Below are 57,671 nucleotides of genomic sequence, written 5' to 3'. Positions count from 1 at the left end.
GCGCAGGAGCTATCGGCTCTTGAGGCCCGTAGTTCCGCGATTGCCTCCGAGTTGGCGGAGCGGACGTCTGCCTTGGAGGCTGCGCGGGTCAGGCTGTCAGCCGTGGAAGGCGATATCGGAACCGCAACCCAACGCCTGACAGAGGCGCAGGCTGCTGCCGCGGCTATCCGTCAGGATGTCGCATCGCGCGAGACGTCCAAGACATCGCTCGATGCGGAAATCCAGCGACTGGAAGCTCAGCGTGCCGCGCTGGCACCGCAGGTGGCATCATTGGAGGTTCACCTCTCTAATCTGCAGTCGCAGATAGCGGCGGCAGAAAGCTCTGGACGTGCGACGGACGAGGTGCCGCAGCGAGGACCCTTGCCCGAAGGCGTCGCTGAAATAGCTGCCGACCCGGTTTCGGCACCGCCCGAAGCGAACGATTGAGGCTAAGCTGATGTTCGAAACAAATATGTTTGTCTTCCTCGCGCTTGCGGTTGCGCTTGCTGTTCTGGCTCTGGTGATGGTTTTCCTCGCTGCACAACATGACAAAGCCGTTGCTTTGGCAGGTCCGCTGGAGGAAGAGCGTGCAGTCGCGGCCCGGATTGAGGAGAAGCGCAGAACCATCGCAGATCTCGAGGACGATCTTGAGAAACGCCGCCAGGCACTTGCCCATGTTGCCGAGATCGGCGCCGAGGTAGATGCACTGGAACGCAAGCGCGATGATCTGCTCGCTGAGTGGAACCAATCCGAGGCCAGACGTAGCGAGGTCGAGGCGATCCGGCATGAGACGGAGGCGGCCCGGACCGAGAAGCTTGAGGCTGAGGCTACGCTGGCTGAGGCCAGAGCAAATCTGGAAGAGGTAAAGGATCGGCTTTCGAAGGCCGAAGGCATTGATCACAGGATCGAGACCCTCAGTCAGGAGCGCGAGAGGCTTGAGAGCGAGGTGCAATCGCTCCGGGAAAATCTGGATGCCCTGCAAGCGGCAGAAGCTCGGATCAACGCTCTTGAAAATGAAGCGAAACGGTTGGAGGCTGATGCGGCTGTCCTGACGGGGAAAATCGCGGCAAAGACCTCCGAGCTCAATGAACTCGAGGACAGGCTTGCATCGGCGCGGATGAACCATAGCGCCCAGAAGGATGAATCCGAACGCCTCGCGGCTGAAGTCGCAGCGGCGCGGCAGCGCAGCAACGATCTCGTGCATGAACAGAGTGTGGCTCTCGACCGGATCGGGGAACTGGAAGCCCGCAAGGCGAGCATCGAGCGCGAGATTGAGAAAGCACGCGGTCAGGCGACAGGCCAGGCAGGCGCACCCGAAGAAGATCCGTTGCGCGAGTTGAAGCAACCGCCGCAGGTTTTAAATGGACTTGTTTCATGGCCGTTGGCTCCGGCGATGAACGAAGCAGACGCCCTGAAAAGCGTAAAGGACCGCTTCAAAGCCTATGGCCTGACCTATCCTGATCGGACACTGCACGCTTTCCATACCGCAATGAAGGTGAACGATACGACGCAGATGGCTGTCTTGGCAGGCATTTCCGGCACAGGGAAAAGCCAGCTTCCCCGTCAATATGCGGCCGGAATGGGCATCGGCTTTCTCCAGATTCCGGTTCAGCCCAGATGGGACAGCCCGCAGGACCTGATGGGTTTCTACAATTATATCGAGGGTCGTTTCCGCCCCACCGACATGGCGCGTGCTCTTTTCGCCCTTGATGAGCAGAACAACGAAGATGCGGTCAATGATCGTATGCTGATGATCCTTCTGGATGAGATGAATCTCGCGCGCGTCGAGTATTATTTCTCCGATTTCCTGAGCCGCCTTGAAAGCCGTCCTGCAAAGGGACGTGAATCCGATCGCAATTTGCGCAAAGACGCAGAAATAGAGCTGGAAATCCCAAAGGCGCAGCAGCGCATTTTTCCAGGCTACAACCTTCTTTTCGCGGGCACGATGAACGAGGACGAAAGCACCCAGTCCTTGTCAGACAAGGTAGTTGACCGGGCCAACGTGATGCGCTTCGGCGCACCTCGGACTCTGGTTCAGGCGAATGTCACGAACCAGCCGCCGCAAGAGCGCGCCCTCAGCCGACGGCAATGGGATCGCTGGTGCGCACGCAGTCTGCCAGGTGCCGAACAGTTGCGCGCACGGGGCCGGATCGACGAAATGCTTGAGCTGATGCAGAATTTTGGCAAGCCCTTCGGCCATCGGCTGGGTCGAGCAATACTAGCGTTTACCTCCGCCTATCCTGAAGTGGAGAGCATCTCCGACCGGGTCTCGACTGCTCTTGCGGATCAGATCGAGATGCGGCTTTTGCCCAAGCTTCGTGGTGTTGATGTCGAGGAAATGGGCCAGCATTTTGATCGGCTGAGAAAGCTCTCCGAGGATCTGGGAGACGAGGCTCTGGCAGATGCGATCAGACAATCGGTCGATGCTGCCGAAGGGACTGGGCAATTTGTCTGGAAAGGGGTTATTCGCTGATGTTTCTTCGGCTGCGGCGGCCTTGGTCCGATGCCTCCCTTGAGGATGGAGAGCCTTTTCGGCGATCTGATTGCCTTCTGTCCGAGAGCGACGGCGGTGAGCCGGCGGGCGAACATGTCGCCGTGATGCGTGGCAAAGTGGGTGATCGGCGGCGGGATTTGCTCCAGCATCCTTACCCGAAAAGGCAATCGTCCAAGGCCCCGGCACGTGAGGGCTTTCCCCTGCGCCCGCGCGGAAGAGCCGGAGACGAGGCTGACCCCGGCGCACTGGCCGCCCTGACCAGGATGAACGAGGTTACGGCGCGGGTGCAAGAGTTGGGCGAAGCCCTCGACGATCCCTCCACCCTTTGGCAGCATCTCGCGGCAGCATGGGATCGGGCCGAGCGCGAGGATGATCCACGCATGGCCGAGATCGTGCGGCAGGCGCGGGAAATGTCGCCGGTCCTCAAGCAGTTCCGTGAACGTATCCGGCGTGTCCTGCGCCGAAACCGCGAACTGACGCCTCTTGACCGCGTGCAGGAGATGGACCGGGGCTCCATGCAATGGCTATCGCGACAGCCAGGAAGATCAACCGCCGAACGTGCGGGCGCGGATCAGCGCATCCTCGCAGTCGCGAGGCATGAGAACTTCGACACGCTGGAGAACCGTGTCACCAATGCCTATCTTCGCCTAGCCGATGTTGTCGGTCGCGAATGGATACGCGAGCATCCAAAGGCGCAGGGCAGCAGCCGATATCAAGCTGTGCTGGGCTATGTGAAGCTGTGTAGAAGCCTTGCAGCAGATCTTGCCGCGCTCGGCGTAGGCATCGCGAACGCTGATATCACACCGAATTATGTGCTGCTGGAGGACAGAGTCTACCGCGACATCCGCAAAGCCTGGGAAGCCCTGCTGCGGCGTGAAAAGGCGCTGGATGAACTCTGGGCCTGGCAGGCGCAGACATGGACGGACTTCTCAGTCCTCGCCATCGTTCTGGCCTTGGATGAGATGGACGGGGCAGAACTCGTTGCCCAGGCTCCAATCCACTTCCGGGATGAGGCGGCCAGCGGCATCTGGTTTGAGCAGGAACGCCCCATCGCGGTATTCTGGATAAAATCACTGGGCCGGGTAGTTGAGGTAATGGCCAGACCCGAGGGGCCGGGAACACTATTGACTCTTGCACGGGCGCATGTCGCCTTGCGTATCTCGGACCCCTTCGATGCCACTGCATTTCCCCATCGCGTTGCGGTCTGGACACCGCATGCGATGGATCGGCTGGATCCGATCACAGCGGCCAATGAAGCCGCCACACGTGTGGCGCAGCTCATGAAAGTGTCAAACCAGCAGGAGCGCATCCGCCATGGCATGATCCTGACCCCCGGACATCACGAACCTCAGACCGCCCATGCCGACAGCAGCGGAGCATTTGTCGAGGCCATTTCCTTTGACGCTGCAGGACCGTCCCTTAAGGCAGGGCGCGCCGCTATTCGCACGTTTCTGCAGCGTGACATCTGGGGAGTTGCCTGATGTCACGCAAGCTTTGCGGGTATGATCTCAATGGCTGGAAGGACTGCGCCGCACGTAATTGGCGGGTCAAGGAAGATGGTGAGGAACACATTGACGGGCAGCATACGAGCACCGGAGTCCTGAATCCGGCAGTAGTTCGCGTTGGCACAGATAGCGGTGTGGCAACGAGGGGGCGCGACAGCTGGGTAGGAGGCTCACAGGCCGCTCTCGCGCCGCATGGCCGCGGCGGTGGTTGGGGAGACATCGGGACATCCAATCGCAGACGTTTGGTGCGCAGGATGCTTGCAGATCACGAAACGCCACCCGCAGCCTTGGCCGCAGCACTGTCGGGCCATGCTCGTGGGGCCAAATACTGTGCAATTGCGATAGACGATCACCCGGACACAAGCGAAGAGCTGCAGGAACGCTTGCTCACAGCGGTGGCGACCGCCCGCCTCGGGCGCGGCTTGCTCGTATGGCGATCCGTGCTGAGCGTTCTGGGATGCCTGGCAAGCACGGGTGATTTGATCGCGCCGAGGAACGGCCTGAGAATTGGCGTCCTCGGCCATGTCGGTGAAGGTTTCACACTTCAGAAGTTGACGCTGCGCCTTGAAGCAGGGGCAAGAGTTCAGGTTTTCGCGCCGGAACGGCATCAGACCGCAACACTGCTAAAGTCCCGCCTCGGCTATGATGAACTGTGTTCCGGCATCGGAAATCAGATTCAAACTTCAGGGGCAATCCCCGATCCAGGCTGGAGAGACCATGCCCGCTCCCCCTCTGCCTGGGCATTGGACGGCGCATGCGAGCCGGAACTCATCAGGAATGCGCGTGGGGGTTTCTCCCAAGTCACCATGAATACAGACATTATTCTTGATGAAGTGGATTTTTCGGCGAGCGATCTGCATGCATTCAAGGGCTGCGATCTGGTCATTTTCGAAACTCTGACGACTGGCGAAATAAGGACCGCTATCGCTGAAGACATGATTGCTATGATCGACTGCCCCATTGTCGTCCCGGAGAGCACAAATGTTGCAGCCGGTGCGCTTGAGGCCGCGAGAAGATACGCGGCCGGTGAACCCGTATACTTCGATTTCCTGCCGCGCATTTCGACCATTGTTCTCGGCCAAGATGGCGCCGCAAACTACGATCTCGTCCATAGCTCCGAGACACTTCCCGCCGGGCGCATCTATCGTTCTCCCCGACCAGCGCGGTTTGCAATTCAACCCAATCAATCAGAGTTTAGCGTCCATCTGCGTAAGGATCTGGAGCCTTGGCCGCGCAAGGCACGGATCGAGATTGGATCCAGATTGCCCACCGCGGTTCAGGTCGAATTGCGGGTGGAGCAGACACCGGCCGCGGGACGCGCGAGGCTGCTTATCGAAGCCCCTGCAATTTCTCGGCAGTTCACTATTGACTGGAATGGTGCAGATGAGGTGCAGAAGTCCTGGGATGATCTCATTGCCGAATTGGGCGCAGCACCCGCGACCATTCCTAACCGGATGGTTCTGCCCTGTGGCACGGGGGCATGGGAGGACAGCCCTCGTGCCTCTGGTCTCTACAATCTCCTGCGAGAAAACGCTGGCTTGGAAGCTGTTGACTGGGCCAGCCTTGCTTCCCGCCTCGCCTCGCGACCGAACGGGGAATACTGCATTTCCAGTGATGGCGATATTCCTGCAGAAGTCCCAGAAGGCATGGTGTTGCTACTTGAACGAATGACTGACCGCGCCATGGCGCATATTCGTCACCGGATCAGCGGAAAAGTCATCGCGAACAATGAATCCCTGAAGTTCCTCACCTGGCAATTCCGGCGTTCTCCACCGGAATTGCCAGGAATTCTGTTGGATGCATGGGAGGCACGCAGCCCGCTGTTTCGACACCCTTTTGCAACCCATTCGATGAATTGGGTTCTCATTTTTCAAGGATTTGGCCGCACATGTCGCACCCAGAAGGATGAAAGCAGAGCACTTGCCTTGCTGTTTGCCACCCCGATAAAGGACTGGAGCTATCGGTGTGAAACGGCTGCCATCGCTTTTCTCCTGTCACGATCGGAGACAGCCCCGCTGCTGCTTGATCGCAAGCACGTAGACCTGCTCGGGAAACGGGTATTGATTGAATTCCGGCAGGAGCTTGGAACCAAGTATACCCGCTTCAATTACGCTCCGTTCCTTCTGGCGGGACTTTTGCGCTGGCGAATGAAGTCTCCCGGAGCACTCGTCATCGGGCGGGACCAACTTGCTGATGATCTTGGCGAAGCCATTCACAGAACTCTGGCGGATTTCGACAAAACTCCCTCTCGCGATTTGCAAAAATCAGCCGCCGTTTCTCGCTATAGACCAATTCTGTTGCAGCTCCTTGATGAATTGCAAGGACACGGCACCAATCCGGACCTTCTGCTCGACGTGTTCAACTTGGATGCATCATGAGCGGGTGTTTTCGGCGGTTCGCGGCGATGGGTATCCCCGATCCAGCGCCCCCTCACGCTCAGTCTTTGATACCGGAGCCAGGTATCGGCGGAGCGGTCGCGCAGACTTTCCCAAAATGTTTCCAGCCTGACTGAGGGCAATTGCTTCGGTCATCTCCGTCGTGCAGAAAATCAGACCAATCCCGCAAGCTTCAGTCCCAAGGGGTTAGGAATCGAGGCGCATGCTCGACATTTCCCGAGCAATTGCGTCGCACATTAAACGCTTTGCTGGATCTATTGCGCTGGATGCAGAGACAAATATTCCTACGCGGATGTTGACCAGTGTTTCTTGAATCAATGGCACGAAGCACAGTTGGCCAACCTCGATGTCATCGTAGAAGCCGATTTTTGTATAAAGACCTATACCATGACCGCACATGATCATCTGCTTTGCCAGCGAAAGCGTGTTTGTGAAGATATGGGTCGATAGCGGAGTTACCAGCGTCGTGATCGCGTGATCTATAATCGAATTGCCGCCGCGGGCATCTATTGTTCGGACCAATCTGTAGGCCGCTATGTCGGTGATTGTGACGCTGGTCCGGCCGGAAAGTGGGTGGTCCGGCCGCACAATGACACCGAACGGAGCAGATTTCTCGGACAGCAGCCGGACACCTGGTTGGTCCGAGAAGGTAAAGGCAATGCCGATTTCAGCGGTGCCGCTGGCCACGGCCTGCACGGCATCCTCAGGCTGTGAAGTTGTCACCGAAATCGAAATGTCAGGATAAATCTTTCCAAATTCGTTCATTGCGCGCGGAAGGCATCCAATCGCGATAGAATCGATGGTGTGGATGTTTATGTGCCCGGTGCGCAGGTCGCGCATGTCGTCGATCAAAATCTTGGTGCGCTCAAAGTCGTGCAGCACAGTGCGGCAGTGTTCCAACAGGATCGCACCCACGGCGGTCAACTCCACGCCCTCTGGTGTCCGGTCGAAAATCGCCACGCCAAGCCTTTCTTCGACGCTAAGGATCTTGCGATTGACTGAGGTCGAAGAAACATTCAGCAGCTGGGCCGCCTTGCGGATCGAACGCTGGCGAGCGACCTCATCGAAGTATTTCAGGAAACTAGAATGCATCCTATCCCCACGTCCCAAAGGGGGTGGTGCATTTTCTGCACCACTGTTGGCTGAACTTAGTTCTACCTGCACCGCCCGCGCAACGGTAAAGTCAGTTCAACAAGGTCGAAACAAGGACCACTTTCCCACCATCAGGAGAGACGAAAATGACGCAAGACAAGATGAAGCTCGATCGCCGCAGTTTATTGCGGGGCATGACTGCCTTTGGTGCCGCCCTGGCCGGAACCAATATCGGAATCGAAAAGGCCTGGGCTGCTGATACGCACACCGTCAAGTTGCAGCTCGGCTGGCTTGCAGGGAATGGCATCCTAGGAGAGCTGGCCGCCGACGCGAAGGGCTATTTTGCGGAAGAAGGTCTGGCCTTGGAGGTGGTGGCCGGTGGCCCGAACGTGGACGGTGTTGCTTCGATCGCGTCGGGGCGGGCTCATATCGGTTCGATCAGTTCCAGCCCGTCGCTGATGTTGGCGCGGTCCCAGGGGATGCCCATCAAATGCATCGCGGCGGGATATCAGCAGCATCCCTTCACCTATTTTTCGCTGGAGAAGAACCCAGTCCGGGAGCCCAAGGATCTGATTGGCAAGACCGTCGCTACGAATGGCACCGCGCGGATCTTGCTGCAGGCACTGCTCGCCGCCAATGACATCGCTGAAGATCAGGTCGAGGTTCTTGTCATGGGAGCGGACATGTCACCGCTGTTGACGGGGCAGGCCGACGTGGTGACTGGCTGGAAGACGAACGTCAGCGCTCTGTCGGTATTGGGGCCTGACCGGGTGGACATGTCATTGTGGGATGCCGGGATACAGCTTTACGCCAACCCCTACTATGTCAATGATCGTTTGCTCCAAGAGAATCCCGAGCAGGTTCAGGGCATGCTGCGCGCCATCGCGCGGGGCTGGGGATGGGTGCATGACAACCGCGAAGAGGCGGTCGATATCCTTGTTTCGCGTTATCCCAATCTTGACAGGGACGCGGAACTGTCTGCGGTCGATGCGGTTGTCGCATACAGCTTCAACGAAACCACGCGTGAACAGGGCTGGGGCGCAATGAGCCGTGATAACTGGCAGGCACAGATCGACATCTATGACCGCCTTGGCCAGTTCGAGGCTGGCACCCCTGCGGTGGATGACGTCATGACATTGTCGGTGTTGGACGAGATCGCCGATGCGCGGCCGGTTTACGGGTGAGCGGGATGATGGAATCCAAGGAAACATTGGTGGGTCAACCCGTCGCCACTCGAGACCTGCCCGCCGCAAAACTGAGTGGTGCAACGGTGCGGTTCGGCACTTACACTGCCATCGAACACCTTGACCTGGAGATCGAGGCGGGCGCCTTCTACACAATCCTCGGCCCTTCAGGATGTGGCAAGTCAACCTTGCTGCGGCTGGTCTCGGACCTGATCCCGGCTGCCAGTGGTGAGGTTTGTGTTTTTGGGAAGTCCACCGAAGAGGCGCGGCTGGCACGGGAGTTCGCATTTGTGTTCCAGGATGCGGCGCTATTGCCATGGCGGACGGCGCTGGAAAATGTCGAGTTGCCACTTGAGATCGGACGCAAACGCAATGTTCGGATTCCGGTTGGCCCGCGTAACCCGCGCGAGTTGCTGGAACTCGTCGGTCTTAAGGGTCGGGAAAATGCTTTGCCGCACGAACTGTCGGGCGGCATGCGTCAACGGGTCGCCATTGCGCGCGCATTGCTATGCCAGCCCAAGCTGCTGCTAATGGATGAACCCTTTGGTGCCTTGGATGAAATGACCCGCGACCGTCTGAACCTTCAGTTGCTGGAGATCTGGCGCGAAACGGGCACAACGATCCTGTTCGTCACCCATTCCATCTCCGAGGCGGTGTTCCTGGGGCAGAAGGTGATCATGCTGAGCGCCAACCCCGGCCGGCTACGGGAGGTCGTCGATATCGAGCTTCCAGAGCCGCGCGAGATGAAGCTGCGCGATACGTCGGACTTCACCCGTCACTGTGCGTATCTTCGCGAACTTCTGGAGACTTGCTGATGGCTGTCGTGGAAACCGTTTTGACTACCGATCTTCTGATTCAGGCCCGGAATACCGCCCGTAGGCAGAAGGTGACATCGGTGATCGTGCCGATCGCCACTGCCGCGGCGCTAGTGGCGCTGTGGCAGGTGGGGGTGAAGGGTTTTGGCGTTCCGACTTACATCGCCCCGGCGCCGTCGGACGTAGCGGCCACCTTTGTAGATAAGTTCCCGCTGCTGATGCAGAACTTCTGGCCGACTTTTTTTGAAAGTGTGGCGGGTTTTGTGGTCGGAAACCTTGCCGCGATTCTAATCGCCGTTGCCTTTGTCCATTCCCGCAACGTCGAGCGCGCGTTCTTCCCGATCGCCGTCTTCGTCAACACGATCCCGATCCTTGCCATCGCGCCGATCCTTGTTCTGATCTTTGGGCCCGGCATGACGGCCAAGGTAGTGATTGCCGCGCTGATCTGCTTTTTCCCGACGCTGGTAAACATGGTTCGGGGCCTACAAGCCGTTAGCCCTCAGACTCTGGAACTGGCGCGAATTCTGTCGGCCTCAAAATCCGAGGTCTTCTGGAAGATGCGCCTTCCGTCCTCGCTACCATTCCTGTTCTCGGCGCTCAAGATATCGGCCACGACCTGCGTTATTGGCGCGATTGTGGGCGAATGGGTGGGCGCTGACCGGGGCTTGGGCGCGCTGATCATCGACGCGACCTTCAACTTCAATTCGCCGCTGCTCTACGCGACTGTTCTGATGTCGTCGGGCCTTTCGGTGCTGCTGTTCGCCTTGGTAAGTCTGACCGAGCGCCGCATCGTCCGCTGGTGATCTAACACCCTTTAAAACAACAGAAAACCGACGCCACAGGCTGACACAGCCTTGGCGTGACAGGAGGAGTTTGTCAAAATGACCGAACGAAACAGAGAGTTTCTGACCACAAGATCCGAACAGGTGCCCGTCGTCAGCGATACCGATGTCGTGGTGATCGGGGCCGGGCCGGCGGGCCTGTCAGCCGCCGTATCGGCTGCGCGGAATGGCGCAAGGGTGACGCTGATCGAGCGTTATCACCATCTGGGCGGAATGGCCTCGGGTGGGATGGTGCTGGTGCTGGACGACATGGTGAACGACGGGTCCGAGATCGTCACCACTGGCATAGTCAGCGAGTTCGTCGACCGGATGCAGCGTCAGGACGGTGCCGTCTTCCCGCCACCGCAGGATTGCCTGACCAACTGGGAGATGTGGCAGAAGTGGTCGCGCTGGGGCTGCATCGACTTTCACAAGCAGGGGATGCCGCAGCCGATCATTCACGCCGTGGCGTTTGATCCCGATGTCTGGAAGCGCGTCAGTCTGGATCTGGTGGTGGATGCCGGGATCGAGCTTCGGACCCACAGCTGGTTTTCGGAAGCGCTGGTCGAGGACAATCGCGTTACCGGCGTGATCGTTCAGACCAAGCTGGGTCGTCAGGCGATCCGGGCGCGCATGGTGGTGGACGCCTCGGGCGATCTGGATGTGGCGGCGTCTGCCGGGGCATCTTTCGCAACCGGACAGTTCATCGTCACCACCGTCTTTCGCCTGATGGATGTGGATACCGACAAGGCGGAAGCTTTCGAATATCAGCACCCCGATGAATACAAGGCGCTGGACCGTCAGGCCCGGCGGGTCATCGGCGGAGCCTGGGGCATGTGGTGGCTCAAGACACCGCTGCCCGGCGTAGTGTGGTGCAACTGCCCGCACATGCCCGGCTATGACGGCATGTCGCCCGAGCATATGGTTGCCGCCGAAGTCGAGGGCCGCCGCCGGATGATGGCGCTGCTGGAGTTCGCCCGCGCGAACCTGCCCGGCTTTGAGAACGCCAGAATGTTGGGCGGGGCGGAACAGTTGGGCATTCGCCAGACACGGTTGCTGCAGGGCGAATACGTGGTGACCAAGGAGGACGTGAAAAAGCGCCGCCATTTCTCGGACTCTGTGTGCCGGGGGCGCGATTATTACACGCCGTATCGGGCGCTGCTGCCCAAGGGCATCGACAACCTGATCGTCGCGGGCCGCCACTACTCGGTTGAAAGCGAAGCACAAAAGCAGTCTCGGGAGATCCCGCCCTGTATGGCGCAGGGCGAAGCAGCGGGTGTGGCTGTGGTCAAGGCGTTGGAGGCAAACTGCGCGCTGCGCGATGTCGATGTCTCGGCGATCCAGAAACAGATGCGCGCGCAGGGGGCTGATCCGGGCGATGTGCCATCGGCCAACGCGCTGATCGAAGCAACGGCAGCTGCCTGAGAAAGGGACCACCATGACGACACTGAACCTTCCGCTCGGGGGCATCCGCGTCCTCGATTTCACCCAGGTGATGATGGGCCCTTGTGCCACGCAGATGCTGGCCGACTTCGGTGCCGATGTGATCAAGATCGAACGGCCGGGAGAGGGTGACCTGTCGCGCAACTTTTTCGGCGAGACCAGCGAGGAGGCAATGAACAATGCCGTCTTTGCCTCGCTGAACCGCAACAAGCGCTCGGTCGAGATTAATACCAAGTCCGAAGCCGGACGTCAGATGATCTATGATCTGGTTGCCCAGTCTGACGTGGTTGTCGACAATTTCCGCGCCGGCGTGATGAAGCGTCTGGGCTTTGACTACGAGACGCTGGCAAAGATCAATCCAGCCATCATCTGTGCCTCAGGAACCGGCTTTGGCGAAGTCGGCCCCTATTCCCACAAGGGCGGGCAGGACGTGCTGGCGCAGGCCATGACCGGGGTGATGGAAAAGACCCAGGACCCGGCAGTGCCAAAGTCGATCTATCCGACCACGCTGTGCGACTATACCGCGGGCATGCATCTGGTGCAGGGCATTCTTGCCGCGCTGCTGGCCCGACACAAGACGGGGCGGGGCCAGAAGGTCGGCGTGTCGCTGTATGACTCGATGATTGCTATGCAGATGCAGGAGGCCGCACAATGGTCCAAACACCGCGAGGTGCTGAATTGGGCCGCCATGCCACTGACCGGGGTATTTGACACATCGGATGGGGCGGTCGTGGTTGTCGGTGCCTTCAAGCAGCATCCGCTGCGCGACATCTGCGCTGCGCTTCAGATTGAGGACCTTTCTCCCGACTATCCTAACCTGTCGGTGCAGCGCGTGAACAAGGCCTATTTACAGGGTCGCTTCCGCGATGCTTTCGCCACAAACACCACAGCTCACTGGATAACACGACTGGAAGCGCAGGACTTGCTCTGCGCCCCGGTCCGGTCTTTGGGCGAGGCTTTGGATGACCCGCAGACCGTGGCCAATGGCATGCTGGTCGATATCGACCACCCGATCTTGGGGGCGGTTACGCTTGTCGGCTCACCGGTCCATCTCAGCGACGCGCCGGTTGTGGTCCGCCACATGCCGCCACGTCTGGGGCAGCACACCCAAGAGGTCATCCGCGAATTTGGCCTGACTGCCCATGCGCGAAAGGAAGCCGTATGACTGTCCGCTTTACCGTCGCGGAGCACGTGGCCCGGGTCACCATTGACCGGCCTGAGCGGATGAATGCTGTTGATGCGGCGACCGATGCCGAGCTGTGCCGCATCTGGGCCGAGATCGAGGTGCGCGACGACATCCGCTGCGTGGTGCTGACCGGCGCGGGAGATCGCGCCTTTAGTGCCGGTGCCGACATGAAGGCGGACGCTGGGCTTAGCGGGCTGGAATACTGGGCTGCGGCCAATCCTGACGGCTTTGGTGGCATCGCGCTTCGGCAAAGTCTGACCGTGCCGGTCATCGCCCGCGTCAATGGGCTGGCGTTGGGGGGCGGGTTCGAGATGGTGCTGGGCGCCGATATCGTGATCGCGTCAACCACGGCCCGGTTCGGCCTGCCCGAAGCAAAGGTGGGACGCTTGCCGCTAGATGGTGGCATGGTTGCGCTTCAACGCCTGATCCCGCGCAACATTGCAGCCGGGCTGATGATGACGGGACGGATGTTGTCGGCCGAGGATGCGGCACGGCTGGGGTTGGTCAATACAGTTGTGCCGCCTGACCAGTTGGATGCCGAGGTCGATGCCTGGGTTGCCGACATCCTGTCCTGCGCGCCGCTCTCTGTTGCCGCCATCAAGGATACGATCCGCGCCACCGCCCATCTGGACCCGCAAGAGGCACGTGACCTGCGCCGCCCTGCGCTGATCGCGGCGTTGCAGTCCGAGGATTCCCTCGAAGGGGTCGCCGCATTCCGCGAAAAGCGCCCGCCTGTCTGGCGAGGACGTTAGTGGGGCATCCATGACGCTTGTTATCCAAAGCCAGTGCATCGACGTCAAGGACGGGATCTGCACGACATCATGTCCAGTCGACTGCATCTATGAGGGCGAGCGGATGTTCTACATCCACCCCACTGAATGCATTGAGTGTGGGATGTGTGAAAGCATCTGTCCGGTCGATGCAATTCGCTACGAAGACGAACTTGATGCCGACAATGAGGTCTTCGCCCGCATTAACCGTGAGGTCTTCATGAACGACACAGGGATCATCGAAGAGCCGGGCGGATGGTCGCGCGGCATGGCGCCGCGCAGGGATCACCCAGACCTGCCGGCACCGTCCAGTCTGGCTCCGCACAAAACCTGAAGGAGAGAATGATGCAAGGGATTATCGCTGCTGTTCCGACGCCGATCGATGCACAGGGTCGGCCACTTAAGGCGGCCTTTCTGGAACACGCCCGGTGGGCGTTGTCCCATGGCTGCGACGGGTTGAACATTCTCGGCTCGACTGGTGAAGCCAATTCCTTCGATGCCGCGACCCGGCATGCGGTGATGGCCATGGCAGCCGGGGGGGTGGATCGCAGTCGTCTGATGGTCGGGACAGGCACCCCCGCGATTGCAGAAACGATTGAACTGACGCAGAAAGCCGACAATCTGGGGTATCCGGTGGCTCTCGTTCTGCCACCATTCTACTACACTCCCCCCTCCGAGGAGGGCCTGATCGCCTGGTATTCAAAACTTGATGCGTCTTTGGCGGACCGGCCAATCCGCATCTGGTTCTATAACTTTCCCCAGATGACAGGCTTTGCCATCCCCGAGACGGTGGTCGAACGCTTGCATGCCCTTGCACCCCGCCGCTTCGATGGGATCAAAGACAGTTCGGGCGATCTTGATTATTGCCGCCGACTGGTGGCCCTGATGCCGAAGCTGCAAGTCTTTCCCAGCTCGGAAACCAGCTTGGTCTTCGGGCGCAAGGACGGGTTCGCGGGGTGTATCTCGGCGACCGCCAACATGACCGCGCCGCTCTGCGCGCGTGTCTGGGCAGGTGAGGCAAATCTTGCCCCGATGCTGGCCGAGATGCGCGGCGCCATCTCGGCCCATCCGCTTATCCCTGCTGTAAAACACCTGGTTTCGTGCCGCACCGGCAACGCCGACTGGCGAAACGTTCTGCCGCCCTTCACGGCGCTTGGCGCGGCCGAGACTGCATCGCTGGATCACCTGGCGTTCGACGCCGCTACCGCCTGAACTCAACCGGAGATTTTCATGAAAGATACGAACGACATTTACGGCAACCTGATTGGCGGCGAGTGGCTGCAAGGCAACGGCAGCAGCATAAATGTGAACCCCTCGGATACGCGCGATATCGTCGGCCTTTTCGCCTGCTCGGGGCTCGATGAGGTCGAACAGGCCGTCAGCGGCGCACGCGCCGCTTTTCCAGCCTGGGCCGCCGCTGGGCCTCAGATGCGGTATGATTTGCTGGATGCCGTCGGCACCGAACTGCTGGCCCGAAAGGAAGAGTTTGGCCGCCTTCTGGCGCGAGAAGAGGGCAAGACTTTGCCGGAAGCCATTGGCGAGACTGTCCGTGCTGGTCAGGTCTTCAAGTTCTTCGCCGGAGAGGCGCTTCGCGTGACGGGTGACACCCAACAATCCGTTCGACCCGGCATCGACGTGGACGTTACGAGGGAACCGGTGGGTGTCATCGCCTTGATCACGCCCTGGAATTTTCCCATCGCGATTCCGGCCTGGAAAATCGCTCCGGCTCTTGCCTATGGGAATTGCGTCGTGCTGAAGCCGGCAGAGCTGACGCCCGGCTGCGCCCATGTCATCGCACAACTTTTGCACAAGCATGGCTGCCCTCCCGGTGTTTTCAATCTGGTGATGGGGCAGGGCTCTGTCGTGGGCGATGCGCTGGTGTCGCATCCGGATGTCGATGCCGTGTCCTTCACCGGATCGGCGGCCACAGGCTCCCGGATCGCGGCCACCTGCGGCACTCTGCGTCGCAAGGTGCAGCTGGAAATGGGGGGCAAGAACCCGATGGTTATCATGAACGACGCAGATCTGCCGACAGCGGTCCAGGCCTGCCTGAGCGGCTCCTTCTTCTCCACCGGGCAACGCTGCACGGCATCCTCCCGGCTGATTGTGCAGAGCGGCATTCATGACGCCTTTGTCGAGGCAATATCTCGCGAGATGCGTGCACTTCGCGTGGGGGATGCGATGCAAGCAGACACGCAAATCGGACCGGTGGTTGATCAACGTCAATTAGACTCGAACCTCCGCTATGTCGAATTGGCCCGGGCGGAGGCCTCGGAGGTCATTGGCGGTGAGCAGTTGCATCTGGACCAGCCCGGCTTCTATCAAGCTCCCGGCCTGTTCCTTGGAACCTCGAACAATGCCCGCATCAACCGCGAAGAGATTTTCGGCCCCTGCGCTACAGTGATCCGCGTTGATGATTTCGATGAGGCTTTGGCGATTGCGAACGACACCGAATTCGGCCTCTCGGCCGGGATATGCTCGACCAGCTTGAAGCATGCATCGGAATTCCGACGCAAAGTTGAGGCGGGGATGGTCATGGTGAATTTGCCCACGGCAGGGGTCGACTATCATGTGCCTTTCGGCGGGCGCAAAGGGTCATCCTTTGGTCCACGCGAGCAGGGTCGCTACGCCGTCGAATTCTACACGGTGACAAAGACAACTTACCAGCTGGCATAGACGGATATCGATGAGGTCTATTGCGTGGCCTTCTTCGCCAAGCGGCGGTGTAGCTGTGGGCAATAATTGATGCACGGATCAATCCGTCTCTCACACCTGAGGCCGCTGCTTCCTTTGCAGATCTGGTAGAAATCCGATGGGCTTGTGCTTCGAAACTCTCATCCCTTCAGGCTGGCACATTGGGTGAACTGCTGGCCGTCGCAAAGAGCAATACCTTGGGGCTGGCAGCCTACATCAGCCCTGAGGATGACCCGGTCACGACATTGTCGCCATCGTCTCTGGACAACCCAAATCCATAGAAGTCAAAACACGCCTGTTCGTCCAGCGACCTTCGGAAACAACCCGGTGACCAGTGGACATGGCCACCGAGGGCGATGAGGATTTTTTCCTCTTCGTTGAACTGGACTTGCGGAAGCTGGAACCGACCATTTGCCTATTGACGAACGAACTAACTTGAGCGAGCCACAAAATCTACGCGGGGAACGGAAGCCGCGTGCCGTCTACGGTTAGACAGATTGTATCTGCGAACAGCGTCTACTCAATCCTTCCAGGGATAATACCGCGCGCCTGATGCATAGAGTGAGGCGCTAACAGCAATTGTCAGATCTCTGGATGTCTCAGGTTTCTTCTTTGCCAAACTGCGAGGTGTAGCGTTCCTCTGGTGCCAGCCATGCCTCGAGATGCTCAAGCGGATCGAGAGTGCCGATCATGGACTTTGCAAGCGCGAGACGCTCCGAAAGCACCTTCTGGCGATCCCCTTCCAAGAGGCTGACACACTCCTCGGCATCCCTGAAAAACCGGTGCACGGCAGTGGCCTTTGACCAGATTTCCATTATCTCAGACAATTGCTTCATGCTGGCGGCAAGCGCATCATCCACGCGGCGTTGGTCTTCTTCCCTACGCCATTTTTCCCGCTGCGCCTCCCAATCCCGCTCACGCCGTGCCGCCGCGGCTTCCGCCTCCGCCATCAAGTTTTGAATTTGGTCTACGCTGGCTTCCAGGGCCTTAATGATTTCCGGGAGCTTTCCCTTTATCTTAGACTTGCCTGTGTCTTGCCAACTGAGGGTCCACTGAACGCCGCGAAGGGGAGAGTAGGCTACGAGGCGAAATCTTCCAGACGGAACGTCCTGCTCGGTAGTCCAAGAGTGGATAAGTAGGGACGGCTTGATTGTCTTGAGTTCCAGACTGTCTTCGCGCACGTATTTGTCGGCAACCCTTCGCAGCGTGACCCTTTCGCTCATTTCGGTCAGTGCAAATCCAATTGGCACTGTGCCAAAATAGGCCAATGTCGGACGATACGGGGACCAAATGCGTCCCATGGAATATTGACCATACTTCCGGTCTTTTGTCGGCACCTCTCGCTCTTCGATTTCGGGGCGGCGCATTTGCTTGTCTGGCGGCGCGAGCATGACTCGGTAACCCCGCTTGTTCAGCGCGCTGTAAACTTCACTGGCAAGATTGAGGGCATCCAGTAGGCAAACTTCGGATGCAATTACATCTGGGAGCAGCTGCTTGTAGGGCCGGAGAAACTCGTGCTCCCCAATTTTTCTTGTTCGGCGAAATGCCCCCTCGACCCCCGCAAGAAGTGGGTGTAGCCGGGCCTTGCTAGGGTCGGGCGCCCTAGCCATCAACATTTCTGTCCGATGAATTGGCGCCGATTTTGCTGGAGCGGCAAGAGGTGTGTCCTTGGACCAGATGGTCTGGTCGCCTGGTTGAGCCGGCGGCAGCTCAGGGCGCGGCTTTTCCTTTCCTACTGCCTTCTTCTGCCAGTAGCCGGCAGGAGGCCGAGGGACATTCAGCGCTGAACAAACCCGCGCAAGATAGGAACCTGAAACACTGTATTTTTCGGCAAGCTTGTTCACCGGAACCGTCCAAACCTCCTCGTAAAGCTGATCTCTGGAAATCCCGAGTTTTTCAGGAGCCTTGGGCGAAGTGACTGTCATGGTCTTGGTTCATTTGAGAAGAATGGTTCAGGTCAATATAAGAGTTTGGCCAACAATCGCCACCATGGACGGAGACGGCATTGACGGGTTTCTCCTTTTGCCTGCGCACTCTGCATGGCGCGCGTCAGTGGAGTTTGAGACAAGGTTCATCTTCGGGCTCTGCCGGAGCTAGCCCAAGACTGGACGCCAGTCATGAGGGCCATTGGCCTTGTCCACAACGGGACGCATGCGGGTCTGATTGCGAGCGAAGCGCTGCGCGCACATCACGACCACGGCGGCTTTTGCACCGGGGCCGAAAGCTGAAGCAGGCAATGCTGGGATTGAAACAAGCCTAAATCGTATCGTCATTTCAAGCGGACCGGCTATACGTCCCTTAGCTTCACCTTGATAATCGGTATGTTTGCGGGTCTTGCACAAAAGTAGTGCTGCAAAGTTCAGCAAGTTGAGTGTGGTCGCTGTAGTTGTTCGATGGTTTCAGGGCCCGCTTCTGCGGAACACGAACTCTGGCAGAATGGTCTCCCATTCACTGCGCTTTATGTAAGTCTGGAAAGCCTCTTCGCTGTCTGCTTTGCGCCAGCGGACGATGGCCCCGATTTTGCCCGAGACAAGGTATGTCCCTTCGGGCGGGACCCACGCTCCCGCCATGCGACCAAGCACGCGCCCTTGCGCGTCGAGGATCATCCATTTTCCAACACGCCGCTCCAGTCTCACATTGTCGTCAATCTCGGCCTTGCTGATGGCGACAAGCGTTTCGCTCGTCTCGGCGAGGCGCCCGGCATAAGAGAGATCGACCGAGCCCATATCTGGCAGAAGGAATTGGTCAGGATCGGGCAGGTCGGAAGGTCGGGGTGCCTCGACCTGGCGTAAAAGCTCGCTGTCGCTGTCAGCGTGGACGAAAGCATGGGCTCCACGGGTCACCACGGCAAGGCTTCGGCGAGCGCGCGTCATTGCGACGTAGAAGAGCCGCCGCGGAGCCTCGCCATCCTCACCCTGCGAGATCGCTTGCCAGCCGCCGTTCAGGATCACCACATGGTCGAATTCCAAGCCCTTGGACCGATGCGCAGTAAGCAGCAGAAGCCCGCGCTGCGTTCCTCTGACATCCTGCGCCCATTCGGCAAGCCATTCCAGCGCATCGGGAACCGGGATCGTCTTGGTGCCGAGTTCGCGGGCAAGGTCCGCGATGCCTTCGGCAATCAGATCGACCCAGCGCGTATGCCGTTGCTGGTTCAGGACGTCGAGGATGTTCTGGATCGTGAGCATCGCCACGGGCCGCTGCCGTAGGCCAGCCACCAGATTTTGCATCTCGCGGAGGCGCCAGACACTTGGTAGTTTTTCATTGGCCATCTCAACCTGAAGGCCCAGTTTCTCGGCATAGGCCCGCACCGGCCCGAGCCGCCGCCAGTCGCGCGAGATGATAGCCGTGCGCGACCAAGAGAAGTCCGGGTCCAAACGTGAGAGCCGGACCAGTTCGTCCACGGCTGCTACCCCTTGGGCAACGTCATCACCGGCCATATCGAGGAATTGCACACGTCCCCGTCCCACCGGGTCGTAAGTCGCCATCACTCCGCCACCGGGATGGAGGCCGCGCAGCTTGTCCACTGTGATCGGATGGCCAGCCTTCATGCGTCCTTGGGCAGACTCGATCACTTGGTTTGCGGCGTCGATTATGTAGCGGGTCGAGCGGTAGTTTTCTGTCAGGAACTTTGGCCTAGCGCGGTAATCCTCTTCGAAGCGACGGATGAACGAAACAGACGCCCCTGTAAAGGCGTAGATGTTCTGGTCGTCGTCCCCCACTGCAAACAGGCTGAGGCGCTGGTCTGGGTCATCGAGAGAGCGTCCGGCCACGGCAGCAATGAGTGCATATTCTTCAGGTCCAATGTCCTGATACTCGTCGACGAGGATCCACCGATAGCCTTGGATCAGCGCTTCGCGTTGCGCCTCGGCCTCGGCGCGGCTGAGCCCTTCACCTGTGATCAACCGCACGGCATCTCGCAATATGGCGTCGAAGTCGCGGGTCTCGGTGGAACCGCCAGCAAAGCTTGCCCCCACCAGCCGCATGGCGAGCGCGTGACAGGTCGATACAGTGACCCAGGCGGCATCCTCGCCGACAAGATGGCGCAGGCGGGCCCGGATCTCGGCTGCGGCGTGGCGGTTGTAGGTCAGAACGAGAATGCCCTGCGGGTTTTCACGGCGAACACGTAGAAGATAGGCAATACGGTGGACTAGCACCCGTGTTTTGCCCGATCCGGGGCCGGCCAGCACAAGGACGTTGGTCTCCTCTCGGTCATCCGCCACGATGTCTTGCTGGGTGGGGTTGCCGAGGTCTTCTACAATCTGCTTCCAGGCTCGCCCTGTGGTTTGGCGCCGGATCTCGACACCACGTCCAGGCATCCAGCGGCGCAGGAAGCGATCCTGGTCCAGCGTAAAATAGTCCCGCGTGAGACTCTGCGCCTCGGTGATCCGATCAAGCCCCTTTTCGGCATAGGCGGCCATGACATGGGTTTGTAAGGTCTGTTCGCGGTAGTGCTCCTGCAGCGGCAGGAAGTCCTTAGCCGAGAAAGACGCCCGCTCGGGATTCAAATGAATCGTCATGGCCGAGCGGAATACAGTCAGTCCCTTGCCGAGCGTCAAAACCTGCTGTTCGTGCAGCCATAGGAGGGCGCGCTCCATCAGCTTGGTCATGTCCTTGACGCCCGAGGTCTTGATGACCCCATCTCCGTTCAATTCGGCCACAAGGTCGCCAAGTGTCGTCTCGACCTGAATGTCCTTACCCTTGATGCCGGCTGGCGCCCCGGCGATCAGAAACTCGAGGAGTCTCTCAGCAGCTGTCCACCGCAGGGCCGCCGTCTGGTCCACAGCCCGCCATGAGCGCTGCAGGACGATCTCGAGCGTTTTGGAAGAGAGCTTTCTCAGCCGGATGTTGCCTTGGCCACCGTCCTCGTCGCGCCCATCTCGTTCGATACTGCGCAGCAGGCGTTCGAGTATATGAGGGCCAGCACCAGCATTCCCCATTTCTCTCATCTTCTGGCTGGCAACTGTGAGGTCAAGCTGACCGCCGCCCCCCGTGTCGGCCTCGGGGGCCATATCTCGCATTGTGCCAATCAGTGCGGTTTCCAGGGACCGCGCCGCCGCGAACCGTTGGCGAGAGCCGTTCTCGATCCCGACATGGATTTGGACTGTGATGGCGATATCGTTCTTGGCCAAGCCTAGGGTTTCGAGGTCTGCCATGGCCTTGGCAAGCGCACGATGAGTGAGGCCTGCGACCCCGGTCAATTCGTCGGTCGAGATACCCTGGTCGGCAGGCGCGTTCATCATGTGGCGCACGATGTCCATAAGTTGCTTGCGCCGAGCGTTGGTGATCTGCGTTTGTTCGAGACGCGCCGCCGCCTCATCCAGCGTGCGCACGATCAGTGAGGACGGAAAGATCTGCACACGGTTCTCTTCGCGCGAGACCAAGGTTGCCTCTTCCAGCCAAGAGACAGCCGTCTTGACCCGGGTGTCATCCGTTGCGCTGTCGCGGAGAAATTCGCGATCCTTCTCCTCGCGCACAATTTCTCCGGCAGTTGCGACCACTTTGCCGCCATTTCGGCCGCTCTCGTCGATCCGGCGCAGCGCCTTGAGGATCGCGCCAATCTCGTGCCGCTCAAGGCGGGAACGGGCGGTGAGGGTAAACTGCCGCTCGACGTCATCGGTGTGATACAAAAGCACGCAATCAGCTGGCATCCTGTCGCGCCCGGCCCGTCCCGCCTCTTGCAGGTAGTTCTCCAGAGAGCCCGGGATGTCGGCATGGACAACCAAACGGATGTCAGGCTTGTCGATCCCCATGCCAAAAGCGTTCGTGGCCGCAATCACGCGCAAGTCACCGACACGGAAAGCCTCCTGCACGAACCGCTTATCATCGACCGTCAGCCCTGCGTGAAAATGGGCTGCAGCCAAGCCCTGACCTTTGAGGAACGCCGCGATACGTTCTGTCCCTTTCCGGGTGGCACAATAGACGACCGCGCCAGAGCGTCCCTCAGGGAGGTGATCCTGTATAACCGTCAGAATATCCCCGAGCTTGCTCTCTTTCCGCGTCGCCAGCACCGAGAATGACAAGTTCATCCGCGACGTGCCGCCGTCAAAGAGGTCCAGTTCGATACCGAGTTTCTGTTGGAAATGGTCGATTATGTCGCGCACAACCTCAGGCTTGGCGGTGGCTGTCAGGCATAAGATCGGGGCCGGCGGCGCGTCACCCGAGAATTCGCGGATGAAACGACCAATGTAGCGATAGTCGGGACGGAAGTCGTGACCCCACTTTGAGACGCAATGCGCCTCGTCGAGCACCCAAAACCCCACTTCACGCTGCTGCAGGACTGAACGCACCGAGACGGAGCGCAATTGCTCGGGCGATATCAACAGGATTGCCGCCTGACCTAGCCTGACGCGGTCGAGCGCCTCTTGCCGTTCGGGCATCGACAACATGCCGTTGATCGTAACTGCCGAGGAAATTCCCGTGCGCTCCATCCCCTGGACCTGATCGGCCATCAGGGCGACGAGGGGCGAGATGACCACGGTGAGCGCGCCAGTCTTGTCGTAAAGGCTAAGTGCGGGAACTTGGTAGCAGACCGACTTGCCAGTGCCAGTAGGTAGGATGCCAAGAACATGGGAATGTGCCATCGCCTTTTCGACGATGACCTCTTGCAGCGGTCGCCCCTTGGCATCGGCAGGCTCGGGGCGGAAGGCAGGGAAGCCGAACCACTTCTGCAATGCTCCTTTCGGGTCGTTCATCGTGGCGCACCAGGCGCACGAGGGCTTTCCACAGTTGGTGTCGCGCAGCTGACGAACGATGACCGCTGCCTGCGGAAAAGAAGCCCGCACCCAAGGGGGCATGACAGATTCCCCGCCCGCGACCGAAATCCATGCCAAGGCATAGGCCATCGGCCAAGCCATCTGCGCATCCTTGAGCGCATCTAGCATAGGTCCGACCTGAGCGCCGCAAGCCTGACCTTCCAAGATCTTGCGGATCGCAGCCAGAGCTGCCTGCCGGTCAGGCGCATTCGCGCTGCGAATTTCCTGAAAGACCGCATCGAAGCCGTCGGAGCGATCGGTCCGCGTTACAAGGTGGTGCCAAGCCAGAAGCAAATCTGGCGGCTGCCCGTTAAGGGCCTCGATCTGGTTGCTCAGCACTTCGAAGACCAAGCGAGCATCAAGCTCGGGGTCGTTCACATGTCCTGCCTGTATCCGACCGTCGTGGTAGTGCTTAACCAAGTGATGGTAAGGGTTGCGTGGAAAGGCCAAGGGGTTCAGCCAAAGCGTGTCGATGGGAGCCATCATTTTGTCGCGGAGCCTCGGCCGCGCTGCCAGCAAGTGCTCGATGTCATGACGCAGAATGTTGTGGCCGATGATATAGCTGGTCGTCTTCAAGGCGGCTTCCAGCGTGTCGAGCGATTGTTGGAGGTTTCGTCTTCCCACCACGACCGCCGGGCCGGGACCGTAGCGCACGGCCGCCAAGTCAAAAATTTCTGCCTTCTTGGGATCGATTTCCAGATCGACTGACAGGCACCGCTCCAGCAGGGGCGGCCTGTTTTCGGTTCTTGGACGCAAGAAGCTTAGAAAAGGCATTCAGTCCAGTCACATAATCGACACATTCCCCCAGTGGTAAGGCACCCCTATCCGCACGGCAACATAATTGCCCTCTGTAGCGCTTGGGGCGCAAATATCACCGGACCTGGGAACCATGTCAGACAAGTGGATGACGCGCTTGGGGGAATATCCGGTTCGGCAAAGGGCGGTGATAACCTTGGACCTCGGATCTCGCTCTTCTTCTCATGGTAGCACCCAGAGATCGTGACCAGTTGCCCCAGACCGATTGGGTGAAGTGGGGAGCGGAATTCCGGTTGCCGGCTCTCCGCCATGAACGCATGGCACCGCATTTCGGCCCTTCGCCAACGGCCGCCCTGTCAGGATGCTGCTTCACCGCGTTCCCGAAAGCCGACCTTCGTCTGGCACCGCAGCAAGAGTCCGGCTGGAATAATAGCGATGCGGATCGGAGCGGACATTTGCAAGAAATTGCTACGGCGCGCCGCAGTCTTGCCCCCTTTTCTCCTTACGCTCCGCCTCAACGCAGGGAGGAAAACGAGTGAACGTTCTTGGGTCGAGCCAAACCTTTGCAGGCGACATAGTTATTACGAATATTGAAGGCGGACTTCTCGTTCAGCAAGGCGACGAGGCATATCTAGCGAAGAAATGGAAGATCTCGCCTGCGACCGACGAATTGATCCGCACTGCCATAGACGCCGGGCTTGGCTGCATGATCCGACACGACCATCCTCTGAGAAGCTCTCGCTGGCCCATTACAAAAGGTGCGGTCTATCTGGCCTTCTCCCCGACACCGGACAGGCAATGGTCCATCGCCATTGATACTTTCAATCCGCGGCGCTCCGATTATGGGTCGGCCGTCTTCAACGGAAAATATCAAGCCCAGTTCATTGCAGCCGGGCTCACTTTCACATTCGAGGCGCGCAACAGGGGATCCGGGCATCTTGTCGTTGATCGTCAGCACTTAATTCAAACGCTAAGGGCTTTGGCAACCTTCGATCATTCAGTTTTGGCCCTGAATCGCGCGCCCCATAATGGAGACGGGTTTACGACCGAATACGTGCTTCAGAACAAAATCTTGACAAACTGGGCCGAGACACCTTGGGCTGCGCGTTACGATGTGGTTCGGTCAGAGTATCCTGTCGACGGCGGACTTACCTCGCGCCGGATCGATATCCTCGCCCGCGACAGGATATCCGGAGATTGGCTTATCATCGAACTGAAGCGCGCAGAGGCGTCAATGGCGGCGGTCCAGCAGGTCGTGGGATATCTGCTCACACTCGGAAAGCAGGACGCCTTTGCGCGAGATCCTCTCCATGGGGCCATTGTCGCTGAGCGCATCCCGTCCACCGTTCTGGCTGCGGCAGAGAATGAAGGGCTGTCGGCTTACGAGGCGAAATGGCCGTTTAATCTGACGCTGGCCCAGAACCGCTGATCTTCCATTAAGGGCCGCGAGCGTCGATGCGATCACCGTTGTCATGGCTGTCATGGTTGTCCGGGAAGATGACATTCAATGAAACCGCAGCCGTCATTCGGCGCCGTCTTCCGATAGGTCGCCCTAAGATGATCGGCGCTTCGCTGTCATGCAGACACCTTGAATTGCCTCACCCACCCGACAAAGGAGGCCCCGCTAACTGTTTAATCAAGATGATATCGGTAACGAAGACCCGCTTCACGACGTGATCGCGCTCACCAGGCCACGCAGGAAAATGCCTTCCTCTTCTCCGGCCGGCACTTGGCCTGGATAGGCCAATGAAACGTTCCTGACCACCGTTTTGCCAACCGTTGCCTCCACCCGCCAGTGCGTATGCCCGAACAGCCACAAATCGGGCTGGAATTTCTCGATCATTGGCAACAGGTTTGAGCCATAGGCTGCCTCAAGGTCGCCGCGGCGTTCACCGATGAGGTCAGGGTGGGGGCAATGGTGCGTCACAACGATGGTTTCGCCCGCGAGGGGCGCAGACAGCTTTTCCTCCAACCATGCGCGATGGTCGGCGTGGATGAACGCTGTGTCTGATGGCCTGATCCGCCTGAAGCCGGCGCCAGCGCATCTGATGTATCGATAGTCGTTCATGTCGCGTTGCGCGGCCATCATCGCACGCCCGGGATCAGCGTGCAGCGCGAAATCTGTCCAGAGCGTGCAAGACAGAAATCGGGTGTCACCGATGACGGTGACGGATTTCTGTGCGAAGTTCGCGCCCGCTTCGGCGCAAATCTCCGCAAGCCGATCGTCCCCGTCCAAGACGTGGTCATAATAGTCGTGGTTGCCCGGAAGCACATGGATGTGTTCAAGCGGAACGTAGCGCGCGAGATGCCGGATCATGGACTGCCATCTGACCTTGGGTTTGTTGGAAAGGTCACCGGCGATGAACACCCCGTCCAGCGAACCCAGCAATTCCGGTGACAGGGCCGCGAGCGGATCGCGTCCGGCCTGCAACCACATGTCTAGATGGAGATCTGCGACGACAAGAATGGGCATTGCTTAGGGTTCCTTGAGAGCGAGAGAGTGCCGGATTGAACGCGATGCGTCATGCTTTTGGCTCAGCGTCCCGAAAGCTGCGGCGCCCGGGTGTCGAGCAGTCCACGCAACAGGATGTCGGCTACCTCACCCTCGGGCAACTCGCTCGGGTAGCCGAGGCTGACATTAATGATCGGAGTTAAGCCGACCGTGCCAGACAGATGTCGATGGGTGTGGCCGAACAGCCAGAGATCCGGTTTGTGTTGCAGGATCCAGGCGTCCAGGTCTGAAACAAACGCGGGTGTGACCTGATTGATGGGCCCGCTGGCAGAAGGACTTGGCCCATGGTGTGTTATGATAACTGTGCGGCCGTCAAAGGGCCGATCGATCTCGGCGGTCAGCCAAGCCAGATGATCGGCATGGATCGCGGCGGTGTGCTGCGGCAAGAGCCGGTCACCTGCTGCGGTCCGCGTTATCAGTTGGTAGTCGTTCATTGAGCGGGCGGCAGCATTCTGTGCAGCAACTTCATCGCCGCTGAGTCGGAAATCAGTCCAAAGCGTTGCGCAGAGGAAACGCACATCCTCGACTTCAATGACAGCTTTCTGCACCCAATTCATCCCCGCAGCCTCGACCATCCCCCGGAGCCGCTCATCGCCAGAGATATTGAAGTGATAATAATCGTGGTTTCCGGGCAGGATGTAGATCTTCCTTGGCTCCATCAGCATGGACAGTCGATTGAGCGCCATCGGCCAGTTTCGGATCGGATTGTTGGCAAGGTCACCAGCCACGATCAGAACGTCAATCGCGCCCAAGGCCGGTAAGGCTGTTGAAAACGGGTCCCGCGCAGCGTGCTGCCAAGTGTCAAGGTGAAGATCGGCAGTGACCAGAACATGCATTATCAGACCTTTTGGTTTTCGTGAGATTTTATAAAAAAACTGACTTCGGATTCACTCACATTAGTTGATGGTTCGTCGAAAACGCGACCCCATAATAGAAAGTAGATCACGCGCATCTTTGATCTCAAGTGTGGGCCAACCATAGGGTTTTGAGGTGGGGCTCTCCGGACTCTTCGTCTCAATATTGGTCTTCAAATGTGAGCCGAGCCGATAAAAGCGTGAAACCGTGCGTGCCCAAGTCAAATCCTCAGAAAGTGCAATAAGCGGTGAGGATGAAATGACAGCACTGTCAAACTTCGGATGTGACTCCACCACGCCACATAAGAACAAAGTCCGACTATCATGGCAGATCTGCCAAGCATTAAAAAATGGAGCTGACGCAAGCTCAGTTTGATCAGGACCAGGAATCGCCGCCATAAAAGTATGTCTGACCCGCTCATGTTCTTCAGCAGACGATATCAGCATCTTTAGATCGATCATTTTGATTTCCAACAAGCTTGCGCGTCAAAATGAATTTTCCGTGCATCCAGATAAAGGACATAAGCAAAGGAGAAATCCTGATGAAACAAGGCGCGGTGATCAATTGGATGAGCAGCTGCGTTGTGCAAGTTAAAAAGGCAATGTGGAGCGAAAAACGTAGACATGACGGTCCTATCATACGGCATGACGGTATTGGCGCGTGAAGCAATCACGCGGTCATTGGTGGACTATACAAGATGTGGCAAACGGCATACGCCGAGAGCTCGAGTGCGCAGCTGATGTGGGTCCGATTTTTGCGCACCAGAATTATAGCATAGGTCAGCACAGAATGCAAACACATCGCAGTTTAACATCTTGTTATCATGAGGAAATGTGAAAAGCCGACTCCGCAGAGTTTTTTCGCATGGTTGATCCTTGGCCATGATGTAACTGTCTGTCCGTTTTGCAGGGGTTTTCCCAAGCTTGAGGCGCACCTCGACAGCCTGTCTATCGCCTCCGCCCAACGGGCTAGGACTTGTAAACTTGCTGCATGAGGCCATCCGCAACGATCTGATTGGCAATGCTTTCACTGATTTTTCTTACTGATTTGCATCCGGTGATGAAGCCGGGGCAACGGCGGCATGCCGTCGCTCCTCTCCGCTTCAAAACAGGGATGCGCAAGCCTGCCTTGAAAGAGAATTTACGGTATCAGGCGAACGATGCGAAAAAATGTTCACCCTGATTGGATTGGCGAAAACCGAATATTGATGCTAGGTGTGATTTTCCTGATTTCAGACCTTTGACCATAGAACAGGCCAAAGACCCGCAGTGGCCTGACAGGCAAGGATAGCCAACTGGTATATTCTGCAGTGGGCCTAGAAAAATATGGGAATGACACCACTTCAGGACGATCAGGTGCACTGCTCTATCTCGACCGGTTCAACGTCTGGAAGTGCATTTTCCTCATAAAATAAAAGGTATGCGAAAAAATATTGGCTCGATGATTTTTAGCATAGGGTGACAAAAAGCATATTTCGATCACTTGACGTAAAATACGAGAATTTGCTGCTTCATAGGTGATTTTTCTTGATCTTATTGGTTCCGCGTGATTGTTCCCGCGCCGAACCCGCGCTCGATTCTTGACTCGACCACGATATCCGCAACCCCGCCCGACGCATACGCTTCGGGCGTCAGCTTCTTGCATCCGGTATGACCAAAGCATCACGTATCCCGTTCGTCCTTGTTCCATTTCCTGATCCCGCCATGAAGGAAGCAGCCATCTTTGATCGGCTGATCGCCCACTGGCAGAAGCTCCGATCTCGGTCGGTCACCGACACGTTGGCGCCGCTTCATGTATGCACAGGCACAGACTCGTTGTGGGAGTGGGACAGCCCCGCTGCCGGCGACGAGATGCCACTCAGCGTTCGACGGCGCATCCGCGCTTGGGCCGAGCGTATCGCGGCGTATCATGCGCGAAACAGCGGTCTCGCGCATCTGTCAAAGGAGGATTCGGCCCGGGTTGAGCAGCTTGGCCATGGGGCAACTGTCGCTGGCATAGCCACGACAGACAAGGCTGACGAACTTGCGGCGTCTCTGCATGAACAGTTTCCCTGGATGGCGGAAGCTACGACCGCCGTCTGGAATGCGATGCGTCGGTCGGCCTTGGCGGGAGAGATCGGCTTCCGCCTTGAGCCCTTGCTGCTTGATGGTCCGCCAGGAATCGGGAAATCGAGTTGGGCCCGCGCTCTTGCACGGCTGCTAGGCGTGGAAGGTATGGTCTTGGATGCGACGGGCGAGCAGGCATCTTTCGGAATCACAGGACTTCAGAAAGGATGGAGTGGTAGCATAATCGGCCGACCGCTTGATCTGATCCTGAGAACCCAGGGGGCAAATCCGATCTTTGTCATCGACGAGATCGACAAAGCTGGCACCGCCAGATCGTCAAAGCATGCGTCATTTGGGCTTGCCGAGGCGCTCTTGCCGTTTCTGGAAAAATCCAGCGCAGCGTCCTGGAATTGCCCTACATTGCGCCTGCCTTTCGACATGAGCTGGATCGGCTGGGTGCTGACATCTAATGACATGAGTGATCTTCCTGACCCGCTGATCAGTCGGTGCCAAGTGGTGCGTCTCCAAAATCTGACATTGGCGCAGTTGCAGGCGTTCGCAGACCGGGAGGGGCGACGGCGCGGGCTGCAGGAGATGTCGATCGATGCGGTGAAGCACGCGCTGGCATCCGCGATCAAGCAGGGGATGGTCCCGAATTTACGCACAGTGACACGGCGTCTCGATCATGCGTCGGTGCTGGAAGCACGTTCGCGCTGGCAGTGAATTCAGCGGTGCATCTTCGCTACCGCACTGCCGCCTTTTGCGAGGAATTTGCTCTGATCGGGACCCCAGATGCGCCTGAGTATATGAAATAGTTTTTCGCAAACATGCAGTTGAGAGATCGGGCAGTCGGCATCTTACCTGTGGATACAGGAATTTTTGGGGTTTCGATTTTCGCAGTGAGTCGGAATCCTTAGTGCATCGGAAAGCATCAGAAGGAAACATCCACACAAACCACGATCACCAAAGAAAAGCCCGGCGCAAGGCCGGGCGAAAGGTGTCGGGCGAACCCGTATGATCTGCCTTTAAGGTAAGCTCTCGTCAGAAGAGTGCAAGCGGTTTTCTCGACTTTCCACAGCTTCAGCCTGCACCGGTGTCCGGGGCAGGGCTGGTGCCCTATTGTCGAACGGAGACTTTTTATGAAGCCAAAGGCTGCCACCTACTATCTGCCCGAGCCGGCGAAGAGCCGAGCCGTGCGTTCGATTCCAAAGTCCTCGCAGGGCCACTTCGTTGGAGAATTCGTCTTTGGCGTCGAAAAACCACAGCGGGTTGGCTTTGCGAGCTTGCTCGAGTTCAAAGCGGCGATCTGCACAGTTTATCTTCCCGGTTTTGTGGACCTAGAGGAACAATTGGCACCGGTGGCGTTTCGCAAGGCAAATGGAGACATCGGTCACCATTTTCTTGACTACCGCGCCACGTTTCGAAATGGCCTGCGCATTGGGATCGCCGTCAAGCCTTCTCACATCGCCAAGAAGCCGAAGTTTCGCGCTGAAATGCAGGCAATTGCAGAAGCAGCGGTCCCAACGGTGATCGACAAGTTGGCTGTTGTTACGGAGCAGAACATCCACCCGGTTGACCTGTTCAACGCGACGCTGTTTCACGCAGCGCGCCGTCCTGTCCAATGCGAAGACGAGGCCATTCATGACATTCGATTGAAGCTGCCGGGACCGGTTACGGTAGAACATCTTCTAACCGAAGGCCGCGGTGCCGGGGTGACGCTGTTCGGTGTCGCACGTGCCATCCATGGCCAAGGTCTGAGGCTGCTCCGGAAGGAACGCATTACGCTGTATGCTCTTGTCGCGGCTAACGATACGGACGCCGCAACATGAAAAACGGCATCCGCAATTTGACAGCGTCAACGCACGTCCCGGTAGAGAAGGGGGCTACGTTCGAACTGAACAAGCGGCGCGGCAAGGTGGTGGAGTTGCGCAGCACTTCGTGCCTTGTATTGTGGGATGAGTATCTCGACCAGGAAACTGGTGAAATCATACATGCCATCTCGGACACGATTTCAAACGACGATTTCTGTCGCTACGACATGCATGGGCGCCTGACCATCATCCGGCGTCCATCTGCGGCGGCTTGCGAAGGGGAGCGGGACCGAAGCCATCGCACCGAGGCCGAGATCGGCCGCATGAAATTCCGCCAAGCCTATGTTGAAGCGGCGCAGCAGCTGATCGCGGACGGTGCGGTTGAAGAGAGTCGCGCTGGATTTGTTGCGCAGGCAGATCGCATCATTAGTTTGGGCGCGATCTACTACAACCGGTATCTGGCGAAGAAGGCTGGCATAGTCCGAAAGCGCGGCGGTGCGGCGATAAATCTTGGCACCCACTCAAGCCCCCCAAAGTCAGTGGCTCATATTTACACGTGGTATTGCCGTTATCGAAGGGGTGGACCGAACGCCCTGTTTGACAGCTACACTAGGTCAGGCAACCGTGCCTGCCGTTATACCGACGCCGAGCGGGTTCTTGTCCGTTCAGTCATCAATCGGCGTCTGGACGAGGAACGCTGCTCCATCACGTCAATTCTGTCCAGCGTGCATGCTGTCTTCAAAGTGCATAATGAAAACGCTGCCCGAATGAATCCGCCCGGGCAGCCACTGAACACGCCCGGCTACGACTACATTCATGCCACCATCGATGCGCTCGCACCGATTGATCATGCCATTCGGACCCGCGGTCTGTCTGTCGCCTATCGCGACATGCATGGCTTGGGCGTAGGTGTCGAAGCAAGCCGCGCGCTCGCGCGCGTAGAAGTCGATGACTACACTTTTGATCTCATGGTCTTCCTGATCGCTGTCGGAGTGTGGGATTGGCTCCGTCCTGGGGAACGCGAGATGCTTGGCCTCGATGGCACAGCCAGGCGCGTTACAATGTCCGCTGCTATCGATGTTCACACACGCTGCATTGTCGGCATGAAGATTTCTGCCGGTGATACGAAGTCTCTACTTCGCGATACAGTGGAAATGATCTTCCTGGACAAAGCGCCGATCGCAGACGCGGTCGGCGCACATGAGCGTTGGAACATGCATGGCCGGCCGGAAATGATCGTTCTGGATCGGGGGCCGAACTATATCACGGACGAAACCTATGATCTCCTGGCCGATCTTGGCATCACCAATCTGGGGGCACCTGCCAAAAAGCCGTGGCTTAGGCCCTTTATTGAGCGCCTCTTCAAGACGGTCCACTCTGGCTTTGCACAGCGGTTTTCGGGCCGCACGTTCAGCAATGTTGTCCAGCGGGGAGAGAATGATGCAGCCGCTCGCGCATCTCTGACACTCGATGAATTCCTGCAATGGCTCGTGCGTTGGATCCTCGACATCTACCACAACACCGAACACGCGGGGCTGCTGCGTCGCACGCCTGCGGAAGTCTGGGCGCAATCACAGGCGGTTTCGCAGCTGCAAGGTGTTTCCCGGGAAGAAATGCGGCGGGTCTTTGGCATCCGTCGTCATCGCACGCTGGGGCCGTCAGGCATCACCATGATGCACATCCGCTATCAAACGGATGAACTGGCGCGAATTTTCCTGGCTCCGCCAAATCGGCCAAAATCTTTGGAGGTCGCATGGTGGCCCCACGATATCGGGACAATTTCGGTCAAGGTCGCGCCGGACCGATGGATAAATGTCACCGCTGCCGATCCTATGTGGATTGGGAGATCTTTCGATGACCTGATGATGCTTCGGCACAGTTTGGCGGGAGAACGGGATCGTTCGGATGCCGTCAAGGCCCGTGCCCTGGCTGAACTCGATGCGGCGGCTTATCGGAGCAAGGCGCTTCGGGGTATCCTTCCGACAATCGTGACCGACAAGACTTACGAACACTACGAGGCGGATTTCCTGCGGTTCATGTCGACGGCTGAGCGTGCCTTCGACGCGCCGGAGCATGTCGACCTCTTCGACGGGATCATTGACCTGTCGCGTGCCGACAACACCGCTGACTCTCCGCCTACCCAGACACTCCCAGCACCCGCTTCCCAATCTGCCACGGCGACCTCCGCCGAGGACAATGACGACTTGATGGAATGATGCCAATGATTGAAATCACCACTCCCACCGTTGCAGACCCGCCTGCCGCCCATGACCTGAAGGGTCGCAGCGACTGGCTGACAGCACGATATCTGAGGAATGCCCGCGACGACGATTTTCAGGAGTATCTTCGTGAAATCCTGCAGATCGGGGCCGATGGCAGCCTTTTGCCACTCGCCGTGCGAGACCCCCTGAACGGGGAGACGCTCGGCATGCAGGTGATCGGCGAGTCCGGCGACGGGAAGTCGGTCATGATCGAGCGCAACCTGTCGGCTGTGCCGTCCCTGGAATTGATGACGGATGGGGCCTCGGGAAATTACATCCATATCACCGTTGCACCAGAGGCCACCATCAAGAGCCTTGCGTCTGACATCCTCGTCAAGACCGGTTACACGCGGCTGTCTGAACGCACAAAGGCACACGAAGCATGGCCGATCGTCCGTCATCGCCTCAAGATGCTCGGCGTAGCACTCCTTTGGATCGATGAAGGGCACCACCTGCTGCGGGGCGGGACAGGGCGCGACAGCGCGGGGGCTCTTCAGGCGTTGAAGAACCTGCTGCAGGGGGAGGGCGCAGTCGCCGTAATCCTGTCCGGCGTGCCGCTGCTGGAAGAACGCATTGCTTCTGACCCAGAGACCTTCCGGCGCTACCGTTTGCGCCAGCGCCTGCAGCGTGTTCTGGTCGGTGGGGCCGATATGCAACGCCTGAAGCGGTTCATCGAGGTTTGTTGCAACAAGCTTGACCTCTTGCCACCCGACGATCCGTTCTTTGCCGAACGCGTTGTTTTTTCGCAGAAGGCAGGTTTGGGTCGATCCATCGCCTTCGCGAAGGCAACGATCCGCCGGGCCCTGGTCAATGGCAGATCTGCGGTGACGCTTGATGACGCACGGCGAACCTGGCTTTTGCAGGGCGGTATGGATGGCGAGCCAACCCCGTTTGACCCCGGCGGCTGGCCGGATCTTCGCAAACTTCTCGAACACCGCGGGTGATGGTCAAGATGCTTACTCCCCATGTGCCCTACGATCCGGCGGAAACGGTGCAGTCTTATGCAACCCGCCTCTCCTTGCTGCACACCGGGCAGCCTGCTGGTCGCCTGCTTGCAGATTGCGGGTTGAAGCCCTCACGCTTTGCGGCGGGTCATACCGAGGAAATTGCGACATTCGCGGCGGCGGTAGGGGAGGATCCGAAAGCTCTTCTGGCAGGCACGGTGCGAGCGCTATCCCGTCACAATGTGTTCCGTGGGGAAGACTTCTCCCGTGCGGGTCTGGCATCGCGTGTTCGACAGTTCTGCCCGCACTGCTTGCAAGAAGATGGCCCGCCCGCAGAATGGCGTCACCGACTTGCGTGGTGCTTTGGGTCAATTCCGATCTGCCTGAAGCACACATCGACCCTTGTGGAAGTTTCCCACGAGGGGACAGAGAGCATCCAGGATGCAGTAGATCAGACAGGAGGCCGCGAACTCGCTGAAATGTCGAGCCTCACAGTCAACATTGGTCGGCATGTCGCATGGTGGCATAATCGCCTAAACTCGGCACCCTCCGGAACCTGGCTTGATGGCCAAAGCATCGAACAGGTGCTGAACGCCTCAGAACATCTCGGCATGGTCCTTGAGCATGGTCAGGATATCCGCCCGGGGAAGCTGACACGCCTTGAGCTGAGCGCGGCCCTTGAAACGGGTTTTCGCATCTATGAACAGGGTCCGGACGCGGTCAAAGCAGGGCTGGACGATATCAGGAAGAAAGCCCTCGCCACAGCGGTTCAGGCAGGCCCCTTGGCGATGTATGGAGTGCTCTACGACTGGATCGACCGCCGTTCGCAGCTCATTGCTCCGGGCCGATCCGCAAGATTCTTCGTGAGCACATCCTGGATCACGATGCATATATGCAGGGCGAAAGGCTGCTTGGCGAGGTGGTGACAGAACGGCGCCTGCACTCTGTGAAAAGCCTCGCTCTTACCCTGAAGGTCGATCGACGCCGCATGTCGCGGCTGATGCAGAAGCTGGGCCTGGTGCCAGAAGGAGCAACAGACGCCGAAAGTGGACGCCTTGTTTTTCCGGTCAACGATGTGGAGCAACTGGTGACGGATTATGAGGATGCGATCCCCTTGGCCAAGGTCCCGGAATACATCGGCGGCACCCAGAACCAAACCCTGGCCCTTTATGGCGCCGGCATCTTGCCTGCCATCATCCCAGCAGATGCTCCCGGTGCGGTCCGCGGTGTGATTTTCGCAAGGCGCGTTCTGGATGATCTTCTTGCCAGGATCGACGCCCTGCCACTGATGAATGATGAACAACGTAAGCTGTCTCTCTCGGTCGGTGAAGCGTGCCAACGCCATGGTGGGACAACGGCCGAGTTGATCGCAGCGGTGCCGTCAGGAAAGATTGCAGGATTGCGTGCGCGTCCGGATCCCCGGCTGGATGCAATCCGTGTCCTGGTGCCGGACGTCTTGGGCTTTCGACAAATGGCAACCGGCGACGGGGGCAGTCCGTAGCCCACTGCCCTCACTGAAAGGTTCGACCATCGCACAGGGTCCGCAATTGCGGACCCTTTTTTTGCATTCCCTGGGCGCCTGTCAAACCTTTGCCCCGAGTAGCAAAAACCTTTGCACTCAAGACAAATTGCGGTATTGATTCTATTGGATAATATTGCGCCTTTGGCAGTAACTATGCCCCGACTTACACACGGTTGTAAATCGGACCAGCAGGTGTTGCCGGCGGTGTTGGGATTGCGCCTGGTGGGCGTAGTGGTCTTGTAAGCATCTGATTTCGCTAAGAGCACCCTATGTGGGGGCTGTCTTGGCCTTTGACCATTTTTCGAGTGACATCAGAACGCGGGACGGCTGCGAAGATGACAGTCATGCAAACCGGTATTGTTTGGTAAAGTTTCAGCTCAAGAGATGGCTGGCGGAGGGAACGCGACTGGGGTCGGACCTTCTCTGGACCAATGCGAGCTCCCTACGGCTGGGACGCTGCGTAGTGAAGTTCACTGAGCACCTTGACGACCCCATTGAAATCCAGTGGCGCGGCTTTCTTGGTCAAGAGGTGCAACACGGACCAACGAATGCTGGTCACGCCAGATCCCGGACACACAAGGGCGACTGCACTGCTCTGGGACAAGACGGCAAGGCATTGCGCTTAGCGGATAGTCGCGACGCCGCGAATCTCGCATCCTCAAGCGAAGGGGCGGGGCAGTCCAGGTGAGCCAGGTCGCCCCGATAGCTATCGGCAAAACATGGAGTTCAGCATGGTCACCCCCCGCCTCCTTGCGATCCTTCCGGTCGCAGCATCGCTTCTTACAGCAGCCGCCTTGCCGGCTTCAGCTAAGATCGTCAACGAAGCGGCGATGGTTTCGCATTGTGCCGAGGCTGCTGCGACCGAATTGAAGGTCATGATGAACGACGTGCTGACCCTACCGGCCGAGCGGACCAGTGGAAAATACCACGTCTAACCGTCCATGGGCCGGATCAGTTGTCGCCACCAAGCAGCGGCCTGCTGCATCTTGCCCATGTCCGACTCGAGCGCGCAGAAGGGGGCTCATTCACTGTGGCAGGTCTTTGCCGTGCAATCCTAGGTCACGGTGCTGACAGCTTGAGGCTCGCGGAACGTCTTGGTGCCCTTGGATGTACTGACCCTGATGCGGCAGAATGGAACACCCCAGAATGCGAACTCGAGGGGATCGACCTTTATCACGTCGCATCGGGCTTCCCGCGCATAACAGCTGATCAGTTCGTTTCCGGAAGATTCCCGGAAGGAGTTGATGGCTTGAAGGCGGGGACCGGGGCGGGAACTTTGCCGCGTCGACTTGATCGGCTCGCGACAGCCGTGGTTTCTCTTGGGTCGCCGCACGCCGTGCTGTCGGGAAGAATTCTCTCTTGAAGAGCCTCCTCGCGATTGCGGCTCGAATGCGCGGTAACCCTCGATGCGGTCCCGGCAAACTCGGGAACGGCCTTTTCTCCAAATATCGTCGGCGCCCGCCTCTGGGCACAGCGCAAGGACATCCTCCTCGAAGATGGCGGTGACTCGCGTTTTCCCATCGAGCTTGTTCCGTTCTCGACGGCATTTCGCGGGCAGCCGCAGGAAAGCGCGCCGTGGTACGTTCACTGGCGCCCCGGCCAGTTCGAGGCAGATTTCGGCGGATCGGTTCGGGTATACGTCAACTCCCAGCACGAAGAACTGGCGGCCAGATTTGTTGACGGCGATCCGCTCACCCTCCAGGCAATCCTTGGCGACGTGATGTCCCAGATGGTGGCAGCTGCTACAGCGGTCCAGGACTGCGATGCGATCCTTGCCCACTGCGAAGATGGAACGGTCGGGGCCCAGGTGCGCATCTGGCTGGAACGTGCATTTCCAGGGCAGGAGACCGCAGTGGTGCGATCGATGCTTGATACGACGCCTGGAAGATTCCGGGCGGCGCTGCTGGGGGCGGCACAACTTGGAGAGGAACCATGAACCGGGTCCGCCTGCTGCCGCGACTGAACCAGCTCGGGGTGTCACGCATCCTGTCAATTGCCAAGGACAAGGCTCCGACTTCGGCCGGTGCACTCACGATCATTGAGGAACACGCCTCCGTCGTTTCGTTCGCGGCAAGCGGGGGCTCTGTCAGTTATGAAGCCTCCGGGCGGATAAGCCAGTTGATCAAGGACGTGGCTGCAAGACATGGCTTTCCCGAACCCGGCAGTGTCGCTGCGAGGGGCCGTTTCGACACAGACTGCGCAATCACGCTCTCTACATGCGATGATCTCGCTTCGGGTGAAGCTTTGAGGGACGACATGTGGGCGTTTCTCGCTGTTGTACTGACCCCCCATGTGGTGGCGTGGCGTTTTCCAGATCTGCAGTCGCATCGTTTCGAAGGTGGCGTCAGGAACGCATTCCAGCGGCTCTGGGTGCGCGGAATATGCCTTGACCGAGGGGAAGGTCACGCCGACCGGTGGGGCCTGGTGCGCGAATTGAGCGAAGACGCGATGGTTCAGATCTTCGAGCGGGCGTCGATCTCGGGCGAACATCGCCTTGCTCGGAGCATTGCGGAGGCTTGGGTTTCCACAGCCGCCCAGATCGATCGTGGCCGCATGGAAGACGTGATGCGACGCGCAACGAAGTACATCCGTGTCCGTAATGAAATTTACGATCTGGCCAGCCTTGAGGACGACGCGTTGCAAACCGAAATCAACCGTGCGTTCGGCAAGGTGATCGAACTGGACGAGAGGATTCAACTGGTCTCGGCGGCGCAGTGAACTTTTCTTGCCGACGCGAAGGCTCAGGATGGCTCGCGAACGATCTCGGCTGTAGACAACGCCAGAGACTTCGGGAGTTCACGACATGCGGCGATTGGTTCGGTCTCTGTTCCGTTCGGAGAGCAGTTGAAAACTCGAAACAGCAAAGCTGTTCGTTTCGAAAACCGCTATTCAAAACATATACTTATGGCTGAACCTCGAAACGAGGGCAGTCGTCAGCCTTAGAGAATATCGGCTCTTGGAGAACACTTCCGGGCCTCGTGACGCAAGGACCAGTGCTCAGCCTCTCCCGCATAACCCCCGAAAACAACGGAAAAATCCGGCCGCAGCCGGATCGGGAGAACGCTTTCGCGGGGGCAAGTGGCGGAGAGGGTGGGATTCGAACCCACGGTGGGCGCAAACCCACAACGGTTTTCGAGACCGCCCCGATCGACCACTCCGGCACCTCTCCGCATTTGGTGTGGTCTTCGTGCGGCGGTTCCTAACCGCCCTTTTGGTCGCTTGCAAGCCCCCATTCGTGCAATTGTTTCGGCGTATCATTGCCGTTCACGCGGGCGTGCGGCGGGCTGACTTGGCAAGCGGTCGAGAAAGCACTAGCTGTTTTGGAACCGCCCCTCATGATGTCAGGTCTGCCATGTCTGCGCCATTCGCCTTTGCCTCGCTTGGACTTTCCGTCGCCTTGGGGCTGGGACTGGCCCTCGCGCCGGTTGCCACAGGCGCCGCGCGGGCCCAGGTTTCGCTGGGGCAGGAGGCCCCTGCGATTGGTGGGGCGCGGGTCTCGGCCTTGACCGATACATTGATGATGGCCGATGTCATGGCCGTGATGCGCGACGAGGGGCTGAAATACGGGCAGACGCTTGCCACCGAGATGTTTCCCGACAAGGCGGGCGCCCAATGGGATGCGGTGGTGGCGCTGATTTACGACTCCGCCACGATGCGCAGCCGGTTTGATGCCGCCCTCGAGCAGAGCCTGGCCGGGGCCGGGGCTGATCTGGACCAGATCGAGGAGTTTTTCGGCTCCGATCTTGGCCAGACCGTGCTGCGGCTGGAAGTTGAGGCGCGCCGGGCGCTGATGGATGAAGATGTCGAGGATGCGGCGAAACTCGCCTGGGAAGATCTGCGGGCCGAGGGGGGCGCCCGCGTCGATGCGCTGACCCGCTTTGTCGAGACGAATGACCTGATCGAATCGAATGTCATGGGTGCGATGAATGCCAATCTGGCTTTTTATCGCGGCATGTCTGAAAGCGGGGCCTTCCCGCAGGAGATGACCGAAGAGCAGATGCTTGCCGATGTCTGGGGCCAGGAACCGGATGTCCGCGCCGAAACCACGGATTGGCTGTTTCCCTTCCTGTCGCTGGCCTATCAGCCGCTGTCGGGCGAGGAGCTGGAGGCTTATATTGCGTTTTCTGCCACCCAGGCCGGCCGAAAGCTGAACGCAGCCTTGTTTGCCGCCTATGACGTCGTGTTCACGCAGATCTCCTACGATCTGGGCCGGGCTGTCTCCAGCCAGATGCAGGGCGAGGATATCTGATCGCGCCAGGCGGGTGGCCCGGTGCTGACGCTTGACTTCGATTGAGATTCCCCCGATAAGCCCGCATCCCGGCAAAGATGCGACTCTTGGCCGGGTCTATATTTGCAATGACGTCCCGAAGGGGGCGCGCTGTCCGAAGGCGGGGCTTGCCCCACAAATTCCCGCTGACGGGAGCCGCAGGACGCGGGTAATGAAAAGGAAAGACCCATGTTCGCGGTCCTCAAGACCGGTGGCAAGCAATACAAGGTGCAGGCGGGTGACGTTCTGCGCATTGAAAAGCTGGCCGCCAATGCTGGTGACAAGATCCAGTTCAACGATATCCTGATGGTCGGCGGCGAGTCCGTGACCGTTGGTGTCCCCTTTGTGGCCGGCGCTGCGGTTCAGGCCGAAGTGATCGCGCAGATCAAGGGCGACAAGGTCATTCACTTCGTGAAGCGCCGCCGGAAACATTCGTCGCAGCGCACCAAGGGCCATCGCCAGCACCTGACGCTGGTTCGTGTGACCGAGGTCCTGGCCTCGGGTGCCGACAAGTCGGGCGTCGCTGCCGCCACCGGCACCGCCGATGCACGCCGCGCCGCTCATAACGCCGAAGCCGCTCCGGCAGCCGAAGCCCCCGCCAAGCCAAAGCGCGCCAAAAAAGCCGCCGAAGCTGCTGCTGAATAAGGAGTAATCCCCCATGGCACACAAGAAAGCAGGCGGCTCATCCCGCAACGGCCGCGACTCTGCGGGCCGTCGTCTGGGCGTCAAACTGTTTGGCGGTCAGCTGGCCATTCCGGGCAACATCATCGTGCGTCAGCGCGGAACCACCTGGTTCCCCGGTGAAGGCGTTGGCATGGGCGTGGATCACACCCTGTTCGCCACCGTCGAGGGCAAGGTGACCTTCAAGAAGGGCATGAAGGGCCGTACCTTCATTTCCGTCCTGCCAGCCCAAGAGGCAGCCGAATAAGCCGGACTTTTACATCAGACATGTAAAAGGGGGATCGGCCGAAGGGCCGGTCCCTTTTCGCATTTTCCGCGACTTTTCCGGGATTTGCACGCGGACATTCATTGTTCTGCCATGAGGCTTTGACAGGGTGGCTGCGGGTGTATGCACTGTCTTCCGGCACGGAGGGCGGTGTGGAGGATTGATTGTTCTTGCGGGGCCAGGTGGGCCCTTCATGCGCTTCAAAGGAGGGAAGCCATGACACTAGACGTTGTTGACGCTGCGGCGGCACAGCCCGTGATAGACGCGGGCCGCTTTATTCTGCGCCCGGTGCGCAAGTCGGATGCCGGTCTTTTTGCGATGTATGCCGGCGACCGTCGCGTGGCAGAGGCGACGCATTCCATCCCGCACCCGCTGCCGCCCGGCGCGGCTGAGGGTTTTGTGACGCGCGCCATCAAGCGCCCGGCAGATGAAGACATCTGGGTCATGGATGGCAGCCAGTCGTCCTTGCCCGAAGTTCTGGGCGTGATCAGCCTCAAGCGCATGGATGTCGAGAAATACAACCGTGACCAGTCCGAGGTCGGCTATTGGGTCGCGCCGGCGTTCTGGAACCTTGGGATTGCCTCTGCCGCCGTACAGGCGCTGGTGGATGCCAATCCGCAGGCCAACCGGGCCATGTTCGCCGAGGTCTTTCAGGACAATCCCGGCTCTGCCCGCGTGCTGACCAACGCCGGCTTTCAGTATCTGGGGGATGCGGAAACCTTTAGCGTGGCACGTGGGGCGCGGGTTCCGACCTGGACCTATATCCGCAAGCTGGGATGACAGGATGGGGCAGGCGGCGGGCATCTGGCTACAGACGGCGCGGCTGCGGTTGCGGCCGCTCTGTCTTGCCGACGAGGCTGGCGTGATCTCGGGGCTGAACGATCCCGAGATTGCCAGCTGGCTTGCCACCACGCCCTATCCCTATCCTGCCGAAGACTTTAAAACCTATGTCGCAACCGCGCCGGAGGGGGAGACGTTTTCGATCCATGATGATCAGGGCTTCGCGGGGTTGATCGGTGGCGGCGCAGAGCTTGGCTTTTGGATTTCCCGCCACGCGCAAGGCCGCGGCTATGCGCAAGAGGCGGCGGTGGCGCTGCTGGGCGCGGTGTTCCAGTTCTATCGGGGGCCGGTCACCTCGGGCTATTTCGTCGGCAACCTGCCCTCAGCCAGGGTTTTGCAAAAGCTTGGCTTTGCAGAAGCGGGCCGGAGCAGGAAGTTCTGTCGTCCTTTGGGGCAGGATATGGATCATGTCGATCTGGTCCTGCCGCGGCAGAGCTTTCTGGCCCGGCATGGCCGACCGTCTGGTCCGGTGGAGTGAGTGCCACTTCTGCTTGCTTTGGGCCAGTAAACCACGCGCGCTTGAGGTGTGGCCCCCGATCCTGTATCGCAAGGCTTAACTGCGTCTGACGCATTCCACCGTTTTTTCGAAAGTCTTGTCCCATGAAGTTTCTCGACCTCGCCAAAGTCTATATCCGCTCGGGCGGCGGCGGCGGCGGCTGTGTGTCGTTCCGGCGCGAGAAGTTCATCGAATTCGGCGGCCCGGATGGCGGCGACGGCGGCAATGGCGGATCTGTCTGGGTAGAGGCCGTGGATGGCCTGAACACGCTGATCGACTTCCGCTATCAGCAGCATTTCTTTGCCAAATCCGGCCAGCCCGGCATGGGGGCGCAACGCACCGGCAAGACCGGCGACGATATCGTGCTGCGCGTGCCCGTGGGCACCGAAATTCTGGACGAGGACGAGGAAACCATCATTGCCGACCTGACCGAAGTCGGGCAAAAGGTCATCCTTGCGCAGGGCGGCAATGGGGGCTGGGGCAACCTGCGGTTCAAATCCTCGACCAACCGGTCACCGGCCCGGGCCAATCCGGGGCAGGAAGGGGTGGAGCGCACGATCTGGCTGCGCCTGAAACTGATCGCTGATGCTGGGCTTGTGGGTCTGCCCAATGCCGGCAAGTCCACCTTTCTGGCCGCCGTGTCGAACGCCCGGCCCAAGATCGCTGATTACCCTTTTACCACTTTGATACCCAATCTGGGGGTGGTGGGTGTGGATGGCGCTGAATTCGTCATGGCCGATATTCCCGGCCTGATCGAAGGCGCTTCCGAGGGGCGCGGGCTGGGCATGCAGTTCCTCGCGCATGTCGAACGCTGTAAGGTTCTGCTGCATCTGGTCGATGGCACGTCAAGCACCATCACCAAGGATTACAAGACCATCGTCACCGAGTTGGAGGCCTATTCCGAGGTGCTGGGGGACAAAGCTCGGATCGTGGCCCTGAACAAATGCGACGCGATGGACGCCAAGCAGATTTCCGACCGCAGGCGCGCACTGGAAAAAGCCAGCGGTGGTCCGGTGCATGTGATTTCTGGCGTTGCAGGCAAGGGGTTGCAGGACGTTCTGCGCGCGATTTACGGCACCATCCAGGGTGAGGCTCCGGAAGAGGAGACCGGCCCGTGGCAGCCCTGACCCAGCTTCACGCCCCCGATATCCGCACCGCCAAACGGCTGGTCGTCAAGATCGGCTCTGCCTTGCTGGTGGATCGCGCCACCGGGTTGAAACAGGGTTGGCTGTCGGCCCTCGCGATGGATGTGGCCGAAGCCAAGGTGCGCGGCAGCGATGTGGTGCTGGTGTCCTCGGGGTCCATCGCCTTGGGGCGCAAGGTGCTGGGGCTTGGGGATGGCGTGCTGACGCTGGAACAATCGCAGGCGGCGGCTGCGGTCGGGCAGATCCGTCTGGCGCGCGCCTATGAGGAGGTGCTGGCCCCGCATGGCATCACCACCGCGCAAGTGCTGGTCACGCTGGAGGATACCACCGACCGCCGCCGGTATCTGAACAGCCGCGCGACGATGGAAACCCTGCTGGGTCTGGGCGTGGTGCCGATCGTGAACGAGAATGACACGGTGGCGACGGATGAGATCCGCTTTGGCGACAACGACCGCTTGGCCGCGCAGATCGCGGTGACGGTGGGGGCGGATCAGTTGATCTTGCTGTCGGATGTCGACGGGTTTTATTCCGCCAATCCAAAGGAAGACCCGACCGCAGAGCGGTTTGATCTGGTCGAACACATCACGCCCGAGATCGAGGCGATGGCGGGCGACCCGATTTCCGGACTGTCCAAGGGCGGCATGAAGACCAAACTGCTGGCCGCCAAGACCGCCATTGCGGGGGGATGTGCCATGGCGATCATGGAAGGGTCGGTCTTGCGGCCCTTGTCGGCTTTGGCCAAGGGCGCCCAGCGGACCTGGTTCGTGGCGCAGGCCGATCCGCAACTGGCACGCAAACGCTGGATCAATGCGATGAAGCCGCGTGGCGAACTGGTGCTGGATGCAGGCGCCGTGACCGCGCTGCGGGCCGGAAAATCGCTGTTGCCGGCCGGAGTCACCCGGGTGACGGGCAGCTTTGGCCGCGGCGAGCCGGTGTCGATCCTGTCGCCGGACGGCGTGGTGCTGGGCAAGGGGCTGGTGCGCTATACCGCCGTTGAAGCGAAGGCGATTGCCGGGCACAGGTCGGGCGATATTGCCGGGATATTGGGCTATGAGGGCCGGGCAGCACTGGTGCACCGGGATGATATGGTGGTCTGAGGGGGGACCCCCGGGGGCTCTGCCCCCGGACCCCCGGGATATTTGTGAACAGATAATGGGGCTTTCGCAATGGACGGGCAGATGAATGACCTGATGGGGCAGATCGGTGCGGCGGCGCGCGATGCGGCGGCAGAACTGGCCTTTGCCTCGCCCCGTAGCAAGCAGGCAGCCCTTGAAGCTGCGGCTGACGCGCTCTGGGCCGGGCGTCAGGCCATTGTCGATGCCAATGCGCTGGATAGGGCATTTGGCGCAGAGAAAGGCCTGTCGCCCGCGATGATGGACCGGCTGCGGCTGGACGAGGCGCGCATCGCCGCCATGGCCGATGGGCTGCGTGCGATTGCGGCGCAAGCCGATCCTGTCGGGCGGGTGCTGGCGGAATGGGACATGCCATCCGGCCTGCACATCCAGCGCGTGGCCGCGCCGCTTGGCGTGGTGGGCGTGATCTACGAATCCCGCCCGAATGTGACCGCGGATGCCGGGGCGCTGTGTCTGAAGGCCGGGAATGCGGTGATCCTGCGCGGCGGGTCCGAAGGTTTCAATTCCTCGACTGCGATTCATGCGTGCATGACGGCGGGATTGCGCCACGCCGGTCTGCCCGAGGCCGCGATCCAGCTGATCCCCACCCGCGACCGCGCGATGGTGTCGGCCATGTTGCAGGCGGTGGCCTATATTGATGTGATCGTGCCGCGGGGTGGCAAGGGACTTGTGGGGCTGGTGCAGCGCGAGGCGCGGGTGCCGGTGTTTTCGCATCTGGAAGGCATCTGCCACATCTATGCCGATGGTGAGGCCGATCTGGCAAAGGCGCGCGCGGTGGTGCTGAACGCGAAAACCCGGCGGACGGGCATCTGCGGGGCAGCGGAATGCCTGTTGATCGACCGCGCCTTTTACGACCGCCATGGTGGCGTGCTGATCGAGGATCTGCTGGCCGCCGGGGTGGAAGTGCGCGCCGAAGGCGCATTGCTGGCCATTCCGGGTACCGTGCAGGCCGCCCCCGATGATTTTGGCCGCGAGTTTCTGGACATGATCATCGCGGCCCGGTTGGTCGATGGGGTGGATGGCGCGATTGCGCATATCCGGCGCTATGGGTCGAGCCACACCGAAAGCATCCTGACCGAGAATGACGCGACGGCGGATCGCTTCATGACCCGGCTCGACAGCGCGATCCTGATGCGCAATGCCTCGACCCAATTCGCGGATGGGGGGGAATTCGGCATGGGCGGAGAGATCGGCATCGCCACCGGCAAGATGCATGCGCGGGGCCCGGTCGGTGCCGAGCAACTGTGCAGCTTCAAGTATCTGGTGCGGGGGGATGGCACCTGCCGCGCCTGACGGCCGGTCTCATCAGCCCGCAAGATCATTGCATCCGTGCCTGCGGTTGAGCCAAGACCAGCGCCATGCGCTGCCGCCGACCCCGATCAATAGGACAGGCGTACCACGCTATCGCTGACCTCCACCGAGAGGCGGCGGTGCTGGCGGGCGACTTCATCGCGCATCAGGGCAAAATGCACCTGAGCCGGGCCGATATCAACCTGAGCCGCCGGATTGGACAACAGCTCCCACAGGTCGGGGTCGATCCGCAGGCGCGCCGCTTCGCCGCGCAGGGTCCAGCGCGTCTCGCCCCGTTCGATCAGCAAGGTACCGCCATGGGGCATCGCACTTTCCAGACACAGGATGGCCAGGAATGCCAGCTTCACCTCGCGGCGCGACAGGTCATTCATGGACTGCCAATCCATGCTCAGCCGGGAGCCGCGGGTCAGGTCGCCAAGGATGTTCACGACTTCGGCGCGGGCGATGCGATGTTCGCTTGCACCGGGCGCACCGAAGGCGACGCGGAAAAACCGGATCCGGGCGGTCGCGTTGGCAACAGAGTCCACAATCAGCGTCAGCTCGGGGCTGCTGCTTTTGCCATCCATCATCAACAGCTCTACCCCATTGCTGATGGCACCGATCGGGCTGATAAGGTCGTGGCAAATGCGCGAGCCCAACAGGGCGCTCAGATCAGGTTTGTCAGACATCGGCAAAATCCTGATGGAAAAGGGAGTGAAGGATGAATGCAATTCTGGAACCGGGCATGATGGTGCGTCATCCAGAGCGGGCGGACTGGGGGGTGGGACAAGTGCAGTCAAACATCGGCGGGCGCATCACGGTGAATTTTGAACATGCAGGCAAGGTGGTGATAGATGGTCGCCAGATCGAACTTGTGCCGGTGTTCGGCGTTTAGGAACATGAGACCGGGCCAGCCTCACCTTATGGCAAGGATCAGCCAAGACGTGGCGTCTTGTCCATGGCCATTGTCTTGCCCCTCATCTGGTTTTATCGCCATCTTTATTAACCAGAGGTTAAGGCCACAGCGGGAGACGGTGCTGTGACGAAAAGACAGCTGGAAGATCGCTATGAGGTGCGTCTGGCAACGCAGGCGGCCGATATCGCATCGGCGCTTCGGTTGCGATACCGGGTGTTTGTCGAGGAACTGGGGGCCGATGGGCCGGGGGTCGACCATGCGGCGCAATCAGAGCGGGACGAGTTCGACTCGGTCTTTGATCATCTTGTGCTGGTGGACCGCATGGCCGATGCTGACGCGGGCGATCATGTCGTCGGCGTCTATCGCCTGCTGCCTTGTGACCGGATGGCGCAGATCGGCCGGTTTTATTCCGAGAGCGAATTCGACCTGACCCGGCTCAAGACTTCGGGCCGCAAGCTGCTGGAGTTGGGACGCTCATGCATCCATGCCGATCACCGGGGTGGTACGGGGATGTTTTACCTGTGGAATGCGCTGGCCCGCTATGTGATCGAGCGCGAGATCGACATCCTGTTCGGGTCTGCAAGCTTTCCGGGCACGGATCTTGCCCGGTTGGCCACCCCCTTGTCCTATCTGCACCACACCCATCTTGCACCGCCTGCGCTGCGGGTGCGGGCGCATGGGGCGGATGCGCAGCCCTGCCTGCTGCCCGCCGGAGCCATTGACCGGCGCGCAGCACTTGCAGCGACGCCCGCGCTGATCAAGGCCTATCTGCGCCTGGGTGGATTTGTCGGTGAGGGCGTCTTTGTCGATCATGCCTTCAACACGACGGATGTCTGTCTGGTGATGGACACCGACAACATGAGCGCCAAGCACAAGCAGTTCTACACGCGCAAGGGGGAAGCCGGGTGAACTGGTCTGCCGAACCGCCACCCCGATCGTCCGTTACGCCGCTTGGCTGGTTGCGCTTTGGCCTGCGTGCCGCCGCTCTGGGCGTGGTCACCTATGGCGGGCTGCTGGTCTTGCTTTTGCTGCGCGGTGTCGAAAGACCGCTGTTCGGCGCCCGCCGGCCCTGGACTCCCCGGGTTACCCAGGGCGTCTGCCGGGCGGCCATGGCGATCATGGGCATCGGGCTGACGATGCAGGGCCGGCCGATGCCCCACCGTGGTGCCATGGTGGCCAATCATGGCTCGTGGCTGGATATCTTTGCCCTGAACGCCTGTGCAACGATGTATTTTGTGGCCAAGTCCGAAGTGTCGGGTTGGGCGGGCATTGGCTGGCTGGCGCGTGCCACCGGAACGGTTTTCATCTCCCGCAAGGGGACCGAGGCCAAGCGCCAGCAACAACTGTTCGAGGACAGGTTGCGCGCGGGCCATCGGCTGGTGTTCTTTCCCGAAGGCACATCGACAGACAGTATTCGGGTTTTACCATTCAAATCAACACTGTTTGCGGCATTCTTCACGCATGGTCTTGACTCAGAGATGCATATTCAGCCGGTCACCCTGGTTTATCACGCGCCCGAGGGGCAAGATGCGAGGTTCTATGGCTGGTGGGGCGATATGACCTTTGCCGGGCATCTGGTCGCGGTCCTGTCAGCGCGCAGGCAGGGCCGTGTCGAAGTGGTCTTCCACCCAGCCGTGCCGGTTGATGCTTTTCCCGGCCGCAAAGAGCTTGCCAGCTATTGCGAACGGGTGATCGCCACCGTCCATCCCGGTCAGGGTCCGGGCGCTGATGTGAAACGGCCAGTCAACCCAGCGGGGCGAGCAGGGCCTTGAGGGCTGCAACGGGGTCATCCGTGCCCCAGATTTCGGACCCGATGGCGAAGAAATCGGTGACAGGGCCAAAGCGCTCGATCAGCTCGGCCGTCAGCGCGCCTTCGGCGATCACCGGCACTTCGATCATTTCCGACCACCATTCGAACAGCTCGAACGCGGCCTGCGTGCCCTGGTCGAGCGGAGATACCCCCACCGGACCGAAGGCTACATAATCGGCCCCGCCTTCTCCCGCGCTGATCCCCTCATGCCGGGTGGGGCCGCAGAACGCGCCGACAATCGCATCCGCCCCCAGATCCTTGCGGGCCTTGCGCACCGTGCGGGCGCCGTCGGTCAGGTGCACCCCGTCCAGCCCCAACCGGTCGACCAGCAGCAGGTGGCTGTCCATCACCACCGCCACGTCGCGGGCATGGGCCAGCTCGCGCAGCACGTCGCCCGCGCGCAGCAGGTTGTCTTCCTCCTTGCTGGCCAGCGCGATCCGCAGGCAGGCCACCTCGACCGTATCGAGCACGCCGGCAAGCTGGGCCGGAAACACATCCAGATCAAAGCTGGGCGGGGTGATCAGGGTGATCTGCGGGCGGTCTTCTGCGGCCATGACATGTCCTCGCGGCGGGTTTTGGCTGGCTTACCAGCCTTTTCCGGGCTTGACCATCACTTGCCCGCAGGGATCGGCTGGCGTAACAGGCCAGCAGAATAAGGGGTGCCCAGCATGATTGAACCAGCCTTCATCCTCGTCCGCCCGCAGATGGGCGAAAACATCGGGGCCGCAGCCCGCGCGATGCTGAACTTCGGGCTGACCCGGATGCGGATCGTGGCCCCGCGCGACGGCTGGCCCAACCCCAAGGCGGTGGCGATGGCGTCGGGGGCGGGGCGGCTGCTGGATCAGGCGGGGCTGTTCCCGGATGTGGCGGCGGCGATCGGGGATTGCGACTATGTTTTCGCGACCACCGCCCGCCCGCGCGAGCTGGTCAAGCCCGTCGTCACACCGGAACGGGCGATGGAGATGGCCCGCGCGATGGCGGCCGAAGGAAAGAAGGTGGGCGTTCTGTTCGGGCCGGAGCGGGCGGGGCTGGAGAATGAGGATGTGGCGCTGGCCAATGCCATCGTGACCGTTCCGGTCAACCCCGAGTTTCCCAGCCTGAACCTGGGCCAATGCGCCCTGCTGATGGGCTATGAATGGCGCCGCCAGACGGTGGCGGTGGCCCCCGAGGTGATGGAACTGGCCCGCACCGAGTTTGCGGCGCGGGTGGAGGTGGAAAAGCTGGCCGATCATTTTGAGGAACGGCTGGAGGCGGCGGGGTTCTTCTTTCCCGAGACCAAGGCCGCCAACATGCGGCTGAACCTGCGCAACATGTGGGCCCGGCTGGGCCTGACCCGGGCCGAGGTGCAGACCTTTCACGGCATGCTGCGCCAGATCGCCTTTCGTCTGCGCCAGCAGGGGGAGTGAGGGCTTCCCCCTGTGTTACAGCCTTTGATGTTTATTGAAATCAATGGCTTGGCTGTGTGGGATTCATGAATTCTTAACACCTTCGCTTGTGTCAGACTGATGATTTTGAAAGGGGACATGCGATGTCCGGCACGGATTTCGGCAATTGGCAGATCGAAAAGGCCGTAAAGGCGCTGGTGGATGAGGCGCAGGCGGTGGCGGACCGGCTGGCCGGGGGCAAACCCCATGCGGTGGAGCAACACGCCGCCGCCGCGCAGTTCTGGGCGGCGGTCTATCTGGCGGAAGGAGTGGACCTGACCACGCTTGCCAGCTGGAAACCGGCAGAGGTGGCGCGGTTTGTGCGCGCGGCGCAGACGAAGATCGCAGCACTGCGCAAGGCGCGCGACTATGTGAGCAGCGACGGGCTGGCGGTCTGGCTGCACACGGCGCGGGCCGTGCAGGAGCCGCGCATTGCGCCCGCCGCGCGCGAGATCTGGGCGCATCTGTCGGCGGCGGGGCAGAATGTGGAGGCGATGCTGGCGGACTTGCTGGAGGACGCGGGGATGGCGGGGGTTGAGGGGCGGCGGGTGCCGGAAGGGTTTGGCGGGGGGTAGGGCGCTGTGTTTGCCGATGTCTTGACCGTTCCTCGTATCGGCTTGGAAATCGGGTCACGCTTATGCAGCCTAGGATTGGCATCGGGCAATCAATTTTAAAAGTCGCTCATCTCTTTCCGGATGACCTGCATCTTTACGGACCTTGCAACACAGGGCCGCGCCCGACCTCGGGATGGCGCGCCGACGCTGGTTCTAGGCGGTTTATGGTTCGGCTTACCTCCACTGGAGTTCTGGGCGGAACGGTTGCAATGCGCCCTCCCGGGGGGAGGTCGGGCGCGGCCCGGCGGCGCTGCGCGCCTTGATTCCGGGCCAAGAGAAGAAGCGACAGGACGCAAATGGCTATTCACCCACAGGCTTGCCCCCCATCCCCATCGCCGCACCCCCCTTGAAGCCATTCAGGCCCCGGCCTAGTGTCCGCGCCAGCAAGGTATGAGGCGGGTTATGGCGGGCAAGCGCAGCATTTTCGAGGAGGTGGGCGGCAAGGTGGCCCCCACGCCGCAGGGAAGCCTGATCGACGCGGGGCCCAAGGGCGCGCGGGGGGCGGTGCGGATCTGGCTGATCGTGCTGTTTCTGATGGTCATGGCGATGATCGTGGTGGGGGGGCTGACGCGGCTGACCGACTCTGGCCTGTCGATCACCGAATGGCGGCCCGTGACCGGGGCCTTGCCGCCGATGAACGAGGCCGACTGGCTGTCGGAATTCGAGAAATATCGTGCCAGCCCGCAGTATCAGCTGATGAATGCGGGCATGGAGATGTCGGCCTTCAAGGTGATTTACTGGTGGGAATGGGGGCATCGGCAGTTGGGGCGGGCCGTGGGTCTGGTCTGGGCCGTGGGCTTCCTGTTCTTCTGGGCGACCAAGCGCATCCCGCCGGGCTGGACCGGGCGGCTGGTGCTGATCGGGGCCTTGGGCGGTTTGCAGGGCGCGATTGGCTGGTGGATGGTGGCCTCTGGCCTGACCGGGGCGATGACCTCGGTCGCGTCTTACCGGCTGGCGACGCATCTGGGGCTGGCCTTTGTGATCCTGGGGTTCATTGCCTGGTATGTGTTCCTGCTGGGGCGGTCGGAGGCCGCGCTGTTGCAGGCGCGGCGCACGCGGGAGGGTAAGCTGTTTTCCCTGTCGACCGGGCTGATGCACTTTGCGTTTCTGCAGATCGTGCTGGGGGCTCTGGTGGCGGGGATTGATGCGGGCCGCGCCTTCCCGACCTGGCCGGATATGAACGGGCAGTTCTTCCCGGCGGATGCGTTTTATGTGCCGGACGGGCAGGGCGGCAGTCTGCCGGTCTGGCATGCGTTTTTTGAAAACCCCGGGCTGGTGCAGTTCCTGCACCGGATGGCGGGCTATGGGCTCTTTGCCTTTGGCGTGGTGGTCTGGCTGCGCGGGCGCAAATCGGCGCATGCGACGACGCGGTTTGCGTTCCATATGGTGATGGCGATGATGTTGGCGCAGGTGGCGCTTGGCATCTGGGCCGTGCTGACGGCGGCGCAGTTGCATGTGGCGATCACCCATCAGCTGGGGGCTGTCTTCCTGTGGGTGCTGATCCTGCGCGCGCGTTATCTGTCACAATACCCGCTCGCCGGGTCGATCCGGAAGGGCACGGCATGACTGTGAACACGACGGCTTACGCCGATCTGATGGCATTCCAGCGCGAGACTGAGGCTTTGGCACAGGTTGCCGGGCGTCTGGGCTGGGATCAGGAGACGATGATGCCGCGCGGGGCGGCCGAGCAGCGGTCGGAAGAGATGTCGGCGATGGAGGGGGTGCTGCACGCGCGGCGCACCGATCCGCGAATTGCAGACTGGCTGGCGCAGGCGGTGGCGGCGGATGCGGTGGCGGCGGCCAACCTGCGCCACATCACCCGGTCTTATCAGCGGGCGACTAAGGTGCCGGGCGCGCTGGCACAGGCCTTGGCGCGGCTGACCAGCCGGGCGCAGGGGATCTGGGCCGAGGCGCGGGCCTCGGATGATGTGGCGGCGTTTTTGCCCACCCTGGCCGAGGTGATCCGGCTGCGGCGCGAGGAAGCAGCCTGTCTGGCGCAGGGCGGTGATCTGTATGATGCGCTGATCGACGATTATGAGCCGGGGGCGACGGCGGAGTCGCTTGGCCGGATGTTTGAGGCGATGCGGCCCCGGCTGGTGGCCTTGCGCGGGGCGGTCATGGGGGCCAGCCATCAGCCCGCGCCGCTGGCGGGGCATTTCGGGCAGGACGCGCAGATGCGGATGGCGCGCGATCTGGCCTCGGCCTTTGGCTATGACTGGGAGCGGGGGCGGCTGGATCTGGCGGTGCATCCGTTCAGTTCGGGCTCTGGCGATGATGCCCGCATCACCACGCGGGTGGTGGAGAGCGATCCGTTCAACTGCTTTTACTCGACGATCCATGAGGTGGGGCATGCCTGCTATGAGCTGGGGATCGACCCCGATTACCGGCTGACCCCGCTGGGGGCGGGGGTGAGCATGGGGGTGCATGAAAGCCAGAGCCGGATCTATGAGAACCAGCTGGGCCGGGGGCGCGCCTTTACGGGGTGGATGTTCGGCCAGATGCAAAGCCGGTTTGACGGATTTGGCGTGCCGGATGCGGATGCGTTCTATGGCGCGGTCAACCGGGTGCAGTCCGGGTTCATCCGGACCGAGGCGGATGAGGTGCATTATAACCTGCATGTGATGCTGCGCTTTGATCTGGAGCGCGCGCTGATCCGGGGCGATCTGGCGGTCAGCGATCTGGAGGCCGCGTGGAATGACCGTTTCAAGGCTGATTTCGGCGTTGAGGTGCCACGGGCAAGCCAAGGGATGTTGCAGGATGTGCATTGGTCGGTTGGCCTGTTTGGCTATTTCCCGACCTACACACTGGGCAATGTTTACGCGGGCTGCCTGAACGTGGCGATGCGCCGCGCCGTGCCGGATGTGGATGATCATCTGGCGCGCGGAGATGCCCGGCCCGCGACGGCGTGGCTGCGCGAAAACCTGCAACGGCACGGCGGATTGTATGAGCCGCGCGAGGTGGTGGCGCTGGCCTGTGGGTTTGAACCGAGCGAAGGGCCGTTGCTGGATTATCTTGAGGCCAAGTTCGGGGCGATTTACCGGCTGTGACACTGGCGCGCAAGGAACAGGTGGCGGTCTGGGCCTTGGCCTTTGGGCAGACGCTTGGCTATGCATGTTTCTTTTACATCTTTGCCGCGCTGGTGCTGGTCTGGCAGCGGGAGTTGCCTTGGGGCAATGGCGTGCTGGCGCTGGGGCCGTTTCTGGCGATTGGGGTGACGGCGCTGGCATCGCCGCAGGTTGGGCGCTGGGTGGACCGGGGGCATGCGCTGCGCCTGATGGGGTTTGGCACCGTGCTGGGGGCCGCGGCTTTGGCACTGCTGGCGGTGGCCTGGCATCCGCTGGTCTATCTTGCGGCTTTTGTGGGTTTGGGGGCTGCGGCATCGGCCACCTTGTATGAGGTGTGTTTTGCCCTGCTGATCCGGCGCTTTGGCGATCAGGCACGGGCACCGATTACCAAGGTGACGCTGGTGGCGGGGCTGGCATCCACCCTGGCCTTTCCGGCGGGCGCGGCCTTGGCAGAGGCCTTTGGCTGGCGCATTGCCGTCTGGTCGGCGGTGGCGGCTGTGGTTTGCGTCATGCTGCCGTTGCAGGTCTGGGGCGCGCATGCCTTGGGCGGCGGGCGGGTGCGGGGGGGGCCAAAGCCAGCGGCAGGCGCGTCATGGCGGGTGATCCTGGCCCGGCCCGGGGTGCTGGGGCTGATGGCGCTGTTTGCGCTGCTGAACCTGGATCACTGGATGCTGGTCAGTCTGATGCGGCCCTTGCTGGCCGAAATGGGGGTGGCGGACGGGCGCGCGGTGACGGCGGCGGCGCTGATCGGGCCATCGCAGGTGTTGGGCCGGATTGCGCTGATGGCGGCAGGCGCGCGGATGCAGACACGGGTGGCATCGATGTTCACCGTTCTGGCGATGGTGGCGGGGCCGGTGTTCCTGCTGCTGTCGGGGGGCGGGGTGGCCTTGGTCTTTGCCTTTGCGGCGGTGCAGGGCGCGGCCATGGGGATTTTGACCATTCTGAAGCCGCTGTTGATTTCCGAGGTGAATGGGCCTGCCGATTACGCAGCCTCGGCGGCGGCGATTTCGCTGCCGGCGATGGTGGCAACGGCGGTGGCCCCAGTGTTGGGAACATGGATCATGACGGTGGGCGGGCCGCTGGCCTTGGTTGGCGCTGCGCTGATCTTGGCGCTGGGGGCCTTGGTTTTGCTGCTGCGGCGCTAGGAGGACCATGCCACGGCTGACGGTGCGGCAGGGGAAAGCAAAAAGGGGAGCGCAGGATGACAGTTCAGATGGATGCAGCGGCCTTGCAGGCGTTTTTGCTGCGCGATTTCGGGCAGGTTGCCGCAGATTTCCAGGTTGAGCGCGCCGATCTGGCCGGGGTGACCCTGAGGCTTCGGGTGACGGCACAGCATTTGCGGCCGGGTGGCACGGTGTCTGGCCCGGCGATGTTCGGGCTTGCGGATGTGGCGATGTATCTGGCGATCCTGAGCCGGATCGGCCCGGTGGCGCTCGCGGTCACGACGAATTGCGCGATGGATTTCATGCGCAAGCCGCGCGCAGATGTGGATCTGCTGGCGCAGGCGCGGGTGCTCAAGCTGGGGCGCACATTGGCGGTGGGCGATGTGCTGCTGTTTTCGGAAGGCGGGGCCGAGCCGGTGGCGCGGGCGGGGCTGACCTATGCGATTCCGCCAAAGGCCACGGGCCCGAATTGAAACGGCCCCCGCAAGCGGGGGCCGGTCTGGCCTTGGGTCAGCGCTGACCGTCTTCAGGTCTTGTGCTTGGCAAAATGGCCTTCGATCTGGCCGCCGCTTTCGATGATCAGCGTGTGATAGGTGATGTCGGCCGCGACCTGTGCGGCGGCACGCAGCGTGAAGCTGTTTGCGCTGATCTGACCATCGACCTTGCCGCGCACGTCAACGGTTTCCGCTGTGATGGTGCCGCTCATCCGGCCTTCGGCACCGACGATCAGGCTGCGGGCGGTTACGTTGCCGTCAATATCGCCCAGCATCTCGATATCGCCGATTGAGGTGACCTCACCCGTGATCTTGAGATCGCTGGAGAACACGGATTTGGTGTTCGACGGGCGCGCGGGCGAACCACCCGAGGGGGGGGCTGTCTGGTCTGTGGTCTTGTTGAACATGATCCGTCCGTTGATGGCTTTGGTCGATAAGGGCTTATGGGGACCCATCGGTCAAGGGCTGCAGGCCGGATCATCGGCAAACGGGCGCTCATTGGCCGGTTCGATGTCGCGCACGGGCCTGACAGGACGGGGAAGGGGTGTTTTGATCGCGGTCAGGTTGAAAACAGAAGGAGTGCCCGTTTGACCATGGACCCGTTCTTTGTGCCCGTGTCGGGATTTGATCTGCCACGATTCGCCGGCGTGGCCAGCTTCATGCGGCTGCCGGTGGTGACGCCGGACCATCCCCGCTTTGAGGAGGTTCAGATCGGGTTGGTGGGGGCACCCTGGGACGGTGGCACGACGAACCGGCCGGGGCCGAGGCACGGGCCGCGCAGCTTGCGCGATGCATCGACGATGATCCGGGCCGAGAATGCCGCCACGGGCGTGCGGCCGTTCGAGACGGTGCGCTGCGCCGATCTGGGCGATGTGGGGCCGAACCCGGCGGATCTGATGGACAGTCTTGCGCGGATGGAGGCGTATTATACCCGTCTGCGCGCCGCAGGGATCGTGCCGCTGACGGCGGGGGGCGATCATCTGTGCAGTCTGCCGATCCTGCGGGCGCTGGCCCGGAACCGCCCGCATAGCCCGAGCGGGCTGGGGATGATCCATTTCGACAGCCATACTGATTTGTTCCACAGCTATTTCAACGGCAGCCTCTACACCCATGGCACGCCGTTCCGCCGCGCGGTGGAAGAGGGGCTGCTGGACCCGCACCGCGTGACGATGATCGGCATCCGGGGCACCGCCTATGACCGCGAGGACCGCGACTTTGCCGAGGCAGTGGGGATCCGGGTGATTGCGATCGAGGAGTTCCATGCGCGCGGGGTGGCCGATGTGATGGCCGAGGCCCGGGCACGGGCGGGGCAGGGGGAGACCTATATCTCTTATGACATCGATTTCATCGACCCGGCCTATGCGCCGGGCACCGGGACGCCGGAAATTGGGGGGCCAAACAGCTTTCAGGCGTTGCAGGTGGTGCGGGAGCTGGCGGGCGTGCGGATCGTGGGGGCGGATGTGGTGGAAGTCTCGCCGCCTTTCGATGTGAACGGGGCCACGGCCTATCTTGGGGCGACGGTGATGTTCGAGCTGTTGTGTGTGATGGCCGGAGCGGTCCTGGCCGCACAATAGGCAGGGCGGCAGCCGCGCGGGGGAGCGAGTCGGGCAGATTCGGCGAATCTTTGGTGGCAGATTCGGCCGGTCGGGCCAGGATTCGGCGGATCGGGGGGCAAAATCGGGTGCCGCGGACGCGGCCAGGCTGTGCAGGCTGCAGAAAGTTTGCGCATTTCACCCAAGAAAATAAAGGGTAGCCGAGAAAAACGACAGGGATGTGAAAATTTCCTCTTGCAGCTTTTGGAAGCTGGGCCTAAACACCGCCTTACCGAAGCGGAAGACAAGCGGAAACGCAGAAAACGAAGCGACGGGGCGACGATGGAAGTTCGACGCAGACATCTGAAGGTACGGTTGCAGGAAGCACCAAGAAATTGGTGGTCCTGAAATTTTTGTCTTCTTGCTCTTTGAAAATTGAAAGTGATGAAGGGATATGTGGGCGGTTTGGGCGCATCGGCGTCTGACACGTAGCATATCTGCCCAGCAGGGGAGTGACCGAGAGGTTACCGACCGATGACCTGGGGAAAGCTTCACGGTTTGTGGGTTCTGGTTACTTCGGTAACTTGAGCACATGAATTGTTAAGACCTGTGTCCTTAAGGGATGCAGGCAGATGTGCGAAGGTTCGACGTCAAGGATAAGTTCTTCGGAACTTTTCAACTTGAGAGTTTGATCCTGGC

Annotated in this window: 51 protein-coding genes and 1 tRNA gene (1 of these 52 running past the window's edge); 42 read left to right on the top strand and 10 right to left on the bottom strand. The window is 60.4% G+C overall.

Features of this window, described 5'->3' with window-relative positions; translation table 11 throughout:
* The 4 genes in view from CXR43_RS16510 to CXR43_RS16495 are tightly spaced (at most 10 nt apart) and all read left to right on the top strand, a layout consistent with a single transcriptional unit that may run on beyond the window.
* Positions 1–426: the 3' portion of a coiled-coil domain-containing protein gene (locus CXR43_RS16510; RefSeq protein ID WP_146036543.1), read on the top strand. Its footprint begins 942 nt before the window's first position; the window shows 426 of its 1,368 coding nt (coding positions 943–1,368); the start codon falls outside the window, past its left edge; the stop codon is at positions 424–426.
* A gap of 10 nt (positions 427–436) precedes the next feature.
* The gene (locus CXR43_RS16505; protein ID WP_103336053.1) at positions 437–2,452 is read left to right on the top strand and encodes an McrB family protein; all 2,016 of its coding nucleotides are present in this window, start codon (positions 437–439) and stop codon (positions 2,450–2,452) included.
* Positions 2,452–3,954, top strand: a complete 1,503-nt coding sequence (locus CXR43_RS16500) for a hypothetical protein (protein WP_210402117.1) — start codon at positions 2,452–2,454, stop codon at positions 3,952–3,954. Before CXR43_RS16505 ends, CXR43_RS16500 begins: the two co-directional genes overlap by 1 nt.
* Positions 3,954–6,356: a hypothetical protein gene (locus tag CXR43_RS16495; protein ID WP_146036542.1), complete on the top strand. Its 2,403-nt coding sequence runs from the start codon at positions 3,954–3,956 to the stop codon at positions 6,354–6,356. The genes CXR43_RS16500 and CXR43_RS16495 overlap by 1 nt, the downstream gene beginning before the upstream one ends.
* Before the next feature lie 204 nt (positions 6,357–6,560).
* On the opposite strand, the gene CXR43_RS16490 is transcribed toward CXR43_RS16495, so the two are convergent.
* Positions 6,561–7,466, bottom strand: coding sequence for a LysR family transcriptional regulator (locus CXR43_RS16490; protein WP_103336047.1), 906 nt, complete (start codon positions 7,464–7,466; stop codon positions 6,561–6,563).
* A gap of 146 nt (positions 7,467–7,612) precedes the next feature.
* Between CXR43_RS16490 and CXR43_RS16485 the strand changes: the two genes are divergently transcribed.
* The 9 genes from CXR43_RS16485 (at position 7,613) to CXR43_RS16445 (ending at position 16,361) form a co-directional block, all read left to right on the top strand.
* A complete protein-coding gene (locus tag CXR43_RS16485; protein WP_103336044.1) occupies positions 7,613–8,650 on the top strand; it encodes an ABC transporter substrate-binding protein in 1,038 nt (345 codons plus the stop codon).
* 5 nt (positions 8,651–8,655) lie between these two features.
* Positions 8,656–9,465, top strand: coding sequence for an ABC transporter ATP-binding protein (locus tag CXR43_RS16480; RefSeq protein ID WP_246831438.1), 810 nt, complete (start codon positions 8,656–8,658; stop codon positions 9,463–9,465).
* Entirely contained in the window at positions 9,465–10,268 is an 804-nt protein-coding gene (locus CXR43_RS16475; protein ID WP_103336042.1) for an ABC transporter permease, read from the top strand. Before CXR43_RS16480 ends, CXR43_RS16475 begins: the two co-directional genes overlap by 1 nt.
* Before the next feature lie 78 nt (positions 10,269–10,346).
* Complete coding sequence (locus CXR43_RS16470; RefSeq protein WP_103336040.1) at positions 10,347–11,711, top strand: FAD-dependent oxidoreductase; 1,365 nt, start codon at positions 10,347–10,349, stop codon at positions 11,709–11,711.
* Positions 11,712–11,724: 13 nt separating this feature from the next.
* Positions 11,725–12,894 (top strand): CaiB/BaiF CoA transferase family protein, encoded by a 1,170-nt coding sequence (locus CXR43_RS16465; protein ID WP_103336038.1) that lies wholly within the window; start codon positions 11,725–11,727, stop codon positions 12,892–12,894.
* Entirely contained in the window at positions 12,891–13,667 is a 777-nt protein-coding gene (locus CXR43_RS16460) for an enoyl-CoA hydratase-related protein (protein WP_103336036.1), read from the top strand. Before CXR43_RS16465 ends, CXR43_RS16460 begins: the two co-directional genes overlap by 4 nt.
* Positions 13,668–13,677: 10 nt before the next feature.
* Positions 13,678–14,019 carry a 4Fe-4S dicluster domain-containing protein gene (locus tag CXR43_RS16455; RefSeq protein WP_103336034.1) on the top strand — a complete coding sequence of 114 codons (342 nt, stop codon included), beginning with the start codon at positions 13,678–13,680 and terminating at the stop codon, positions 14,017–14,019.
* 11 nt (positions 14,020–14,030) lie between these two features.
* On the top strand, positions 14,031–14,897 hold the full coding sequence (locus CXR43_RS16450; RefSeq protein ID WP_103336149.1) for a dihydrodipicolinate synthase family protein: 867 nt from the start codon (positions 14,031–14,033) through the stop codon (positions 14,895–14,897).
* Positions 14,898–14,915: 18 nt separating this feature from the next.
* Positions 14,916–16,361, top strand: a complete 1,446-nt coding sequence (locus CXR43_RS16445) for an aldehyde dehydrogenase family protein (RefSeq protein WP_103336032.1) — start codon at positions 14,916–14,918, stop codon at positions 16,359–16,361.
* 617 nt (positions 16,362–16,978) lie between these two features.
* Here CXR43_RS16445 and CXR43_RS16440 read toward each other — a convergent pair.
* Complete coding sequence (locus CXR43_RS16440; RefSeq protein WP_146036541.1) at positions 16,979–18,304, bottom strand: hypothetical protein; 1,326 nt, start codon at positions 18,302–18,304, stop codon at positions 16,979–16,981.
* Between the two features lie 474 nt (positions 18,305–18,778).
* A complete protein-coding gene (locus tag CXR43_RS16435; protein ID WP_168219872.1) occupies positions 18,779–23,794 on the bottom strand; it encodes a RecQ family ATP-dependent DNA helicase in 5,016 nt (1,671 codons plus the stop codon).
* A 628-nt stretch (positions 23,795–24,422) separates the two neighbouring features.
* Here CXR43_RS16435 and CXR43_RS16430 point away from each other — a divergent pair.
* On the top strand, positions 24,423–25,316 hold the full coding sequence (locus tag CXR43_RS16430) for an endonuclease NucS domain-containing protein (protein WP_103336026.1): 894 nt from the start codon (positions 24,423–24,425) through the stop codon (positions 25,314–25,316).
* Positions 25,317–25,553: 237 nt separating this feature from the next.
* On the opposite strand, the gene CXR43_RS16425 is transcribed toward CXR43_RS16430, so the two are convergent.
* The 3 genes from CXR43_RS16425 to CXR43_RS17775 all read right to left on the bottom strand — a co-directional run bounded on the left by CXR43_RS16425 (position 25,554) and on the right by CXR43_RS17775 (position 27,715).
* Complete coding sequence (locus CXR43_RS16425) at positions 25,554–26,360, bottom strand: metallophosphoesterase (RefSeq protein ID WP_103336024.1); 807 nt, start codon at positions 26,358–26,360, stop codon at positions 25,554–25,556.
* Positions 26,361–26,422: 62 nt separating this feature from the next.
* Complete coding sequence (locus CXR43_RS16420) at positions 26,423–27,235, bottom strand: metallophosphoesterase (protein WP_103336022.1); 813 nt, start codon at positions 27,233–27,235, stop codon at positions 26,423–26,425.
* A 60-nt stretch (positions 27,236–27,295) separates the two neighbouring features.
* Positions 27,296–27,715 (bottom strand): DUF6634 family protein, encoded by a 420-nt coding sequence (locus tag CXR43_RS17775; protein WP_146036540.1) that lies wholly within the window; start codon positions 27,713–27,715, stop codon positions 27,296–27,298.
* Positions 27,716–28,957: 1,242 nt separating this feature from the next.
* On the opposite strand from CXR43_RS17775, the gene CXR43_RS16415 reads away from it, so the two are divergent.
* The 10 genes from CXR43_RS16415 to CXR43_RS16375 all read left to right on the top strand — a co-directional run bounded on the left by CXR43_RS16415 (position 28,958) and on the right by CXR43_RS16375 (position 38,555).
* Positions 28,958–30,022 (top strand): AAA family ATPase, encoded by a 1,065-nt coding sequence (locus CXR43_RS16415; protein WP_168219869.1) that lies wholly within the window; start codon positions 28,958–28,960, stop codon positions 30,020–30,022.
* 416 nt (positions 30,023–30,438) lie between these two features.
* The gene (locus CXR43_RS16410; protein ID WP_103336016.1) at positions 30,439–31,128 is read left to right on the top strand and encodes a hypothetical protein; all 690 of its coding nucleotides are present in this window, start codon (positions 30,439–30,441) and stop codon (positions 31,126–31,128) included.
* Entirely contained in the window at positions 31,125–33,326 is a 2,202-nt protein-coding gene (locus tag CXR43_RS16405) for a TnsB C-terminal domain-containing protein (RefSeq protein WP_103336013.1), read from the top strand. The genes CXR43_RS16410 and CXR43_RS16405 overlap by 4 nt, the downstream gene beginning before the upstream one ends.
* A gap of 5 nt (positions 33,327–33,331) precedes the next feature.
* Positions 33,332–34,315 carry a TniB family NTP-binding protein gene (locus CXR43_RS16400; protein WP_168219868.1) on the top strand — a complete coding sequence of 328 codons (984 nt, stop codon included), beginning with the start codon at positions 33,332–33,334 and terminating at the stop codon, positions 34,313–34,315.
* Positions 34,315–35,241: a TniQ family protein gene (locus CXR43_RS16395; RefSeq protein ID WP_103336008.1), complete on the top strand. Its 927-nt coding sequence runs from the start codon at positions 34,315–34,317 to the stop codon at positions 35,239–35,241. Before CXR43_RS16400 ends, CXR43_RS16395 begins: the two co-directional genes overlap by 1 nt.
* Positions 35,242–35,303: 62 nt before the next feature.
* Positions 35,304–35,816 carry a hypothetical protein gene (locus CXR43_RS16390; protein ID WP_168219867.1) on the top strand — a complete coding sequence of 171 codons (513 nt, stop codon included), beginning with the start codon at positions 35,304–35,306 and terminating at the stop codon, positions 35,814–35,816.
* Positions 35,817–36,568: 752 nt separating this feature from the next.
* Complete coding sequence (locus tag CXR43_RS17950) at positions 36,569–36,772, top strand: hypothetical protein (RefSeq protein ID WP_168219866.1); 204 nt, start codon at positions 36,569–36,571, stop codon at positions 36,770–36,772.
* Positions 36,679–37,200 carry a PD-(D/E)XK motif protein gene (locus CXR43_RS16385; RefSeq protein ID WP_103336003.1) on the top strand — a complete coding sequence of 174 codons (522 nt, stop codon included), beginning with the start codon at positions 36,679–36,681 and terminating at the stop codon, positions 37,198–37,200. Before CXR43_RS17950 ends, CXR43_RS16385 begins: the two co-directional genes overlap by 94 nt.
* 15 nt (positions 37,201–37,215) lie before the next feature.
* Positions 37,216–37,773, top strand: a complete 558-nt coding sequence (locus tag CXR43_RS16380) for a hypothetical protein (RefSeq protein WP_103336001.1) — start codon at positions 37,216–37,218, stop codon at positions 37,771–37,773.
* The gene (locus tag CXR43_RS16375) at positions 37,770–38,555 is read left to right on the top strand and encodes a DUF6339 family protein (protein ID WP_103335998.1); all 786 of its coding nucleotides are present in this window, start codon (positions 37,770–37,772) and stop codon (positions 38,553–38,555) included. The genes CXR43_RS16380 and CXR43_RS16375 overlap by 4 nt, the downstream gene beginning before the upstream one ends.
* A 361-nt stretch (positions 38,556–38,916) precedes the next feature.
* On the opposite strand, the gene CXR43_RS16370 is transcribed toward CXR43_RS16375, so the two are convergent.
* Positions 38,917–39,006 (bottom strand) — tRNA-Ser (locus tag CXR43_RS16370).
* Between the two features lie 183 nt (positions 39,007–39,189).
* On the opposite strand from CXR43_RS16370, the gene CXR43_RS16365 reads away from it, so the two are divergent.
* The 8 genes from CXR43_RS16365 (at position 39,190) to CXR43_RS16330 (ending at position 45,957) form a co-directional block, all read left to right on the top strand.
* Positions 39,190–40,086: a DUF2059 domain-containing protein gene (locus CXR43_RS16365; RefSeq protein WP_103335996.1), complete on the top strand. Its 897-nt coding sequence runs from the start codon at positions 39,190–39,192 to the stop codon at positions 40,084–40,086.
* Positions 40,087–40,293: 207 nt separating this feature from the next.
* Positions 40,294–40,749: a 50S ribosomal protein L21 gene (rplU, locus tag CXR43_RS16360; protein ID WP_103335993.1), complete on the top strand. Its 456-nt coding sequence runs from the start codon at positions 40,294–40,296 to the stop codon at positions 40,747–40,749.
* Between the two features lie 13 nt (positions 40,750–40,762).
* The gene (gene rpmA, locus CXR43_RS16355) at positions 40,763–41,032 is read left to right on the top strand and encodes a 50S ribosomal protein L27 (RefSeq protein WP_103335990.1); all 270 of its coding nucleotides are present in this window, start codon (positions 40,763–40,765) and stop codon (positions 41,030–41,032) included.
* A 234-nt stretch (positions 41,033–41,266) separates the two neighbouring features.
* A complete protein-coding gene (locus tag CXR43_RS16350) occupies positions 41,267–41,830 on the top strand; it encodes a GNAT family N-acetyltransferase (protein ID WP_103335989.1) in 564 nt (187 codons plus the stop codon).
* A 4-nt stretch (positions 41,831–41,834) separates the two neighbouring features.
* Positions 41,835–42,368: a GNAT family N-acetyltransferase gene (locus CXR43_RS16345; RefSeq protein ID WP_168219864.1), complete on the top strand. Its 534-nt coding sequence runs from the start codon at positions 41,835–41,837 to the stop codon at positions 42,366–42,368.
* A 122-nt stretch (positions 42,369–42,490) separates the two neighbouring features.
* Positions 42,491–43,513 carry a GTPase ObgE gene (obgE, locus tag CXR43_RS16340; RefSeq protein ID WP_103335983.1) on the top strand — a complete coding sequence of 341 codons (1,023 nt, stop codon included), beginning with the start codon at positions 42,491–42,493 and terminating at the stop codon, positions 43,511–43,513.
* The gene (gene proB, locus CXR43_RS16335) at positions 43,501–44,628 is read left to right on the top strand and encodes a glutamate 5-kinase (protein ID WP_103335980.1); all 1,128 of its coding nucleotides are present in this window, start codon (positions 43,501–43,503) and stop codon (positions 44,626–44,628) included. Before obgE ends, proB begins: the two co-directional genes overlap by 13 nt.
* Before the next feature lie 81 nt (positions 44,629–44,709).
* Positions 44,710–45,957 carry a glutamate-5-semialdehyde dehydrogenase gene (locus CXR43_RS16330; RefSeq protein ID WP_435530817.1) on the top strand — a complete coding sequence of 416 codons (1,248 nt, stop codon included), beginning with the start codon at positions 44,710–44,712 and terminating at the stop codon, positions 45,955–45,957.
* An 86-nt stretch (positions 45,958–46,043) separates the two neighbouring features.
* On the opposite strand, the gene CXR43_RS16325 is transcribed toward CXR43_RS16330, so the two are convergent.
* A complete protein-coding gene (locus CXR43_RS16325) occupies positions 46,044–46,643 on the bottom strand; it encodes a histidine phosphotransferase family protein (RefSeq protein ID WP_103335974.1) in 600 nt (199 codons plus the stop codon).
* A 32-nt stretch (positions 46,644–46,675) separates the two neighbouring features.
* Here CXR43_RS16325 and CXR43_RS16320 point away from each other — a divergent pair, with 32 nt between their 5' ends.
* From CXR43_RS16320 to olsA, 3 genes are all read left to right on the top strand, one after another.
* Positions 46,676–46,849 (top strand): DUF3553 domain-containing protein, encoded by a 174-nt coding sequence (locus CXR43_RS16320; protein ID WP_103335971.1) that lies wholly within the window; start codon positions 46,676–46,678, stop codon positions 46,847–46,849.
* Positions 46,850–46,993: 144 nt separating this feature from the next.
* On the top strand, positions 46,994–47,779 hold the full coding sequence (olsB, locus tag CXR43_RS16315; protein ID WP_246831437.1) for an L-ornithine N(alpha)-acyltransferase: 786 nt from the start codon (positions 46,994–46,996) through the stop codon (positions 47,777–47,779).
* Positions 47,776–48,642: a lyso-ornithine lipid O-acyltransferase gene (gene olsA / locus CXR43_RS16310; RefSeq protein WP_103335968.1), complete on the top strand. Its 867-nt coding sequence runs from the start codon at positions 47,776–47,778 to the stop codon at positions 48,640–48,642. Before olsB ends, olsA begins: the two co-directional genes overlap by 4 nt.
* On the opposite strand, the gene CXR43_RS16305 is transcribed toward olsA, so the two are convergent.
* On the bottom strand, positions 48,614–49,234 hold the full coding sequence (locus tag CXR43_RS16305; protein WP_103335966.1) for a thiamine phosphate synthase: 621 nt from the start codon (positions 49,232–49,234) through the stop codon (positions 48,614–48,616). The genes olsA and CXR43_RS16305 overlap by 29 nt on opposite strands.
* 114 nt (positions 49,235–49,348) lie before the next feature.
* Between CXR43_RS16305 and CXR43_RS16300 the strand changes: the two genes are divergently transcribed.
* The 6 genes from CXR43_RS16300 (at position 49,349) to CXR43_RS16275 (ending at position 55,419) form a co-directional block, all read left to right on the top strand.
* The gene (locus CXR43_RS16300; RefSeq protein WP_103335963.1) at positions 49,349–50,086 is read left to right on the top strand and encodes an RNA methyltransferase; all 738 of its coding nucleotides are present in this window, start codon (positions 49,349–49,351) and stop codon (positions 50,084–50,086) included.
* Positions 50,087–50,208: 122 nt separating this feature from the next.
* Complete coding sequence (locus CXR43_RS16295; RefSeq protein ID WP_103335960.1) at positions 50,209–50,679, top strand: hypothetical protein; 471 nt, start codon at positions 50,209–50,211, stop codon at positions 50,677–50,679.
* 441 nt (positions 50,680–51,120) lie between these two features.
* Positions 51,121–52,284, top strand: coding sequence for a heme A synthase (ctaA, locus tag CXR43_RS16290; protein WP_103335957.1), 1,164 nt, complete (start codon positions 51,121–51,123; stop codon positions 52,282–52,284).
* Positions 52,281–53,765 (top strand): carboxypeptidase M32, encoded by a 1,485-nt coding sequence (locus CXR43_RS16285; protein WP_103335955.1) that lies wholly within the window; start codon positions 52,281–52,283, stop codon positions 53,763–53,765. Before ctaA ends, CXR43_RS16285 begins: the two co-directional genes overlap by 4 nt.
* Positions 53,762–54,928, top strand: a complete 1,167-nt coding sequence (locus CXR43_RS16280; protein WP_103335952.1) for an MFS transporter — start codon at positions 53,762–53,764, stop codon at positions 54,926–54,928. The genes CXR43_RS16285 and CXR43_RS16280 overlap by 4 nt, the downstream gene beginning before the upstream one ends.
* Positions 54,929–54,984: 56 nt before the next feature.
* The gene (locus tag CXR43_RS16275; RefSeq protein WP_103335949.1) at positions 54,985–55,419 is read left to right on the top strand and encodes a PaaI family thioesterase; all 435 of its coding nucleotides are present in this window, start codon (positions 54,985–54,987) and stop codon (positions 55,417–55,419) included.
* A 53-nt stretch (positions 55,420–55,472) separates the two neighbouring features.
* Here the strand turns inward: CXR43_RS16275 and CXR43_RS16270 are convergent, their stop codons facing one another.
* The gene (locus CXR43_RS16270; protein WP_103336143.1) at positions 55,473–55,847 is read right to left on the bottom strand and encodes a bactofilin family protein; all 375 of its coding nucleotides are present in this window, start codon (positions 55,845–55,847) and stop codon (positions 55,473–55,475) included.
* Between the two features lie 180 nt (positions 55,848–56,027).
* On the opposite strand from CXR43_RS16270, the gene CXR43_RS16265 reads away from it, so the two are divergent.
* Positions 56,028–57,014 carry an agmatinase gene (locus CXR43_RS16265; RefSeq protein WP_246831436.1) on the top strand — a complete coding sequence of 329 codons (987 nt, stop codon included), beginning with the start codon at positions 56,028–56,030 and terminating at the stop codon, positions 57,012–57,014.
* Positions 57,015–57,671: the final 657 nt, after the last annotated feature.

Source organism: Pseudotabrizicola formosa (genome assembly GCF_002900965.1).
Lineage (GTDB): Bacteria > Pseudomonadota > Alphaproteobacteria > Rhodobacterales > Rhodobacteraceae > Pseudotabrizicola > Pseudotabrizicola formosa.
The sequence above is the reverse complement of the archived record's forward strand: the minus strand, read 5'-3'. Positions and strand labels throughout refer to the sequence as shown.

Excerpts from the sequence above, each read along its gene's own strand:
- CXR43_RS16270 (WP_103336143.1), bottom strand. The coding sequence starts at position 55,847 with ATGTTCAACAAGACCACAGACCAGACAGCCCCCCCCTCGGGTGGTTCG.
- CXR43_RS16495 (WP_146036542.1), top strand. The coding sequence starts at position 3,954 with ATGTCACGCAAGCTTTGCGGGTATGATCTCAATGGCTGGAAGGACTGC.
- CXR43_RS17775 (WP_146036540.1), bottom strand. The coding sequence starts at position 27,715 with ATGATCGATCTAAAGATGCTGATATCGTCTGCTGAAGAACATGAGCGG.
- CXR43_RS16485 (WP_103336044.1), top strand. The coding sequence starts at position 7,613 with ATGACGCAAGACAAGATGAAGCTCGATCGCCGCAGTTTATTGCGGGGC.
- CXR43_RS16470 (WP_103336040.1), top strand. The coding sequence starts at position 10,347 with ATGACCGAACGAAACAGAGAGTTTCTGACCACAAGATCCGAACAGGTG.
- CXR43_RS16465 (WP_103336038.1), top strand. The coding sequence starts at position 11,725 with ATGACGACACTGAACCTTCCGCTCGGGGGCATCCGCGTCCTCGATTTC.
- CXR43_RS17950 (WP_168219866.1), top strand. The coding sequence starts at position 36,569 with ATGGTCACCCCCCGCCTCCTTGCGATCCTTCCGGTCGCAGCATCGCTT.
- CXR43_RS16305 (WP_103335966.1), bottom strand. The coding sequence starts at position 49,234 with ATGGCCGCAGAAGACCGCCCGCAGATCACCCTGATCACCCCGCCCAGC.
- CXR43_RS16320 (WP_103335971.1), top strand. The coding sequence starts at position 46,676 with ATGAATGCAATTCTGGAACCGGGCATGATGGTGCGTCATCCAGAGCGG.
- CXR43_RS16460 (WP_103336036.1), top strand. The coding sequence starts at position 12,891 with ATGACTGTCCGCTTTACCGTCGCGGAGCACGTGGCCCGGGTCACCATT.
- CXR43_RS16505 (WP_103336053.1), top strand. The coding sequence starts at position 437 with ATGTTCGAAACAAATATGTTTGTCTTCCTCGCGCTTGCGGTTGCGCTT.
- CXR43_RS16475 (WP_103336042.1), top strand. The coding sequence starts at position 9,465 with ATGGCTGTCGTGGAAACCGTTTTGACTACCGATCTTCTGATTCAGGCC.
- CXR43_RS16375 (WP_103335998.1), top strand. The coding sequence starts at position 37,770 with ATGAACCGGGTCCGCCTGCTGCCGCGACTGAACCAGCTCGGGGTGTCA.
- CXR43_RS16275 (WP_103335949.1), top strand. The coding sequence starts at position 54,985 with ATGACAGTTCAGATGGATGCAGCGGCCTTGCAGGCGTTTTTGCTGCGC.
- CXR43_RS16400 (WP_168219868.1), top strand. The coding sequence starts at position 33,332 with ATGATTGAAATCACCACTCCCACCGTTGCAGACCCGCCTGCCGCCCAT.
- CXR43_RS16405 (WP_103336013.1), top strand. The coding sequence starts at position 31,125 with ATGAAAAACGGCATCCGCAATTTGACAGCGTCAACGCACGTCCCGGTA.
- CXR43_RS16295 (WP_103335960.1), top strand. The coding sequence starts at position 50,209 with ATGTCCGGCACGGATTTCGGCAATTGGCAGATCGAAAAGGCCGTAAAG.
- obgE (WP_103335983.1), top strand. The coding sequence starts at position 42,491 with ATGAAGTTTCTCGACCTCGCCAAAGTCTATATCCGCTCGGGCGGCGGC.
- ctaA (WP_103335957.1), top strand. The coding sequence starts at position 51,121 with ATGGCGGGCAAGCGCAGCATTTTCGAGGAGGTGGGCGGCAAGGTGGCC.
- CXR43_RS16450 (WP_103336149.1), top strand. The coding sequence starts at position 14,031 with ATGCAAGGGATTATCGCTGCTGTTCCGACGCCGATCGATGCACAGGGT.
- CXR43_RS16480 (WP_246831438.1), top strand. The coding sequence starts at position 8,656 with ATGATGGAATCCAAGGAAACATTGGTGGGTCAACCCGTCGCCACTCGA.
- CXR43_RS16395 (WP_103336008.1), top strand. The coding sequence starts at position 34,315 with ATGGTCAAGATGCTTACTCCCCATGTGCCCTACGATCCGGCGGAAACG.
- CXR43_RS16325 (WP_103335974.1), bottom strand. The coding sequence starts at position 46,643 with ATGTCTGACAAACCTGATCTGAGCGCCCTGTTGGGCTCGCGCATTTGC.
- rplU (WP_103335993.1), top strand. The coding sequence starts at position 40,294 with ATGTTCGCGGTCCTCAAGACCGGTGGCAAGCAATACAAGGTGCAGGCG.
- CXR43_RS16415 (WP_168219869.1), top strand. The coding sequence starts at position 28,958 with ATGAAGGAAGCAGCCATCTTTGATCGGCTGATCGCCCACTGGCAGAAG.
- CXR43_RS16440 (WP_146036541.1), bottom strand. The coding sequence starts at position 18,304 with ATGACAGTCACTTCGCCCAAGGCTCCTGAAAAACTCGGGATTTCCAGA.
- CXR43_RS16285 (WP_103335955.1), top strand. The coding sequence starts at position 52,281 with ATGACTGTGAACACGACGGCTTACGCCGATCTGATGGCATTCCAGCGC.
- CXR43_RS16300 (WP_103335963.1), top strand. The coding sequence starts at position 49,349 with ATGATTGAACCAGCCTTCATCCTCGTCCGCCCGCAGATGGGCGAAAAC.
- CXR43_RS16455 (WP_103336034.1), top strand. The coding sequence starts at position 13,678 with ATGACGCTTGTTATCCAAAGCCAGTGCATCGACGTCAAGGACGGGATC.
- CXR43_RS16425 (WP_103336024.1), bottom strand. The coding sequence starts at position 26,360 with ATGCCCATTCTTGTCGTCGCAGATCTCCATCTAGACATGTGGTTGCAG.
- CXR43_RS16500 (WP_210402117.1), top strand. The coding sequence starts at position 2,452 with ATGTTTCTTCGGCTGCGGCGGCCTTGGTCCGATGCCTCCCTTGAGGAT.
- rpmA (WP_103335990.1), top strand. The coding sequence starts at position 40,763 with ATGGCACACAAGAAAGCAGGCGGCTCATCCCGCAACGGCCGCGACTCT.
- CXR43_RS16445 (WP_103336032.1), top strand. The coding sequence starts at position 14,916 with ATGAAAGATACGAACGACATTTACGGCAACCTGATTGGCGGCGAGTGG.
- CXR43_RS16330 (WP_435530817.1), top strand. The coding sequence starts at position 44,710 with ATGAATGACCTGATGGGGCAGATCGGTGCGGCGGCGCGCGATGCGGCG.
- CXR43_RS16410 (WP_103336016.1), top strand. The coding sequence starts at position 30,439 with ATGAAGCCAAAGGCTGCCACCTACTATCTGCCCGAGCCGGCGAAGAGC.
- CXR43_RS16490 (WP_103336047.1), bottom strand. The coding sequence starts at position 7,466 with ATGCATTCTAGTTTCCTGAAATACTTCGATGAGGTCGCTCGCCAGCGT.
- CXR43_RS16350 (WP_103335989.1), top strand. The coding sequence starts at position 41,267 with ATGACACTAGACGTTGTTGACGCTGCGGCGGCACAGCCCGTGATAGAC.
- CXR43_RS16365 (WP_103335996.1), top strand. The coding sequence starts at position 39,190 with ATGTCTGCGCCATTCGCCTTTGCCTCGCTTGGACTTTCCGTCGCCTTG.
- CXR43_RS16345 (WP_168219864.1), top strand. The coding sequence starts at position 41,835 with ATGGGGCAGGCGGCGGGCATCTGGCTACAGACGGCGCGGCTGCGGTTG.
- CXR43_RS16420 (WP_103336022.1), bottom strand. The coding sequence starts at position 27,235 with ATGCATGTTCTGGTCACTGCCGATCTTCACCTTGACACTTGGCAGCAC.
- CXR43_RS16390 (WP_168219867.1), top strand. The coding sequence starts at position 35,304 with ATGTCGCGGCTGATGCAGAAGCTGGGCCTGGTGCCAGAAGGAGCAACA.